Origin of the sequence: Undibacterium sp. GrIS 1.8, assembly GCF_040544445.1 — a bacterium.
Lineage (GTDB): Bacteria > Pseudomonadota > Gammaproteobacteria > Burkholderiales > Burkholderiaceae_D > Undibacterium.
The window spans coordinates 1-57,671 of sequence record NZ_JBEONQ010000028.1 but is presented as its reverse complement, the minus strand read 5'-3'; the positions used below and the strand labels follow the sequence as shown (position 1 = coordinate 57,671).

General features: G+C 47.5%; 58 protein-coding genes (1 of these 58 running past the window's edge). 28 read left to right on the top strand and 30 right to left on the bottom strand.

From position 1 onward, the window contains the following. The 11 genes from AAKU64_RS14180 to AAKU64_RS14130 all read right to left on the bottom strand — a co-directional run. On the bottom strand, positions 1-441 hold the 5' portion of the coding sequence (locus AAKU64_RS14180) for a F0F1 ATP synthase subunit B (protein WP_322120624.1). 30 nt of this gene lie to the left of the window's left edge; 441 of the gene's 471 nt are visible here — the first part of the coding sequence; it begins with the start codon at positions 439-441; its stop codon lies beyond the left edge, outside the window. A gap of 64 nt (positions 442-505) precedes the next feature. Continuing rightward, positions 506-748 (bottom strand): F0F1 ATP synthase subunit C, encoded by a 243-nt coding sequence (atpE, locus tag AAKU64_RS14175; RefSeq protein WP_354333172.1) that lies wholly within the window; start codon positions 746-748, stop codon positions 506-508. 84 nt (positions 749-832) lie between these two features. Continuing rightward, a complete protein-coding gene (gene atpB / locus AAKU64_RS14170; RefSeq protein ID WP_354362322.1) occupies positions 833-1,663 on the bottom strand; it encodes a F0F1 ATP synthase subunit A in 831 nt (276 codons plus the stop codon). 2 nt (positions 1,664-1,665) lie between these two features. Further along, positions 1,666-2,004 carry an ATP synthase subunit I gene (locus AAKU64_RS14165; RefSeq protein WP_323492056.1) on the bottom strand — a complete coding sequence of 113 codons (339 nt, stop codon included), beginning with the start codon at positions 2,002-2,004 and terminating at the stop codon, positions 1,666-1,668. Positions 2,005-2,164: 160 nt separating this feature from the next. Then, the gene (locus AAKU64_RS14160; protein ID WP_354362321.1) at positions 2,165-2,722 is read right to left on the bottom strand and encodes an RBBP9/YdeN family alpha/beta hydrolase; all 558 of its coding nucleotides are present in this window, start codon (positions 2,720-2,722) and stop codon (positions 2,165-2,167) included. 15 nt (positions 2,723-2,737) lie between these two features. Next, positions 2,738-3,631, bottom strand: coding sequence for a ParB/RepB/Spo0J family partition protein (locus AAKU64_RS14155; RefSeq protein WP_354333178.1), 894 nt, complete (start codon positions 3,629-3,631; stop codon positions 2,738-2,740). Then, entirely contained in the window at positions 3,631-4,434 is an 804-nt protein-coding gene (locus AAKU64_RS14150) for a ParA family protein (protein WP_322120629.1), read from the bottom strand. The genes AAKU64_RS14155 and AAKU64_RS14150 overlap by 1 nt, the downstream gene beginning before the upstream one ends. 280 nt (positions 4,435-4,714) lie before the next feature. After that, positions 4,715-5,359, bottom strand: coding sequence for a 16S rRNA (guanine(527)-N(7))-methyltransferase RsmG (rsmG, locus tag AAKU64_RS14145; protein ID WP_354333180.1), 645 nt, complete (start codon positions 5,357-5,359; stop codon positions 4,715-4,717). Next, the gene (gene mnmG / locus AAKU64_RS14140) at positions 5,356-7,308 is read right to left on the bottom strand and encodes a tRNA uridine-5-carboxymethylaminomethyl(34) synthesis enzyme MnmG (RefSeq protein WP_354333182.1); all 1,953 of its coding nucleotides are present in this window, start codon (positions 7,306-7,308) and stop codon (positions 5,356-5,358) included. Before mnmG ends, rsmG begins: the two co-directional genes overlap by 4 nt. A 166-nt stretch (positions 7,309-7,474) precedes the next feature. Beyond that, complete coding sequence (locus AAKU64_RS14135; protein WP_354362320.1) at positions 7,475-8,449, bottom strand: hypothetical protein; 975 nt, start codon at positions 8,447-8,449, stop codon at positions 7,475-7,477. 112 nt (positions 8,450-8,561) lie between these two features. Next, complete coding sequence (locus tag AAKU64_RS14130) at positions 8,562-9,323, bottom strand: sulfite exporter TauE/SafE family protein (RefSeq protein ID WP_354362319.1); 762 nt, start codon at positions 9,321-9,323, stop codon at positions 8,562-8,564. Between the two features lie 191 nt (positions 9,324-9,514). On the opposite strand from AAKU64_RS14130, the gene AAKU64_RS14125 reads away from it, so the two are divergent. Continuing rightward, the gene (locus AAKU64_RS14125) at positions 9,515-10,672 is read left to right on the top strand and encodes an iron-containing alcohol dehydrogenase (RefSeq protein WP_354362318.1); all 1,158 of its coding nucleotides are present in this window, start codon (positions 9,515-9,517) and stop codon (positions 10,670-10,672) included. A gap of 91 nt (positions 10,673-10,763) precedes the next feature. On the opposite strand, the gene AAKU64_RS14120 is transcribed toward AAKU64_RS14125, so the two are convergent. The 10 genes from AAKU64_RS14120 to AAKU64_RS14075 form a co-directional block, all read right to left on the bottom strand. Then, positions 10,764-11,087, bottom strand: coding sequence for an AzlD domain-containing protein (locus AAKU64_RS14120; protein WP_354362317.1), 324 nt, complete (start codon positions 11,085-11,087; stop codon positions 10,764-10,766). Further along, positions 11,084-11,821 carry an AzlC family ABC transporter permease gene (locus AAKU64_RS14115; RefSeq protein ID WP_354333191.1) on the bottom strand — a complete coding sequence of 246 codons (738 nt, stop codon included), beginning with the start codon at positions 11,819-11,821 and terminating at the stop codon, positions 11,084-11,086. The genes AAKU64_RS14120 and AAKU64_RS14115 overlap by 4 nt, the downstream gene beginning before the upstream one ends. A 309-nt stretch (positions 11,822-12,130) precedes the next feature. Continuing rightward, positions 12,131-13,111 (bottom strand): branched-chain amino acid ABC transporter permease, encoded by a 981-nt coding sequence (locus AAKU64_RS14110; RefSeq protein WP_354333192.1) that lies wholly within the window; start codon positions 13,109-13,111, stop codon positions 12,131-12,133. 19 nt (positions 13,112-13,130) lie between these two features. After that, on the bottom strand, positions 13,131-14,015 hold the full coding sequence (locus AAKU64_RS14105) for a branched-chain amino acid ABC transporter permease (RefSeq protein ID WP_354333194.1): 885 nt from the start codon (positions 14,013-14,015) through the stop codon (positions 13,131-13,133). A 106-nt stretch (positions 14,016-14,121) separates the two neighbouring features. Further along, complete coding sequence (locus tag AAKU64_RS14100) at positions 14,122-15,333, bottom strand: ABC transporter substrate-binding protein (protein ID WP_354362316.1); 1,212 nt, start codon at positions 15,331-15,333, stop codon at positions 14,122-14,124. A gap of 136 nt (positions 15,334-15,469) precedes the next feature. Continuing rightward, positions 15,470-16,231 (bottom strand): ABC transporter ATP-binding protein, encoded by a 762-nt coding sequence (locus tag AAKU64_RS14095; RefSeq protein ID WP_354333198.1) that lies wholly within the window; start codon positions 16,229-16,231, stop codon positions 15,470-15,472. Continuing rightward, positions 16,228-17,001, bottom strand: coding sequence for an ABC transporter ATP-binding protein (locus AAKU64_RS14090; RefSeq protein ID WP_354333200.1), 774 nt, complete (start codon positions 16,999-17,001; stop codon positions 16,228-16,230). Before AAKU64_RS14090 ends, AAKU64_RS14095 begins: the two co-directional genes overlap by 4 nt. 247 nt (positions 17,002-17,248) lie before the next feature. Then, the gene (locus AAKU64_RS14085) at positions 17,249-18,886 is read right to left on the bottom strand and encodes a GMC family oxidoreductase (RefSeq protein WP_354362315.1); all 1,638 of its coding nucleotides are present in this window, start codon (positions 18,884-18,886) and stop codon (positions 17,249-17,251) included. Between the two features lie 74 nt (positions 18,887-18,960). Further along, positions 18,961-20,118, bottom strand: a complete 1,158-nt coding sequence (locus AAKU64_RS14080) for an NAD(P)H-dependent flavin oxidoreductase (protein ID WP_354362314.1) — start codon at positions 20,116-20,118, stop codon at positions 18,961-18,963. A gap of 250 nt (positions 20,119-20,368) precedes the next feature. After that, the gene (locus AAKU64_RS14075; RefSeq protein ID WP_354333206.1) at positions 20,369-21,898 is read right to left on the bottom strand and encodes a CoA-acylating methylmalonate-semialdehyde dehydrogenase; all 1,530 of its coding nucleotides are present in this window, start codon (positions 21,896-21,898) and stop codon (positions 20,369-20,371) included. A gap of 117 nt (positions 21,899-22,015) precedes the next feature. On the opposite strand from AAKU64_RS14075, the gene AAKU64_RS14070 reads away from it, so the two are divergent. From AAKU64_RS14070 to AAKU64_RS14025, 10 genes are all read left to right on the top strand, one after another. Continuing rightward, positions 22,016-22,906, top strand: a complete 891-nt coding sequence (locus tag AAKU64_RS14070) for a LysR family transcriptional regulator (protein WP_354333208.1) — start codon at positions 22,016-22,018, stop codon at positions 22,904-22,906. A gap of 386 nt (positions 22,907-23,292) precedes the next feature. Next, a complete protein-coding gene (locus tag AAKU64_RS14065) occupies positions 23,293-24,075 on the top strand; it encodes a substrate-binding periplasmic protein (RefSeq protein ID WP_354333210.1) in 783 nt (260 codons plus the stop codon). Next, complete coding sequence (locus tag AAKU64_RS14060) at positions 24,075-24,362, top strand: hypothetical protein (RefSeq protein ID WP_354333212.1); 288 nt, start codon at positions 24,075-24,077, stop codon at positions 24,360-24,362. The genes AAKU64_RS14065 and AAKU64_RS14060 overlap by 1 nt, the downstream gene beginning before the upstream one ends. A 78-nt stretch (positions 24,363-24,440) precedes the next feature. Further along, on the top strand, positions 24,441-24,914 hold the full coding sequence (locus AAKU64_RS14055; protein WP_354333214.1) for an FKBP-type peptidyl-prolyl cis-trans isomerase: 474 nt from the start codon (positions 24,441-24,443) through the stop codon (positions 24,912-24,914). Positions 24,915-24,945: 31 nt separating this feature from the next. Continuing rightward, positions 24,946-25,461, top strand: coding sequence for a M48 metallopeptidase family protein (locus AAKU64_RS14050; protein ID WP_322120648.1), 516 nt, complete (start codon positions 24,946-24,948; stop codon positions 25,459-25,461). Positions 25,462-25,466: 5 nt separating this feature from the next. After that, complete coding sequence (locus tag AAKU64_RS14045) at positions 25,467-25,784, top strand: antibiotic biosynthesis monooxygenase family protein (protein ID WP_354333218.1); 318 nt, start codon at positions 25,467-25,469, stop codon at positions 25,782-25,784. Positions 25,785-25,904: 120 nt separating this feature from the next. Further along, the gene (locus tag AAKU64_RS14040) at positions 25,905-26,666 is read left to right on the top strand and encodes a hypothetical protein (RefSeq protein ID WP_354362313.1); all 762 of its coding nucleotides are present in this window, start codon (positions 25,905-25,907) and stop codon (positions 26,664-26,666) included. A gap of 82 nt (positions 26,667-26,748) precedes the next feature. Then, entirely contained in the window at positions 26,749-27,033 is a 285-nt protein-coding gene (locus AAKU64_RS14035) for a type II toxin-antitoxin system Phd/YefM family antitoxin (RefSeq protein ID WP_354362312.1), read from the top strand. After that, a complete protein-coding gene (locus tag AAKU64_RS14030) occupies positions 27,030-27,452 on the top strand; it encodes a PIN domain-containing protein (protein ID WP_354362311.1) in 423 nt (140 codons plus the stop codon). Before AAKU64_RS14035 ends, AAKU64_RS14030 begins: the two co-directional genes overlap by 4 nt. Beyond that, on the top strand, positions 27,445-28,170 hold the full coding sequence (locus tag AAKU64_RS14025; RefSeq protein ID WP_354362310.1) for an alpha/beta fold hydrolase: 726 nt from the start codon (positions 27,445-27,447) through the stop codon (positions 28,168-28,170). Before AAKU64_RS14030 ends, AAKU64_RS14025 begins: the two co-directional genes overlap by 8 nt. Positions 28,171-28,227: 57 nt before the next feature. On the opposite strand, the gene AAKU64_RS14020 is transcribed toward AAKU64_RS14025, so the two are convergent. Continuing rightward, positions 28,228-29,094, bottom strand: a complete 867-nt coding sequence (locus AAKU64_RS14020) for an alpha/beta hydrolase family protein (RefSeq protein WP_354362309.1) — start codon at positions 29,092-29,094, stop codon at positions 28,228-28,230. Between the two features lie 392 nt (positions 29,095-29,486). Between AAKU64_RS14020 and glpK the strand changes: the two genes are divergently transcribed. Further along, a complete protein-coding gene (gene glpK, locus AAKU64_RS14015; protein ID WP_354333224.1) occupies positions 29,487-30,965 on the top strand; it encodes a glycerol kinase GlpK in 1,479 nt (492 codons plus the stop codon). A gap of 120 nt (positions 30,966-31,085) precedes the next feature. On the opposite strand, the gene AAKU64_RS14010 is transcribed toward glpK, so the two are convergent. Continuing rightward, positions 31,086-31,739, bottom strand: a complete 654-nt coding sequence (locus AAKU64_RS14010) for an outer membrane lipoprotein (RefSeq protein WP_354333226.1) — start codon at positions 31,737-31,739, stop codon at positions 31,086-31,088. Between the two features lie 199 nt (positions 31,740-31,938). Between AAKU64_RS14010 and AAKU64_RS14005 the strand changes: the two genes are divergently transcribed. The 5 genes from AAKU64_RS14005 to AAKU64_RS13985 all read left to right on the top strand — a co-directional run bounded on the left by AAKU64_RS14005 (position 31,939) and on the right by AAKU64_RS13985 (position 38,118). After that, positions 31,939-32,505 carry an SRPBCC family protein gene (locus AAKU64_RS14005; RefSeq protein ID WP_354333228.1) on the top strand — a complete coding sequence of 189 codons (567 nt, stop codon included), beginning with the start codon at positions 31,939-31,941 and terminating at the stop codon, positions 32,503-32,505. Positions 32,506-32,598: 93 nt separating this feature from the next. After that, positions 32,599-33,717 carry a GNAT family N-acetyltransferase gene (locus tag AAKU64_RS14000; RefSeq protein WP_354333230.1) on the top strand — a complete coding sequence of 373 codons (1,119 nt, stop codon included), beginning with the start codon at positions 32,599-32,601 and terminating at the stop codon, positions 33,715-33,717. A gap of 321 nt (positions 33,718-34,038) precedes the next feature. After that, the gene (locus AAKU64_RS13995) at positions 34,039-35,265 is read left to right on the top strand and encodes a BtaA family protein (protein ID WP_354362308.1); all 1,227 of its coding nucleotides are present in this window, start codon (positions 34,039-34,041) and stop codon (positions 35,263-35,265) included. Positions 35,266-35,325: 60 nt separating this feature from the next. Further along, positions 35,326-36,495: a hypothetical protein gene (locus tag AAKU64_RS13990; RefSeq protein WP_354362307.1), complete on the top strand. Its 1,170-nt coding sequence runs from the start codon at positions 35,326-35,328 to the stop codon at positions 36,493-36,495. A gap of 1,101 nt (positions 36,496-37,596) precedes the next feature. Next, the gene (locus AAKU64_RS13985; RefSeq protein ID WP_354332245.1) at positions 37,597-38,118 is read left to right on the top strand and encodes a DUF2059 domain-containing protein; all 522 of its coding nucleotides are present in this window, start codon (positions 37,597-37,599) and stop codon (positions 38,116-38,118) included. A gap of 73 nt (positions 38,119-38,191) precedes the next feature. Here AAKU64_RS13985 and putA read toward each other — a convergent pair whose 3' ends face one another. Beyond that, positions 38,192-41,842: a trifunctional transcriptional regulator/proline dehydrogenase/L-glutamate gamma-semialdehyde dehydrogenase gene (gene putA, locus AAKU64_RS13980; protein ID WP_354362306.1), complete on the bottom strand. Its 3,651-nt coding sequence runs from the start codon at positions 41,840-41,842 to the stop codon at positions 38,192-38,194. A 161-nt stretch (positions 41,843-42,003) separates the two neighbouring features. On the opposite strand from putA, the gene AAKU64_RS13975 reads away from it, so the two are divergent. The 4 genes from AAKU64_RS13975 to AAKU64_RS13960 all read left to right on the top strand — a co-directional run bounded on the left by AAKU64_RS13975 (position 42,004) and on the right by AAKU64_RS13960 (position 44,487). Beyond that, positions 42,004-42,462: an Lrp/AsnC ligand binding domain-containing protein gene (locus tag AAKU64_RS13975; RefSeq protein ID WP_322120659.1), complete on the top strand. Its 459-nt coding sequence runs from the start codon at positions 42,004-42,006 to the stop codon at positions 42,460-42,462. Between the two features lie 299 nt (positions 42,463-42,761). Further along, positions 42,762-43,367 (top strand): glutathione transferase GstA, encoded by a 606-nt coding sequence (gstA, locus tag AAKU64_RS13970; protein ID WP_354332248.1) that lies wholly within the window; start codon positions 42,762-42,764, stop codon positions 43,365-43,367. 224 nt (positions 43,368-43,591) lie between these two features. Continuing rightward, the gene (locus tag AAKU64_RS13965) at positions 43,592-43,939 is read left to right on the top strand and encodes a DUF6404 family protein (RefSeq protein ID WP_354332250.1); all 348 of its coding nucleotides are present in this window, start codon (positions 43,592-43,594) and stop codon (positions 43,937-43,939) included. Positions 43,940-44,049: 110 nt separating this feature from the next. Then, positions 44,050-44,487 (top strand): GNAT family N-acetyltransferase, encoded by a 438-nt coding sequence (locus AAKU64_RS13960; protein WP_354332252.1) that lies wholly within the window; start codon positions 44,050-44,052, stop codon positions 44,485-44,487. Between the two features lie 140 nt (positions 44,488-44,627). Here AAKU64_RS13960 and cynS read toward each other — a convergent pair whose 3' ends face one another. Further along, complete coding sequence (cynS, locus tag AAKU64_RS13955) at positions 44,628-45,071, bottom strand: cyanase (RefSeq protein ID WP_354362305.1); 444 nt, start codon at positions 45,069-45,071, stop codon at positions 44,628-44,630. Between the two features lie 268 nt (positions 45,072-45,339). Here cynS and AAKU64_RS13950 point away from each other — a divergent pair, with 268 nt between their 5' ends. Continuing rightward, complete coding sequence (locus AAKU64_RS13950; protein ID WP_354332256.1) at positions 45,340-45,837, top strand: cupin domain-containing protein; 498 nt, start codon at positions 45,340-45,342, stop codon at positions 45,835-45,837. A 290-nt stretch (positions 45,838-46,127) separates the two neighbouring features. Here AAKU64_RS13950 and AAKU64_RS13945 read toward each other — a convergent pair whose 3' ends face one another. The 3 genes from AAKU64_RS13945 to AAKU64_RS13935 all read right to left on the bottom strand — a co-directional run bounded on the left by AAKU64_RS13945 (position 46,128) and on the right by AAKU64_RS13935 (position 50,571). Beyond that, the gene (locus AAKU64_RS13945) at positions 46,128-46,832 is read right to left on the bottom strand and encodes a riboflavin synthase subunit alpha (RefSeq protein ID WP_354362304.1); all 705 of its coding nucleotides are present in this window, start codon (positions 46,830-46,832) and stop codon (positions 46,128-46,130) included. Between the two features lie 135 nt (positions 46,833-46,967). Then, positions 46,968-48,947, bottom strand: a complete 1,980-nt coding sequence (locus tag AAKU64_RS13940; RefSeq protein WP_354362303.1) for a sensor histidine kinase — start codon at positions 48,945-48,947, stop codon at positions 46,968-46,970. A gap of 646 nt (positions 48,948-49,593) precedes the next feature. After that, entirely contained in the window at positions 49,594-50,571 is a 978-nt protein-coding gene (locus AAKU64_RS13935; protein ID WP_354362302.1) for a LysR family transcriptional regulator, read from the bottom strand. Between the two features lie 229 nt (positions 50,572-50,800). Here AAKU64_RS13935 and AAKU64_RS13930 point away from each other — a divergent pair, with 229 nt between their 5' ends. Together AAKU64_RS13930 and AAKU64_RS13925 are read left to right on the top strand one after the other, a co-directional pair. After that, positions 50,801-51,118, top strand: coding sequence for a hypothetical protein (locus AAKU64_RS13930; RefSeq protein WP_354332264.1), 318 nt, complete (start codon positions 50,801-50,803; stop codon positions 51,116-51,118). Between the two features lie 18 nt (positions 51,119-51,136). Next, a complete protein-coding gene (locus AAKU64_RS13925; protein ID WP_354332266.1) occupies positions 51,137-51,421 on the top strand; it encodes a DUF2798 domain-containing protein in 285 nt (94 codons plus the stop codon). 74 nt (positions 51,422-51,495) lie between these two features. On the opposite strand, the gene AAKU64_RS13920 is transcribed toward AAKU64_RS13925, so the two are convergent. After that, positions 51,496-52,224, bottom strand: coding sequence for a transporter substrate-binding domain-containing protein (locus AAKU64_RS13920; RefSeq protein ID WP_354362301.1), 729 nt, complete (start codon positions 52,222-52,224; stop codon positions 51,496-51,498). A gap of 187 nt (positions 52,225-52,411) precedes the next feature. Continuing rightward, positions 52,412-54,268, bottom strand: a complete 1,857-nt coding sequence (locus AAKU64_RS13915; protein ID WP_354332270.1) for a phosphoenolpyruvate carboxykinase (GTP) — start codon at positions 54,266-54,268, stop codon at positions 52,412-52,414. A 415-nt stretch (positions 54,269-54,683) separates the two neighbouring features. Here AAKU64_RS13915 and AAKU64_RS13910 point away from each other — a divergent pair, with 415 nt between their 5' ends. From AAKU64_RS13910 to AAKU64_RS13895, 4 genes are all read left to right on the top strand, one after another. Next, positions 54,684-55,658 (top strand): D-2-hydroxyacid dehydrogenase family protein, encoded by a 975-nt coding sequence (locus AAKU64_RS13910; protein ID WP_354362300.1) that lies wholly within the window; start codon positions 54,684-54,686, stop codon positions 55,656-55,658. A 297-nt stretch (positions 55,659-55,955) separates the two neighbouring features. After that, the gene (locus AAKU64_RS13905) at positions 55,956-56,270 is read left to right on the top strand and encodes a CPCC family cysteine-rich protein (protein WP_354362299.1); all 315 of its coding nucleotides are present in this window, start codon (positions 55,956-55,958) and stop codon (positions 56,268-56,270) included. Between the two features lie 94 nt (positions 56,271-56,364). Beyond that, a complete protein-coding gene (locus AAKU64_RS13900; protein ID WP_354332276.1) occupies positions 56,365-56,787 on the top strand; it encodes a hypothetical protein in 423 nt (140 codons plus the stop codon). A gap of 87 nt (positions 56,788-56,874) precedes the next feature. Next, positions 56,875-57,249 carry a hypothetical protein gene (locus tag AAKU64_RS13895; protein ID WP_354332278.1) on the top strand — a complete coding sequence of 125 codons (375 nt, stop codon included), beginning with the start codon at positions 56,875-56,877 and terminating at the stop codon, positions 57,247-57,249. Positions 57,250-57,671: the final 422 nt, after the last annotated feature.

Genomic DNA, 57,671 nt, shown 5'->3' with positions numbered 1-57,671 from the left:
ATCAGCATGCGCCGATGCGTTGATTTCACGCTTCAGAATTTGTTCTGCACCTTTGACTGCTAATGTAGCAACCTGGTCGCGCAATTCTTCACGTGCTTTTGTAACTTGATTATCGGCGTCCGCTTTGGCAGCAGCAATAATGCGTGCAGCCTCAGCAGTTGCTGTATTTTTAGCTTCTTCAACGATCAACTGAGCGCGCTTTTCTGCTTCGATGATACGTTTTTGACCTTCATCACGAGCACCAGCTAATTGTGCTTCTACACGCTTTTCAGCAGCTTGCATCTCTGCACGGCCGCGATCAGCTGCAGCTAATCCGTCTGCGATTTTTTTCATACGTTCATCTATCGCACCAATAACTGGTGGCCAGATGAATTTTGCAGTCACCAATGCGAGGATGAAAAACACCCCAGCCTGGTACCACATTGATAGATTAAGATTCATATTAGTTTCCTTATTAAATCGATCGTTCCGCAGACTAAGTCTACGGTAGGAAAAGGAAAGCTAATTAGCCTTTGAACGGATTTGCAATTGCGAAGAACATAGCAATACCAACACCGATAATGAACGCAGCATCGATCAAACCAGCCAACAACAACATTTTACCTTGCAGCTTTTCCATCAACTCTGGTTGACGAGCAGACGCTTCCAGATATTTACCACCCATCATAGCGATACCGATACATGCACCCAAAGCGCCCAAACCGATAATCAAACCACAAGCCAATGCAACGAAAGCGACGTTAGTCATGAGAAAACTCCTTAAAAGTTGAAAAATAAAAATACCAAAAGCAAATACTAAAAACCAAACTTCAAAAACCTGAAAAAACGTTAATTAATGCGCTTCGTGAGCTTGACCCATATATACCAGCGTCAACATCATGAAGATAAATGCTTGCAAAGGCACAATCAAGATATGGAAAACCGACCATGCGGTACCCAGTACCAAATGACCGATACCACCAAGGATGGAATCAGAAGCACCTAACAAAGCGGCAATCAACAAGAACAGCAATTCACCTGCGAACATATTGCCGAATAACCGCATACCGAGGGAAAAAGTTTTCGCTGCATATTCAACGATGTTCAATGCCAGATTGAACGGGAACAACATAGGGCCAAATGGTGCGCTGAACAATTCTTTGATAAAACCGCCTACACCTTTAATCTTGAAACTGTAGTACATCATTAACGCAAACACGCCAATCGAAATACCCAGAGTGCCGTTCAAGTCAGCTGTCGGTACTACGCGATGATGCGTTTCCGGACTGATACCGAAAGCAGGGAACAACCATTGAGAGAATAAATCTACTGGTAAAAAATCGAGGGAGTTCATCAACACTACCCAGACAAATACCGACAATGCCATAGGTGCGATAAATGCTGTGTTGCCATGGACAATGCTTTTCGCATTGTTATCTACCATTTCGAACAACATCTCAACTGCGCATTGGAAACGACCGGGAACGCCGGATGTCGCTTTACGTGCAGCCGTGTACATGATCAAGCTACCGATCAAGCCACAAATAACAGACCAGACTACTGTATCTATATTGATATACGACATGTCCCACAAAGACTCTTGAGGAATATGTGAGTTAGATAAATGTCCCAGGTGATGGGAAATATATTCTGACGCGGTTGGGGCGTTCTCTGTTGCGCTCATAATTAGTGTCTAAATAGTAAGATGAAATAACTTTTCAGTACCAAGACGAAGGCAGCGACGAACGCCAGCCAGTTCACATCGTGGTACAAGTAAACAGTCGCTGCCATGAGAGCCACTGTTGACGCAATTTTGACAAATTCACCGATGAAGAATGTCATCGGATTGGCTCCCCCGGGCTTTTTGGCACTGGCATATAACCGTGCGGCAAACAAAGCATTGGGAACCGCGCAACACAAACCGCCTAATAATGCGGATATTCCTGAGGCTGTGCCAGCGATAAGTGCCGCGACCAGTGCGACTACCAACGTCGCTACAAATTGCAGCAAGACAATACGCGCCATGCCAATTCCTCGTAATTTGTCGGCAGTATCTAATAAAATTTATTCACTGCCAAACGATTTAAGTCAGCGCAAACGCCTGCCAACCAAAACCACGGAATTATACGTGGTAGTGCGCACCATCGTCAAACGTTTGATGCGACGCATCAAAATGAGACACACATCAATTTTCTGCGCTCACTACCAGCTCGGCAAGCCAATGCTGGCCTTGCTTCCAGTCGCCTAGACCAGAATCTCCGTTAATATGACCCTTTGCACCGATATGGTGAAATTCTGCACCCCAACTCTGCGCCCATTTCTGCGCGGTTTGCATCTCACACCAAGAATCGTCATCAGAAACAATCACTTTTGTTTTAAAGCTCATCGCCGTTTGCGGCATTGGTGCAAAACTCGGTGCCGGAAAATCAACCCGCTCTACATCTGGCGGCGCCACTAATAATGCCGCCCTTACCTTACGGGTATCTTGCACTCCCGGCATGCCGGATGCGACCCACCATGCAACTAAAGCGCAACCCAGACTATGCGCTACTAAGATAACGGTGCCATCAGCGCGATTGACTGCTTGCGAAAGATTCGTTACCCAAGACTCGCGATCAGGCTGATCCCAACTATCTTGCTGAACCCGGTGAATGTCATACTGCTTGGCTAGTTGCTGCTCCCATAAACTTTGCCAGTGTGTGTCACTTGAATTGTGTAAGCCCGGCAGCAATAAAATTGTCATATCGGCAAACCAGTTTTATTGACCGCGTATTTTTAAAATAACGCCGTCCAGACTATCCAGATCTGCAAAATCAATCATCAATTGTCCCCGCCCTTTGCTGCCCATTTTTAAAGTGACCTGGGTTGCCAGCAGGTCTGAAAGCTCTTCTTCTAAACGAGTGATGTCGCGCGATTTTTCTGCCTTATCCCGAGTTTTCACTGGTGAACTCATTTCAGCCGTGGTACGGGTAACCAGTTTCTCGGCCTCGCGCACCGACATACGTTTGGCCACGACCTGATTCGCCAGCTGGATTTGCGTCGCGGCATCCGTTGCCAGCAATGCACGGGCATGCCCCATGTCGATATCGCCTGCCATCAACATAGTTTGTACCGGCTTCGCCAAATTAAGCAGGCGCAATAAATTAGACACTGCGCTGCGCGATCGACCTACCGCACCGGCCGCTTGCTCATGGGTAAAACTGAAATCCGTGATCAGACGGTGAATACCTTGTGCTTCTTCTAAAGGATTGAGATCTTCGCGCTGGATATTCTCAATCAAAGCCATCGCTGCGGCGGCTTGATCGTCTACATCTTTGACCAGCACGGGCACTTCTTCCAAACCTGCCATTTGCGAAGCGCGGAAACGGCGTTCACCGGCAATGATTTCATAACGCGTGATGCCATTATTCTGACCAATCGGGCGTACCAGTATCGGTTGCATCAAGCCTTGCGCTTTAATCGAGTTAGCCAACTCGGTCAGCGCGCCCTCATCCATGCGGGTACGCGGCTGATACTTGCCTGCCTGCATCTGGCTGACCGGCAAGCTGCTCGGTGCGCCCGCTACCGTGGGAACCGCTTCTGTAAAATCGCCTGCGCCGTCGAACAGGGCTTCTAAACCGCGCCCCAAGCCTTTTTGTTTTTTGGTTGCCATTATATTGCTTCCGACTTAGTGTCTAACTTTGCTTCTAACAATTTAATTCTCTCCACCATCTCGGCGCCGAAAGCTATATAGGCTTGCGCGCCTTTAGAGCTGGGGTCAAACACCACTCCCGGGATACCATACGATGGCGCTTCCGCCAAACGCACATTGCGGGGAATGACGGTCTTAAATACTTTATCGCCAAAGTGCTGTTCCAACTGGTCAGAAACTTGTTGCGACAGCGTCATACGCGGATCAAACATCACCCGCAGCAAACCGACAATTTTCAGATCCGGATTGAGGTTGACCGATACTTTTTTGATCGTATTGGCCAGATCGGACAAACCTTCCAATGCATAATATTCACACTGCATAGGAATCACGACCCCGTGAGCGGCGCACAATCCGTTTAAAGTCAGCATGGATAAAGCCGGGGGGCAATCGATCAGGATAAAGTCGTAGTTAGCGCCGACTGTTGCCAATGCGTCGCGTAGACGCTTATCGCGATTCTCCAGCTCCACCATTTCTACTTCGGCACCGGCTAATTCACGGTTGGCAGGCAAGACATCAAAGTTGCCCGACTCAGATCGCAGAATCGCCGAAGCCGCATCGGACATACCCAGCAACACCTGGTAAATCGACGACGTCAGTTTGGCCTTATTGATGCCCGCGCCCATGGTGGCGTTGCCTTGCGGATCGAGATCGACCAACAACACGCGCTGATCGAGCTTAGCCAATCCGGCAGCCAGATTGACTGTGGTCGTGGTTTTGCCCACCCCACCTTTTTGGTTTGCGACACAAAAAATTTTCGCCATAGTGACTTTAGCTTACTTTTAGTAGGGTTCTGGAGGGGGACAAGTACAACCTGGAGGCAAGCTGCCTTAATCTAAAACAATATGAAATCAATATACTCCCCCGTTATTTTACAAATTATGCCGTATCGCCCAATGATTATACGAACAACTAAATATACTCATATGGAGTATCTATTGAAGCAAAACCAAATCCGCTTTGCTTCAATTGGTGTCGCTGCGTTTGTAATACTTATTGACGTAACTTACTGACGCAACTTACTAAATACTCACTGACGTGAATTCATTGTCGCTTGATAAACACCAGATGACGCTCAGCGTCCATGCCCGGAACTGACAAAGCTTGTAGCGACTGGACTTGCCATCCTTCTGGCATACGCTCGATCTCCTGATCCGGCGCAACGCCCTTCATGGCGATGAATTGCCCGCCCTCTGCCAACAAATGTCCCGACCAGTTAATGAAATTGCATAGCTCAGAAAAAGCACGCGAGGTAATCACATCAAACTTCTCATTCACTGCCAAAGCCTCAACTCTGCCGGTATGAACAGTGACATTTTTTAAGCCTAATTCGGTTTTCGCCTGAGTCAAAAACGCGGTCTTTTTGCTGACCGTATCGATCATGGAAATTTGAATCGCAGGATAAGTAATCGCCAATATCATGCCGGGCAAACCGCCGCCAGCACCGACATCCAGAACGTTTTTGGCATCTTTGAAAGCAGGTGCAGCTGACAAGGAATCCAGCACATGCTGCTTTACCATTTCTTTAGGGTCGCGAATCGACGTCAAGTTATAGACCGAATTCCACTTCGATAACAACGCCAGGTAAGCAATCATCTGATCGATCTGTGCATCGTCCAGTGACAAGGGCAAAGCCTTTATCCCCTCAGCCAGACTAGCGCGCAAGCTTGCTGCATCAAACCCGCTCATTCGCCATCACCTGTTTCTACCGCAACAGCTAACTCGGGTGCGGCAGCAAACTCTTTAAAACCACGTTTTTTCATATGCACCAGTAGCAAGGAAATCGCTGCTGGTGTCACGCCAGAAACACGACCGCACTGCCCTAGGGTTTCTGGCCGATGCTTATTCAGCTTTTGCTTCACTTCTACCGACAGACCGTTGACTTCTAAATAATCGAAGTCGTCTGGCATTTTGAGGTTTTCAAAATATGCATGGCGCTCAACCTCTTTAGCCTGTCTGTCAATATAGCCAGAATATTTGACCTGGATTTCTACCTGCTCTTTTACCGCGTCGTCTTGCACACCAGGCCCAGCAAGTTGTTGACCATCAGCACCTTGCATGGTCATCAAAGATTCATACGTCACATGTGGGCGGCGCAATAAATCGGCCAGAGAATATTCACGCTCCAAGGCTTTACCAACGATGCGCTCGGCTTCAACGTCCGCCAAAATACGTGGATTCACCCAGGTCGAACGCAGTCTTTCCATTTCACGTGAAACAGCCTCACGCTTTTGCTCGAACATTGCCCATTGCGCATCGCTGACGCAACCAAGCTGACGACCGATTTCGGTCAGACGCATATCGGCATTATCTTCACGCAAGCTCAGACGGAACTCGGCACGACTGGTGAACATGCGGTAAGGTTCTTGCACACCCTTGGTAATCAGATCATCGACCAGGACACCGAGGTAGGCTTCATCACGACGCGGCACCCAGGCATCGCGACCTTGGGTCAACAATGCCGCGTTCAATCCCGCCAACATACCTTGCGCTGCCGCTTCTTCGTAACCGGTAGTACCGTTAATTTGTCCGGCAAAAAACAAGCCCTTAATTGAACGTGTTTCTAGGGAAGTTTTTAATCCTCGCGGGTCGAAATAATCGTATTCAATCGCATAGCCAGGGCGCAGAATGTAAGCGTCTTCCATACCACGCATAGAACGCACCAAATCTAGCTGCACATCAAACGGCAAACTAGTGGAAATCCCGTTCGGATAATACTCATTGGTGGTCAGACCTTCTGGCTCCAAAAAAATCTGGTGTGATTCTTTGCTGGCAAAACGATGAATCTTGTCTTCAATCGATGGGCAATAACGTGGCCCTACTCCTTCGATCACGCCTGTATACATAGGACTGCGGTCGAGCCCGGCGCGGATAATATCGTGAGTGCGTTCGTTCGTATGCGTAATCCAACATGGTAACTGGCGCGGATGCATGCCGACATTGCCCATGACAGAAAATACCGGAATAGGATCAAAATCGCCCGGCTGCTCTTGCATCACTGAAAAATTAATGCTACGACCATCAATGCGCGGCGGCGTACCAGTTTTCAAACGGCCTTGCGGCAAGGCGAGTTCTTTTAAGCGGGTCGATAAAGAGATCGCAGGAGGATCACCGGCACGCCCTGCCGAATAATTATTCAGGCCAACGTGGATCTTCCCATCAAGGAAAGTACCTGCGGTCAACACAACAGAGCGGCTACGAAACTGAATACCAACCTGTGTTACGGCACCGACGACACGGTCACCCTCTACCAATAAGTCATCTACCGCTTGCTGAAACAGCCAAAGGTTAGTCTGATTTTCAAGGCGGCTGCGGATCGCTTGCTTGTACAAAATACGGTCAGCTTGCGCCCTTGTAGCGCGTACTGCCGGGCCTTTGGACGAATTTAGAATACGGAATTGGATACCAGCCTCATCGGTGGCAATCGCCATCGCGCCACCCATGGCATCCACTTCTTTGACCAAGTGCCCTTTTCCTATGCCACCTATTGAAGGATTACACGACATCTGGCCGAGCGTTTCAATATTATGCGAAAGTAGAAGCGTTTTCTGCCCCATGCGTGCGGAGGCAAGTGCGGCCTCAGTACCAGCATGGCCGCCGCCAACTACGATCACATCGAATTCTTTAGGATAAAACATAGGATATTTCTACTTTTGGATTTCTTGGAGAGGCACGATTATAGAGGGTTTTTAATGAAAAACTGCGCTCATCAATAATTTCAATAGCCGACATCAGGGTGTTTCACGTGAAACAATGGATACTTAGCCAGGGCAAAACTCTAATCCTCTGCCTCTATTAACTGTCTTACTTGAACAATCTAACCAATGCAGGCATAAACGCTAGTGCCATACCCAGAACCAATAACAGCAAGGAATAACGAGAATCCAGATAATCTACCCAAGTTTTCTTCCTCTTTAAAGGTGCTAGCCTAGGCGGTTTAGGTTCAGGGAATTTTTGAACCAGCTTAGTACGCGTCTTTGCATCAGACTGCGGGACCACTACCTGCGTAATAGGATTGCCGTCATCTCTGACAGTCGGTTTTACATTTGCTTTTGAAGCAGCTTTTGCTTCATTGAGCGGAGAAGCTACAGCCTCAAGCTTCACACTAGAAATAGATTCCGGTCGCGACCTGGCCTTCACAGGAGCAACAGATGACACTTTTGGCTCAGCCAAAGTATCTGTTGACGCAAATATCGGAGCTACAATAACAGGAACTTCTTCTTGAATCTCCAGCGGCAAATAGAAATCTACTTCTATGGTCTCAGCAACCGGCTCGTGAATATTAATCGATTTAACGACTTTATCTTTAGTGTAGATGACAGGCTCTTCCAGTCTATCTATCGTATTCATGATCAAACTAGGATAAGGATCGACAGGTATAACTTCTTGTACATCGCTATTAGCAATCAGCCCGTCAGCACGCAAGATACTATTAGATAACTCCTCCTCTGGCTGATAAGCAATCACTGAAACAGGATCAGAATCTTCCTGGCGGAGAAAACGATCCATCGCATCGGCTTCGACAAAATCAGGAACCTGATTATCCAAGGGAAACATTACTTCATACAGTAAGCCTTTATCAGAGAGACTGCGTAAAGCGCGATCAAACCGTTCCTTCACCAAGCTCTTGAGCTTTACACGCAACTGCCCATACGAGCTGACGCCATCAACAATGATTAACACCAAGCGTTCGCTCTGAGTCAATCCATGTCTTTTGTCACGAATTTCTGCTCTACCTAAATCTGTTCGCTGAAATATCACCATATCTTGATATGCCACGTCCGTCCCTTTTTTTGTTTTGTTTCACGTGAAACAAATTTAGTATTATTTAATTAACTACATTGCTTTCGGACATATGCATCAAAACATATACTGAACCTCAAAATTACAGCTACTTGATAAAGCCGTCGTAAGTGGTTTTGCAAATCAACGCCAAAACTACGACCAAAAACACTTTCCGGACGAAACCACTGCCATATTTAATTGCCATCTGGCTACCCGACAATGATCCTAACACTCCGCAAACCGCCATGGCTAACCCTGTCTGCCAAATAACGTGTCCGCTGTAACCAAACCACAACAGAGCTGCCGCATTGCACGCAACATTAATAATTTTGGCGACTGCAGATGCGCTCAAGAAGTCGTATCCAAAAAAACGGACGAATAAAAACATTAAAAAGCTACCGGTACCAGGACCGAAAAAACCATCATAAAACCCAATACCGCCGCCGACTAACATTGCCATCCAAAGTTCTTTGTTATGCGCAAAAGTTGGAGCGTGGTTGCTGCCGAAGTCTTTTTTCTTAAATGTATACACCGCGACGGCGATCAAAATAAGCGGTAAGGCTTTACGCAAATAAGTAGGCGGTATATGAGTAACAGTAAAAGCGCCCAAAAACGCCAGAAAAAAAGCTGTGAATGCCGCAGGTAACACCATCGCCCAACGCACCTTCACCGCTTTCGCATAATTTCTCGCCGCGACTGTCGTTCCCCAAATACCTGCTAATTTATTGGTTCCCAACAAGGTTGCTGGTGCAACATTTGGCATTACTGAAAATAAGGCAGGTACTTGTATCAAACCACCACCACCCACTACCGCATCAACTAAACCAGCAAAATAAGCGGCGCAAGCAAGTATCAATATGTCTGTCATATTATTAATTTTATGGGAAAGGTGAAGCAAATCAGCAAGGACAACAATCGCTCATAAAGGCGAAAATCAAACTATTACACTTAGATTTAGCGCCCGGCAAATCCCGACGCAGAGCTTATAACGTTGAAATCTATTCAGCCTGACAGCATAGCAAGACTTGCTACAATAAGGATTACAAGGAGAGCCAGAACATGAATAATTTTGATTTTCGTACCGTACCCTACATCATCAGCCAAATTGGTGCGGCCAAACAATTTGGCGATATCGTCAAACAGCATTATCCAGAGATAAAACGAGTGCTCATTGTCACAGATGCTGGTTTTCTTAAAACGGGTCTGATCACTCCGGCAATAGCGAACTTAGAACAGCACCAATGCCATGTCAGCGTTTTCTCGGATGTCATTGCCGATCCGCCAGAAGTCGTAGTCCATCAAGCGGTGGAAAGCGCCAAACAACAAGAGATAGAATTGGTCATCGGCTTCGGTGGCGGTAGTTCCATGGATGTCGCCAAACTAATCGCGGTTCTATCAGGCAGTGATCAACCGCTAAGCAGCATGTACGGCATCGGCAATGTCAGAGGCAAACGCCTGCCTCTAATATTGATACCAACCACTGCAGGGACAGGATCCGAAGTCACGCCAATCTCTATCGTCACCACAGGCGCAACGACCAAAATGGGTGTGGTATCACCACAGTTATATGCCGACATCGCTATCCTTGACGCTGAGCTCACCGTTGGCCTACCACCAAAAATCACAGCGGCCACCGGAATTGACGCGATGGTGCACGCGATCGAAGCCTATACCACCAAGCACAAGAAAAATGCCTTATCCGATATGCTAGCGCGTCAGGCTTTAAGTTTGCTCTGGACGAGTATTGACGAAGCCTGCACCAATGGCAGCAATCTCGCGGCCAGACAAGCGATGTTGCTAGGCGCGATGCTGGCGGGACAATGCTTTGCGAACGCGCCGTGCGCAGCAGTACATGCCCTCGCCTACCCGATTGGCGGCATCTTTCATGTACCACATGGGTTATCCAATTCGCTGGTACTACCGCACGTCTTACGTTTTAATGCACCGACCGCTGCAAGGCAATATGCAGAACTTGCCAGCATCATTGCCCCAACAGCACAAGGTAGCGAAGAAGCCCTTAGCAATGCTCTAATCACCGCCATGGAAGCACTCGCCAATCGGGTCGGGATCGAAACCCAACTCAGACAAGTCGGTGTCACTGAGAAAGATTTGGATCAACTGGCCAGCGACGCGATGTTGCAGACACGGCTGCTAAGGAACAATCCAAGAGAAGTATCGAGGGAAGATGCTCGGGCAATTTACGCCGCCGCTTTGTAGGTTGTCAAGGCGGGGCAAAGCGATGTACTCATTGGGACATCGTTTTGAAACCGCCGACCATATTATTACTGAACAGAGTGTTAGAAATTCCCTAGAAACTACCAGCCAACTGCCAGCCAAAAAACACCAGCAAACCGATAAAGATCGTCGGTAACTGACGGCGCGTTGCTACACAAACGACGATGGCAGCGAGCGCGCCGATCAGTTGTGGATTGCGCCAATTTAATTCCAAACCCTGCCCATGCGGCGACAAAACCATCGGGACAATAATCGCTGTGAGAACAGTGACGGGAACAAAGGCCAAGGCTTTTTTCAGCAAAGGAGAAAACGCCACCCTATCGCCCATCACAAAAATAATCGCTTTAATTAGGCAGGTAATCACCGCCATACCGATAATAATCAAGGTGATATTCATACCTTCTCCGCGCTGGTATTTTTATTGCCGGCCTTGTTGGAGGACCAGTGGGACGCTAGCAAACCAATGCTAACGCCCACCGCAATGGCCACCAGCAAGCCCAACTTGTACGGCAAATCTTGCAGCAGATAAGCCGCAGTACCAGCAGCAAGCGCCGCAACAAAATGCGGCAAGCGAACTAGCTGCGGAACAATAATCGCAATAAAAGTCGCTACCATCGCAAAGTCCAGACCCAAAGTTTGCAATTGCGGGAAAATCGCACCAAACAATAAACCCACCAGGGTCCAACACTGCCAATTACCATACATCGCCAAACCCGAACCCAGAAAGTACCAATGCCCCAATTGCGTATTCGGATGTTCCCGGTAATAGCGATCCACCACGGCGAAGGTTTCATCCGTCAGCAAACATCCCAACAACCAGCGCCAGCTCTTAGAAAGATGACGCACATGCGGCAACAAAGTTGCGGCATACAGCATATGCCGCAAGTTAACAATAAAGGTCGCGAGCCAGATCACCAGAAAACCAGTACTGCTGGCGATCAAACCGACCGCAATAAACTGACTCGACCCTGCAAACACAGCAAGCGACATCAACTGCCCTTGCCATGCATGCATCTGCGCAGTAGCGACCAAAGCACCAAAAATCATACCAAATGGCGCCGCGCCCAACAGCATTGGAATGGTGTCGCGTGCGCCTGCGGTGAAACTGGCTAACGGGGTGGGATGTGGCATAAAGAATTTCTTTTTTAGAGACTTGGCATCTTAAACTTATCAGACAAAGCGCGCTGCTACTTTAACAAACCTTGAATTTCAAATCCCCATTTATCCAAGTATCTGCCCGCCCAAACTAGTTATATCGTAGCAATACACTGAACATATACTCTCACTATGTATATATTCAGTGTCCATATAATTATTGGACAGTAAGGCATATTTAAAAAAATAATTGGGGAGTATATGAATTTCAGCTTGAGATTGGAACAAAAAAGCCCCGCATCTCGTCGGGGCTTTTTCATTGATCAAAACCGTACCTAATTCAGCTTAACTGACTTTCGCCTTACCCGAGCGCGCCAGCCATGCTCCCAGTTCTCCGACAATCCCGCGCCGAAATGCGAGTACGCAAATGATGAAGATCAAGCCAGTGACAATCGTGACCGAATCGCCGATAGAACGAAACCATTCTATCGTAGTCGCATTTGCCAGCCACTCACCGAGGTCGCCTAACTTGTTTTCTAAAGCGATAATGATCACTGCACCGACGATAGGGCCCACCAAGGTGCCTAAACCGCCCACCAGCGTCATTAATACGACCAGACCCGACATAGTCCAATGCACGTCGGTCAGCGTCTCAAAACCCTGTACCAGCGTATTTGTCGCACCTGCCAGTCCAGACAGTGCAGCGGAGAGGACAAATGCCAGCAACTTGTATTTATCGACGTCGTAACCCAGCGACACCGCGCGTGGCTCGTTCTCTTTCACGGCTTTCAACACCTGCCCGAACGGGGAGCTGATCGTGCGCACGATGATGGCAAAGCCGCCAATCACAATTGCCAGTACGAGGTAATACAGTCTGAGGTCTGAACTCAAATCAATAAAGCCTAATAGCTGTCCGCGCGGTACGCCTTGCAAGCCATCCTCGCCACCGGTGAACTTGGCTTGTAAGAAGACGAAGTACAGCATCTGTGCCAGCGCCAGTGTAATCATCGTGAAGTAAATACCCTGCCGGCGAATCGCCAGACTGCCCATCACCAAACCGATCAGAGCCGCACCCGCCGTCGCCAATAACAAACCCGCCTCGACCGGCAATCCAGCAGTCTTTAACAGCCAACCCACCATGTAGCCAGCGCCACCAAAAAATGCGGCATGACCAAACGAGAGCAAACCCGTGAACCCGATCAATAAATTGAACGCACAGGCAAACAAGGCGAAGCAAAGTAGCTTCATCAAGAACACGGGGTAGACGACAAAGGGTGCGGCGAGCAACAGTACGAAGGCCAAACTGTAACCAATTTTTTTATTCATTATGCGTTTAGCTCCTCAATCATTTCTCTTTGCCGAACAAACCGGCAGGCCGGATCATCAGCACAATCGCCATCACGATAAACACCACGGTGGCAGACAGTTCGGGATAAAACACGCGGGTCAAACCTTCGATCACACCCAAGCCCAGACCAGTGAGGATAGAACCCAGGATCGAGCCCATGCCACCAATCACGACCACGGCAAACACCGTGATAATCAGATTCGATCCCATCAGGGGTGAAACTTGGATCACCGGTGCTGCCAGCACGCCAGCAAAGGCAGCCAGTGCTACGCCGAAGCCGTAAGTCAAAGTGACCATCAACGGCACATTCACGCCAAAGGCCTCAACCAGTTTCGGGTTCTCGGTACCAGCACGCAGGTAAGCACCTAACTTGGTTTTTTCAATCACAAACCAAGTCGCGAAACAGACGACGAGCGACGCCAACACTACCCAGGCGCGATAATTCGGCAAAATCATAAAGCCCAGATCAGTCGCTCCTGCCAGCGCATCAGGAACAGAATACGGCTGACCAGACACGCCATAAAACGAGCGGAACAAACCTTCCAGCAACAGGGTCAGGCCAAAGGTCAACAGCAGCCCATACAAATGATCTAACTTATATAACCAACGCAGCATGGTTTTTTCGATCACGACACCAAACAGGCCAACTAACAAAGGGGCGGCAATCAGCATGACCCAGTAATTAATCCCGAAGTAATTCATGCCCATCCAGGCAAGAAAAGCACCCATCATGTACAAAGCCCCGTGAGCAAAATTGATCACGTTTAACAGACCAAAAATCACGGCCAGACCGAGTGACAACATGGCGTAAAAAGAGCCATTCACCAATCCCAGCAACAGTTGGCTCAGCATCGCTTGCAGCGGTATACCAAATATTTCCATGGCATTCAGAAAAAGATGCCCAAAAGGGCAAGAGTGAAATCGGTAAGAAGCGCTGACTAGTCAGTCAGCGCCTCACGATTGAAGCTGATTATTGTTTATTTCAAACTTATTTCCAGGCAGTGCACTTACTTTCTGCTTTGGTCGTAAATGCCTGGTCACCAGGAATTGTCTGTACCACTTTGTAGTAATCCCATGGATACTTGGAATCAGCCTGCGCTTTTACCTGCATCAGATACATGTCATGAATCATGCTGCCATCACCGCGGATCGATCCATTTTTGGCGTACATATCGTTGATCTTAGTCGCACGCAATTTGGCCAATACTTTATCAGTATCGTCAGAACCTGCCGCTTTTACCGCGTTCAGATATTGGATCGTGGCGGAATAATCAGCTGCTTGCAGACTGGACGGCATCTTTTTCATTTTGCCGAAATAACGACGCGCCCAGGTACGGGTCTCTTCGTTTGAATCCCAATACCAGCTATCCGTCAGATACATGCCTTGCGTTGCCTTCAATGTCAGCGAATGCACATCATTGATAAACATCAGCAAACCTGCCAGCTTCATGGTTTTAGTGATACCAAATTCATTCGCGGCTTTAATCGCATTGATGGTATCGCCACCGGCATTTGCTAAACCCAGAATTTGCGCTTTAGACGCCTGCGCCTGCAATAAGAAAGAAGAGAAATCCGAAGCCGACAAAGGATGGCGAACCGCACCAACCACAGTACCGCCACTGGCTTTGACCACAGCAGTAGTATCACCTTCCAGCGACGCACCGAAGGCGTAATCGGCGGTCAGGAAAAACCAGCTTTTGCCACCCTGTTTAACCACCGCAGAACCCGTACCTTTAGCCAACGCGACCGTGTCATATGCATAGTGAATCGTGTACGGGGTGCATTCTTCATTGGTCAGACGAGCTGTGCCGCCGCCGATGGAGATCAAAGGCTTTTTCTTTTCCAGTGCGACTTTCGACATCGCCAAATTAGTACCAGAGTTAGTACCTGCGATCAGCATGTCGACGCCATCACGATCAAACCATTCACGTGCTTTGCTCGCTGCGATATCGGCTTTGTTTTGGTGATCGGCAGTGACCAACTCAATCTTTTTACCTAATACCGTGCCGCCGAAATCAGCGATTGCCATCTTGATCGCTTCTACACCGCCTGGGCCGTCGATATCAGAATACAAACCCGATAAGTCCGTAATAAAACCAATCTTGACTGTATCACCAGAAATCTGGGCAGATGCTGTACCTGACAGACTTGCCATTGCCGCAGAAACCGCCAGCACCGCTATTTTGAATTTTGTTTTCATGTGTCTTCTCCAATCATTTTTTTTAAATTTATACCCGAATATTTGTATCCGACAGTATCCATTTTCGAGCACTAACAATTACCAGCAAAATCAACATCACATCACCAAAAATACAACTTAAAACACAGATTAAAACTTATACACCCAGCAATTCGTTTAAAACTGACATCTTCTCTTTCAGCTCTGAGGCGGCAAATGTCTCGACAATCTGTCCATGCTCCATCACGTAAAAGCGATCGGCGAGCGGCGCAGCAAAGCGGAAGTTCTGTTCGACCATCACGATCGTATAACCCTTCGCCTTCAACGTTTTAATCATACGAGCTAAGGTTTGCACAATGACCGGTGCCAAACCTTCAGAAATCTCATCCAGCAACAGCAGGCGTGCGCCCGTGCGCAAGATACGTGCAACCGCCAGCATCTGCTGTTCACCACCGGATAAACGTGTCCCCTGACTGTTTTTACGCTCTGCCAGATTAGGAAACATCTCATAAATCTCGGCAATCGACATCCCCTGGTCTTTGCTCGACACGGAAGGCGGCAGCATCAAGTTCTCTTCAGTGGATAACGAAGAAAAAATCCCCCGCTCTTCCGGGCAATAACCGACGCCCAGATGCGCTACTTTATAAATCGGTAAATGAATCGCTTCAACGCCGTTGATTTTGATTGAGCCTTTGCGTGCGCCGGTCAGGCCCATAATGGCACGCATTGTCGTCGTACGGCCTGCGCCATTGCGACCTAACAAGGTAACGACCTCACCCGGATTTACGACCAAGTTCACATCATGCAGAATATGTGACTCACCATACCAGGCTTGCAAATTGCTGATTTGCAGTGCTGGTGTGATCGCGGGATTGCTTGTCTTGAAAGGCGCAGCAGTAGTTACAGTAGCGGTCGTCATGCGTGCGCTCCTTCCAGTTCGCCCGCAGTGCTGCCCATATATGCTTCCATCACTTTTGGATTTTTTGACACTTCGTCATAACTACCTTCTGCCAACATCGCACCGCGCTGCAGAACAGAAATCTTGTCACAGATACCGGATACGACACTCATGTTGTGTTCCACCATCAGAATGGTGCGACCGGCAGAGACTTTTTTGATGAGCTCGGTGACACGATGCACGTCTTCATGTCCCATCCCTTGAGTCGGCTCGTCCAGCAGCATCATTTCCGGCTCCATCGCCAAGGTAGTAGCGATCTCCAGCGCGCGCTTACGACCGTATGGCAAATCCACCGTAATCGTATCGGCAAATTCCGTCAGATCGACCTGCGCCAGCAACTCCATTGCCTTATCGTTCAAACGTGACAAACTGCCGCCGCTTTTCCAAAAATGAAAGGAAGTGCCAAGATTGCGCTGTAAGCCGATACGCACGTTTTCCATCACACTTAAGTGCGGGAAAACGGCAGAAATCTGGAATGAGCGAATAATTCCCTGACGCGCAATTTGCGCCGGTTTGGCGGCGGTGATGTCACGACCATTGAACAAGATCTGACCCGATGTCGGCACCAGAAATTTGGTCAATAAGTTAAAACAGGTTGTCTTGCCAGCACCGTTGGGGCCGATCAATGCATGAATGTGTCCACGCTGCACTTGCAGGTTAACATCGCTCACTGCGGTAAATCCCTTGAACTCTTTGGTCAAGTGTTTTGTCTCTAGGATGACATTAGTCATCTGGTCTCCTTGTTGCCTGCGTAGTTTCGTTACGAACTTTTGCGTGACATCCCTTCTGGCTATTCTATAAATTGGTACCAGAGGGCATTTTTATTGTTTTTGGATAGTACACATCGCTGTAAGATTTCAACAATACGGTATAACTACTGTACGTAGTAACCACGGTGAATTTTAACAACAGCGCCAAACATTAAAACACATAAACTGGTTAAAAAAGTGTCTAAAACACGACGCTATTTAATGCTAACTACGAACTCTTTTTAGCATGCTCCGCAACGATCATCGCCGCCGCTTTTTCCGCAATCATCATGGTCGGCGAGTTGGTATTGCCAGAAGTAATCGTCGGCATGATAGAGGCATCTACTACCCGCAGACCACGCACGCCGAACACCCGTAGCTCACTATCTACTACCGCATTATTATCATCCTCACGCCCCATTTTACAAGTCCCCACCGGATGAAAAATCGTGGTGCCGATGTCACCCGCTGCACTGGCGAGTTCTTCCTCAGTACGGAACTGAGCACCCGGCTTCATTTCTTCTGGCGCGTATTTTTGTAAGGCCGGTGCGGCGACAATTTTGCGGGTCAGCGTGAGTGAATCAGCCGCAATCTTTCTGTCCTCCGGAGTACTCAGATAGTTAGGTGTAATCTTGGGTGCTGCCAACGGATCAGCACTAGCGATACGCACATGGCCGCGCGAAGTAGGGCGCAAGTTGCAGACGCTGGCGGTGAACGCTGGAAATGAATGCAGAGGATCGCCAAATTTTTCCAACGTCAATGGTTGCACATGGTATTGCAAATTAGGGCTGGCTTGCGTGGCATCAGAGCGGGTAAAAGCGCCTAACTGCGATGGCGCCATCGACATAGGCCCGCTTTGCTTCAACAGATATTCCAATCCTATGCTCGCCTTACCTAGCCAACTATTGGCCATCATATTCAGGGTTTTTGCGCCGCTGATTTTAAAGGCAGACCGAATCTGTAAATGGTCCTGCAAGTTTTCTCCCACACCTGGCAAATCATGCACGACCGTCACGCCAACTTGTTGTAAATGCGCCGCATTGCCGATGCCGGACTGCTGCAATATTGCGGGCGAACCAATTGCGCCCGCCGATAAAATCGTCTCACGGGTGGATTCTGCCGACCACTCTTTACCGCCACCGACAAATTCCACACCGGTACAAACCTTGCCATTGTCTGTCGCCGTGATTTTTAAGCGCTTGACCTGACAGCCCGTCATGATGGTCAGATTGCCGCGTCCAGATGCCGGTTTCAAAAACGCCTTAGACGCATTCCAGCGCACGCCGCGTTTTTGATTCACATCAAAATAGCCACAGCCGTCGTTGTCGCCACGATTAAAATCGTCTGACTTAGGAATCCCGACTTGTGATGCCGCCTCACGGAAAGCGTCCAGAATTTCCCACGACAACCTCTGCTTTTCTACCCGCCATTCGCCACCAGCACCATGCATCGCAGTCATGCCACCGTAATGGTCTTCGCTTTGTTTAAATAGCGGTAAGACATGCTCCCAGCGCCAGCTAGCGTCGCCGCTATGTTCTGCCCAGCGCTGATAATCCTGCTCTTGTCCCCGCATATAAATCATGCCGTTAATCGATGAGCAACCACCCAGTACTTTGCCGCGGGGATAAATCAAGCTGCGACCATTCAAGCCCGGTTCTGCCTCGGTGCGAAACATCCAGTCGGTGCGCGGATTGTTAATGCAGTAAAGGTAGCCGACCGGAATATGAATCCAGATGTAATCGTCTTTACCACCCGCCTCCAGTAGCAAAACCTCTTTACTCTGATCACGCGATAAGCGGTTGGCCAGCACGCAGCCTGCCGAACCTGCGCCGATAATAATGTAGTCGTATGTGCCTGCTGAGTCCATAAAGTAGGTGGTGTTTTCTGATGTAAGGTGATCTGGCTTAAAGTGGTTTATTTTGTAGATGGCGCTGGTGGAGATCAGCTGCTTCCGACCTTCACTCGCGCAGGCATTGCGGCAGGCATTTTTGTATTCATTTCCGCATGCAGTTCTTCCAGTAAGACACGCATTAACTCTGCCGCCGGCATGCCACGCGCACGATGCACACCTTGTCCCCCCCATAGCGACATCAGGCCGGTATCGTTGATCTTGCCCGCATGCGCACGGATGCTGGCAGTCAGTGCATTTTGTATAGGATAAGCAGGTACTTGCGCGGCGGCATCCTGCATGATTTGCATAAAACGGTTATCCAGACCGCGTGCCATCCGCCCTGTAAAAGCGCGGGTCTGGCGGGTGGCATCTGCAGTTTTGTTTGGGCTCGTATTCACGCTCGTATTCACGCTCATGTTTACAGTCGTACTTTTGCCAACATCTAGCAATTTCTGTTTATACGCAGGATGAATCCCAGACTCGTGCGTGACTAAAAATGCCGTTCCCATCTGCACTGCATCTGCCCCAGCAGTTAAAGCAGCGGCGATATCTGCACCAGCCATGATATTGCCCGCCACGATGGTGGCGATGCGCAAATGCGGCTTCGCTTGCACCAATAATTCCATGGTAGTCAGCGTGGCATCTTCCTGCGCACCGATAAATGTCCCGCGATGCCCACCTGCCTCTGTTCCAGACAAGCAAACCGCATCGGCACCCAAGCTTTGCCAGGCCAGCGCTTCTTGCACATTGGTTGCGGTACCAATCACGGCAATCCCCGCTTCATGCAAACAACGCAGATGCGAGGGCTGCAAAATACCAAAAGTAAAACTAGCCACCGCAGGACGCGCAATAATCAAGGCTTGCAATTGCGCTTCAAAATCTTCGCACCAACGCGCTGGCAAGGGTAATTTATCCCAGCCAAATTCTGACCAGATTGGTTTTAAAAGCTCACTGGCTGAGGCGATCTCTTGCTCCGATGGCGTCGGCGTGTCTTGTACAAACAAATTGATGGCGAAAGGTCGGTCGGTTCGTTGCCGTATCAGCTCGGCATGCTCAATAATCGCCACGGGTGACAACATGCCGCCTGCCAGCGAACCCAAGCCACCAGCATTGGATACCGCGGCCACCAGATCGGGAGTAGAAGCACCACCCGCCATCGGCCCCTGAATAATCGGATGAGGACAAATTCCTTGTAGTTTAAAACTCACGCCAGTCTCCTTGCGTCATTCTTATTTTTATATACTGGTTAAGAGTATCAGCATCACACGCCTTATTGTCCAATGATTCTCTAGACAATTAGGATTTTAATAGTGATACTCCCTAAAAAATTAATCTAAGAAGTTCAAAAACCATTTAATCGGGATGCAGCGCTAGGCGCAAAACGTAGCAATACGTCGGTATTGCGAGGCTTTGCAACAACGCGATGCGCCCGATTATGTGGTTTATTGAACCTCCCTTTTATTTTGCTACCGGCATAGTAAATTCTGCCCCTTTGGCTATGCTGTCAGGCCAACGCTGCATGATCGATTTGTAGCGAGTATAGAAGCGGATGCCTTCTTCGCCATAGGCATGCTGATCGCCAAACAACGAGCGCTTCCAGCCACCAAAAGAATGCCACGCCATCGGCACTGGAATCGGTACGTTAATTCCCACCATACCAACCTGAATCCTGCGTGAAAATTCACGCGCCGTATTGCCGTCCGAAGTGAACAGCGACACGCCGTTGCCAAATTCGTGACGGTTAATCAGCTCGACAGCGCTGGCAAAATCCGGTACCCGCACCACGCACAACACAGGCCCAAAAATCTCTTCACGATGAATTTTCATGCCCTCTTTGACATGATCAAACAGCGTACCGCCAAGGAAGAAACCACCTTCGTGTCCCGGCACCGTCAGGCCGCGACCGTCGACTAACATCGTTGCACCTTCGGCGATACCGTCAGCAATATAGCCTTCAATTTTTGCCTTATGGATTGCCGTCACGACCGGTCCCATTTCCGCATCGGCTTCCATGCCGTTTTTGACGATCAGTGCCTTCACACGCGGGACTAAAGCGTCGACCAGTTTGTCCGCCACGTCACCCACGGCGACGGCGACAGAAATCGCCATGCAGCGTTCACCGGCCGAGCCATAAGCCGCGCCCATCAAGGCATCTACCGCCTGATCGAGGTTCGCGTCCGGCATGACGACCAAATGATTTTTTGCCCCGCCCAGCGCTTGCACCCGCTTGCCCATGCGCGTGCCTTCGCTGTAAATATATTCTGCAATCGGGGTTGAACCGACGAAGGAAATGGCCGACACATCGGGATGCTGCAACAAGCCATCAACCGCCAGTTTGTCACCCTGCAATACATTAAAAACACCATCCGGCAAACCAGCTTGCTTGAGTAAATCGGCGATCAATAAAGAACAGGAAGGATCACGTTCTGACGGCTTTAAAATAAAGGTATTGCCAGTCGCAATCGCCAGCGGCGCCATCCACATTGGTACCATGAACGGGAAGTTAAATGGCGTGATCCCGGCAGTCACGCCCAGAGGTTGACGCAGGTTGTAGTTGTCGATCCCGCCGCCGATGTTGTCGGAGAATTGCGTCTTCAAGAGTTGTGGCATGCCGCAGGCAAATTCCACGATCTCGATTCCACGGGTCACTTCACCCATCGCATCCGACAGCACCTTGCCGTGCTCTTGCGTGATCATAGTCGCAATTTGTGTATGGTATTGGTCGAGCAGCTGCTTGAACTTAAACATCACCCGCGCCCGCTTCAAAGGCGCTGTCTCGGCCCAACCCGGTGCAGCCGCTTTGGCAGCAGCAACGGCGGCATTCACATCATCCATCGTTGCCAGTGCCACCTTGGCAGTCACCGCGCCCGTTGCCGGATTAAACACATCTTGCCAACGCTCACCGCTTGAATGATGCAGACCGCCATGAATAAAATGCGTAACCGGAGTAATAGCGGCAGCGGAGGCCGGAGAATTCAAAGCAGACATAAGCAAACCTTTGAGGTGATTTTATAAAGTTCATAGAGACTAACTCTATAGAATGGGAGAATCCAATGAGTTATTATCAAGCTCAATATAAGTAATGCTAATAATGAGGTAACCACTGTGGACATCACTCAACTCAAAGCCTTCGTCACCGTCGCCAAAGAGGGCAACCTGACGCGAGCAGCAGAACGACTGCATGTCACACAGCCAGCCGTCAGCCTGCAGATCAAATCCTTGCAGCAAAGTCTGGGCTTGCAATTACTCAACCGTAGCGCCAACGGCATGACATTAAGTAACGACGGCGCAAAGCTGCTGGCGCATGCCGAACGGGTGCTGGCTAGCATGGCAGAATTCAAACAAGCAGCAGACAGTCTGCACTCCACGCTGTCCGGTGAGCTAGCAATCGGCACTATCCTCGATCCGGAATTTACTCGTCTAGGCGTGTTCCTCAAGCGATTGGTAGAAACGTATCCTCAGCTGTCCACCAAATTACAACATGGCATGTCCGGCTCCATGTTGCAGCAACTACGCGCTGGCACGCTGGACGTCGGCTTTTATCTGGGGCAAGCACCGGACGACGGCAAAACCCGTTATCACACACTCAGCCTGACTAGCTTCACCTACCGTGTTGTAGCCCCCAGCGGCTGGAAAAAAAGGGTCGCAGGCAAAGACTGGGCCGCGCTGGCGCAATTACCCTGGATCTGGACACCGCCAGAATCCGCCCACAATCGCCTGCTGACCAAAGTTTTTGCCGAGCACCACATTACGCCTAACAAAGTCGCACTGGTCGATCAGGAGCCCTCGATGCTCGATCTGGTGAAGTCCGGCGTTGGCCTTAGTCTGTTGCGCGACTCCATCGCAATCCGGGAAGCGCACGCCCACGGACTAGTCATCGCCGACGCCGTTAGCTTATCGACCGAACTGAGTTTTATCTGCCTGGAAAAGCGACAAAACGAAGCCAGCATCGCGGCCGTGTTCGCCTTGCTGAAATTGTGCTGGGGTCTGGAGTAGGGATAAGACCGAGCCGGAGCCGTGGATATTTATGATGCTGAAGATCAGATTAATTGTGCCGACAGCAGCAAAAATCCATATACTCCCCCATTTTTTTCAACAATTATACCTATTGCCTAATGATTATATGGGCACCTAATATATACATAGGGCGAGTATATTTATTCGCGCTGTGCAGGCCAGAAATATATTCGCCACAAATTGGCTTACCAACCTGAACTGGTATTACAGAGCTTCTTGCACCTAAACCTGCAAGCGTTTAGACTCAACCGATGCGGTGGTTAATACTTCCGCTTTATCGTTTAGCTGTGGGTCACGTCGTTGTTTCAACCACTATTTCAACTACCGTTACAGCTACTATTACAGCCTCCCAATCAGGACGTCTTGTGTTTAAACAGAATGTGATTCACTGCACCCGTATATTTAGTCTGCATTCAAGTCTGGTTTTCAGCTTGCTGATCAGCTTAAGCATGAGCTTAAGCTTGCCCAATGTGGCGGAAGCAGAAACCATCCGTCTCTACATTCAAGAATACGCACCGTTCACCCACACCGATCCCAAAACCAATCAGATCAAAGGTTCGCTGACCGACAAAGTAGTCGAGATCATGCGCCGCGCCAAAGAGACACCTATCCTGATCAGCACTTCTTTAGCACGTGGCTACCAGGCAGCGCTGACCGAAAATAATACCTGCCTGTTTGGTTTTCGCCGCACAGCAGAGCGCGAACCTCTGTTCAAATGGGTTGGCCCGCTCACCGCCGATGCCTGGGTTTTGTATGCCAAAAAACCGGACTCGCGTAATCTCAAAAATTTTGAAGAAGCCAAAACTTACAGCATCGGTACCTACAAAAACGCGGCTACCGGCCTGGAGCTAAAAGACCAAGGCTACAAAATGGAGTTCGCCTCCAAAGACGAAGATAATCCGCGACTGCTCATCAACGGTCGCATCGATTACTGGATCGTGTCCGAGCAACACGGCATGAGCATCGCGCAACAGCAAGGCTATTGGGACGATATAGAACGTGCCATCAAATGGCGCAATATTGAACTTTATATGCTCTGCAATGCCAAAATAGACCAGCATCGCATCGACAAATTTAATGCGATTAACAAAGAGATAGACAACGACGGAACCATGGACAAATATCAACGCAAATACGGAGCCAGATAATGGCAAGCTTGCGCTCCACCCGCGCCGCCACGGCGGTAATGCGTCTAAAAGACCGCAGCAATAATGCACCTTATTCCATGGTCAGTACTGCCGATAACCGCTTTTATTTGTCACTCGCCAATGACAGCGATGTGCCAGAAAAATTGAACGAACCTTTAGAGCTGGACGCATTTGTCGCCTTCGTCAACAGCATACAAAAACAAGCACCCAAAAAGGCCAGCAAACTCGATATCGCGTTTGAGGCCAAGCTACGCAACAAACTGGGATCGACATCCGGTCCTGACTAAACCAAACACCAACTTATCTGCATCTACATAGCCCCTTTTTTAAATCATCCTCATTTACACCACACAGAAAGCCCAGACATGACATCTCGCTTACTCGCTATCACCATCGCCGTCAGTGCAGCGCTAACCTGCGCAACAACACCTGCGGTATTCGCACAATCCAGCGCAGGCACACCTGCAACCGCATCTACAACTCCCGCAGCAGCCCGTCTGGAACTGAAAAAAATTGACACCGTTGTCGGCACCGGTAAAGAAGCTCTTGGTGGCAGCACCGTTACCGTGCACTACAGCGGCTGGCTATACGACCCAAAGGCCGACAAGCAACACGGCCAGATGTTTGACAGCTCCGTCGGCAGCAGCCCGTTTAGCTTTCCGCTGGGCGCTGGACGTGTCATCAAAGGCTGGGATCTGGGTGTTGCAGGGATGAAGGTCGGCGGCAAACGCACCATCATTATTCCGCAAGATCTGGGTTATGGCTCACGCGGCGCCGGTGGCCGGATTCCCCCGTTCGCCAACCTGATTTTTGATGTTGAACTGCTGAACGTTCAATAAACCTCATTGGCTTGACTCATTAAGTTAACGAATGCAAAAGCAAGAACTCAACTATTTACAAGCTTATCCTCAACCGATACAGGATCAGGTCAAGCTTTTAATTGAGCGCCAGCAACTGGCCGGAGTTCTGCAAAAAAAATACGCCAATGCGCACCAGATCCGTACCGATAAAGCCTTGTACCAATATGTACAAGATGTCAAAAGTACGTTTCTGCGCAATGGCGAACAAATCAGCAAAGTCTGCTTCGACAGCAAAATCAAAGTCATCCAGCATGCGCTGGGACAGCACACGTTTATCTCACGGGTACAGGGCAATAAACTCAAATCCAAACACGAAATCCGCATCGCCACTCTGTTCAAACAAGTGCCGGAAGAATTTCTAAAAATGATTGTCGTACATGAGTTAGCGCACCTCAAAGAAAAAGACCACAACAAAGCCTTCTACCAACTCTGCATGCATATGGAACCGCAATATCACCAGTACGAACTGGACTTGCGCTTATACATGACGCAAATCGATACCTTCGGTGGAGAGGTCTGGAGCTAAGCAATATGAGCAATATCGCCAACACACCCAAGCCACCCTACTACGCCGTGATCTTTACCTCCAACCGCACGGAAGGTGACGACGGTTATAACGACATGGCCGACAACATGTTAGCGCTGGCGGCACAGCAGCCCGGATTTTTAGGCGTAGAATCCGCCCGCGAAGAAGTAGGGATTACCGTCTCATACTGGGCAGATTTGCCATCAATCAAACAATGGAAAGCCAACGCCGACCATCTGGAAGCACAAAAAATCGGTAAAGAAAAATGGTACTCCTCATATAAAACGCGGATTAGCAAAGTGGAGTTTGATTACGGAATGTGAGCAACTTGCCCTAGAAAAAGAATTGAACTGATTTGAACATTGGTACAATTCCAAGCTTAATTTTTTTACCTCATTTTTCTTCTTCACGCACCCCATTCTCTTCATCCCACAGGAGCAAACATGCCGTTTCTTGGTATTGGTTTACATGTTTTAGTCGCGCTGTTTTTTGCTGTGCATGCGATCCGTTCTGGCCAACAAATCTACTGGCTGCTAATTCTCTTTTCTTTCCCACTACTTGGAAGTGTCGTGTACTTTTTTGCGATTTACATGCCCAACTCACGACTCGAATTTGGTGCCAGAAAAGCAGTCGCAGTAGCAGCAAAAACACTCGATCCGACCCGAGAACTGCGCGAAGCACGCAACGCCTTTGAGTACACCCCAACCGCACAAAATCAAATGCGTCTGGCGCTGGCCTTGTTAGAAGCTGGTAACGCAGAAGAAGCCGCAACCAATTACGAAGCCTGCCTCAAAGGTCTTTTTGCTACCGATCTGGAAATCAAATACTGCGCCGCCCGTGCACTCACCGAGAGTGGCCGCCATGCTACTGCGATCAGCCATCTGGAAGATATCCGCAACAAAGACAATAATTTCCGCCCCGCCCAAGTCAGCCTGCTACTCGCCCGCGCATTCGCCGGAGCTGGCCGCAACGCGGATGCGACATCAGAATTTGAGCTGGCAATGAGCCGCTTCGGCACTTTTGAGATACAGGCAGAATATGCAATTTGGGCCTACAGCACAGGTGATCAAGCTACTGCAAAAAAATTGCAAGCCGATATAGATCAAACCATGAAACGCTGGAATCGCCATACCAAAGATATAAATCAGTCTTTGGTGCGACGTTTGAATATGGCTAAGGGGCAATCACAATCCAGTACTACCTAATTGCGTTGCACTGTCTTTTAACATAAAATGTGTACACATTGATCCACAAATTTTGTAGAACAGCCGGAGTCAGGCAAACATCATGGAAACAACCAAAGTAGGTATTCGGGAATTCAGGGCGGATTTGGCAGAATACATCGCAGCAAGTCACCCTGTCGCAGTGACGCGCCACGGGCAAACTGTTGGTTATTTTATTCCGACCCATGGGCAAGACGACGCCAATATAGCGGCATTAAAAAAAGCTAGCAAAGCCCTTGATAAGCTGCTTGCTGCGCAAGATGTCGAGATTGAAAGCGTGGTCACAGAATTTAAAACTGCTCGCAAACAAGCTGGTACAACAAAAAAGCCTCGTACTAACATCAGATGAGCAATAAAGCGATTGTTCTTGACGCTAATATATTGATCCGTGCTGTGTTAGGGAAGCGGGTCAGGGAATTGATTTTTGAAAATACCGCCACAATAAAATTCTTTACGCCAGACATAGCTTATGCCGACGCCCGAAAATATCTCCCATCGCTGTTGGAAAAAAGAGGCGTTCAGAGCGCAGCAACCTTGGATGTGTTAACGAGCTTAGAGAGTATCGTTCAGCCAATTGATTTCGAGCTCTACGCTAGCCTGCAAGCACAGGCATTACAAAGAATTGCCATACGAGACGCAGACGACTGGCCAGTTCTTGCTTGTGCAATGATGATCGGCTGTCCCGTCTGGACGGAGGATGCAGACTTTTTTGGTACAGGTGTCGCCACGTGGACATCGGACAGAATCGCTTTGTATTTTGATGAATAAATCGGGGATTTCAATTGTTTTACTACCGGGTATGGACGGTTCAGGAACGCTCTTTGCAGACTTTATCGCTGCTCTGGGCGCAGAATTTGATCCCATCGTCGTCGCATATCCGCCCGACAAACTGCTGAACTATGCAGCACTAGAAGAAGTCGCACGGTCTCATTTACCGTTAGGAAAACCGTTCGTCATCCTTGGTGAGTCGTTCTCAGGACCGATTGCTATTTCACTTGCGGCATCCAATCCTGACGGCTTAATTGGCTTAGTACTTTCCTGTACGTTTGCTAGAAATCCACACTCAATATTTAGCCCATTTAAATCAATAGTTAATCTGCTTCCCGTTAGAGAAAAATTATTAAACTTAATGTGGCCACTATTCTTTGGCCGCTACGCAAGCTCTCAATCACGCACCCTGTTGCGACAAGCGCTGGCAACCGTTTCACCAGAAGTTATACGCATCCGCCTCACTTCTGTGTTGGAAGTAGACTATTCCGCACAACTCAAAAAGGTCTCCATACCGCTTTTATATCTTAGGGCAACTGACGATTATGTTGTGTTTCCCAACGCATCTAAATACATCAAGCAGCTCGTACCTACACTCACACAAGTTGATATAAAAGGACCGCATCTGTTGTTGCAGGCGGTGCCGACAGCAGCAGCAATGGCTGTCAGACAGTTCGTTAGCTCCAATCTTGCTTCAGGCGACAATTCGGTGATCTAAAAAAGCACGTCAAAAATGAGGGGCAAATCCAGGAAAATGCTCAAAGGGCTATCAAACTTAATCCACTTTTAAATGACGATCCAGATACGCCAACACTTCACCCGGCAATGTCTGATGAAACGCCTCACGATCAAAGCCTTCTGGGTCTGTGGATGAATGAAATGTCGGGCTGTTCATGTGCGCCGGAAACGGACTTAAAAAAGATAAGTGTCCCGCGTTTTTGATCTCACGTCTGGTTACCAGTGCGCGATCGGCAACGCCGTCGGATACCAGATCCGCATGCCAGGGCGGTGTGTACTGGTCGTGTTCTCCGGTCAGCATCAGGATAGGGATATTCACTGTGCTGAGCGATCCGTGCATCAGATACCAAGGCGTTGCGGGTGCCAGTAACACCAATGCTTTGACGCGTGTATCAGCGACTACCTCCACCTTGCGCCGGTCTTTTGACCACGGCTCGCCGCCGGCAACCGCCAAGGCGGTATAAGCGCCGATGGAATGTCCGATGACCGCGACATTGTCTGCTTTTACGCTAGCGTTAAAAACAGAATAGGTACTGACTTCATCAATCGTCATGCGCACATGGCGTGGTCGGTTGACCAGATTTTCGTAGGTGTTTTCTAGCGAATTGTTGTTACGGTTATTGCCGTAATGTTCCAGCATCGCCACGATATAACCATGCTGCGCCAGATGCGTACAAATCGTCCGGTACAACAAATGCGAACCGCCATTCCCATGCGATACGATCACAAGTGGAAAGCGTCCGCTGGCGATGGGCGCATCCATACTCAGATCAATCGAGTAGGGGCCAAAACTGGTTGGAATTGCGGGAACTTCTGTCGGGTACATCACCAAAGCCGGGAAAGAAATTTCTTGGGCATCGTCTCTGATATCCCTGATTTGTAGTTGTCGGCAGCCTGTGTACATAGGGATATTTTTTGGGTGGTTAGTATCGTATTTTTTAGTACGGCTAGTTTAGTTCTGGATAGTTTTGTTGAAACGAAGTTTTCAAATAATTTTTTCAACGATATGGCTATCAGTGTAATTTGGCCACAACTTATGATTACTTTGGCTAACACATGGTTGATCCTTCAATGATAAATGGACGAGTAAGCGATTGAAATATACTCCCCCTAATTTTTACTAAATATGCCGTATTGTCCGATGATTATATGGACGATTTAATATACACATTAGGAGTATATTAAATCGTCATTTAAAGAGTAGTGTTATTTATCGCATCGCAACATCCCCAACTCCGCTGACATCCTGCGTCTGAATTACACTGAAACCTTCTAGCAAACAATCCATATACCAACATGACTTATCTGCTCGCACTTGACCAAGGCACATCCAGTTCCCGTAGTATTTTATTTGATGAAGGCGGAAGTATTGTTGCGTCGGCTCAGCAGGAGTTCCGGCAGATTTTCCCTCAGCCTGGTTGGGTAGAACATGATGCTATGGAAATTTGGCACAGCCAATTAGCGACTTGTAAGCAAGTATTGGCTACGGCAAGTGCGGCAGGTATTACAAGCAAGGCAATTGCGGCGCTGGGGATTACCAATCAGCGGGAGACCAGCATCGTCTGGAATCGTCGGACTGGTGAGCCTATTTTTAATGCCATCGTCTGGCAAGACCGGCGCACTGCGGCCTATTGTGACGAGCTGCGTAGTCAGGGCTGGGCAGAGCGCATACAGCAAAAAACCGGCTTAATTCTGGACCCGTATTTTTCTGCGACCAAGCTGAAATGGATACTGGATCATGTGCCAAACGCTCGTCAGCAAGCAGAGCGCGGAGAGCTGGCGTTTGGTACCGTAGACACCTGGCTGGCGTGGCAACTGAGCGGCCAACAACTGCATGTGACCGATGTCAGCAATGCGGCACGCACGATGCTGTGGAATATTCATAGTGCGGAATGGGACGATGAGTTACTGGCTTGTTTTACTATTCCACGGGCGATGCTGCCTAGCGTACATCCGTCTAGTCATCGTTTTGGTGACGCGACGATTTTTGATCATCCGGTTCCGATTGCTGGTATCGCTGGTGACCAGCAATCGGCGCTGTTTGGACAAGCATGTTTTAGCGCAGGGATGGCAAAAAACACTTACGGCACAGGTTGTTTTATGTTGCTGCATACAGGCTCCGTGTGTGCGACTTCTCACAACGGTTTGATCAGCACGGCCGCCTGTCAGACCGACGCAAGAGCACAATACGCATTAGAAGGTAGTGTCTTCATCGGCGGCGCGGTGGTGCAGTGGTTGCGTGACGGTTTAAAGGCGATTCAACACTCGACGGATGTAGAAGATTTGGCGACCACCGTGCCGGATTCTGGCGGCGTGGTGTTTGTACCCTCGTTCACTGGCTTGGGTGCGCCCTATTGGGTACCCTCGGCCAAGGGGGCAATTTTAGGTCTGAGTCGCGGCACTACGGTCGCGCATATTGCTCGCGCAGCGCTAGAATCGATCGCATTCCAAAGTACCGTGTTGCTGCAAGCGATGACGCGCGATGCAGTAGCGCCGATCAACGAGTTACGCGTGGATGGCGGCGCAGCGGCGAACAATTTACTCCTGCAATTTCAAGCCGATTTGTTGGGCATTCCAGTGGTACGCCCAAAGGTAACCGAAACGACGGCCTTAGGCGCAGCGTACTTGGCGGGACTAGGTGTAGGGGTGTACCAAAATCAGGAAGAGTGTGCCGCTTTATGGCAAATGGAGCGTACTTTTTTACCGGAAATGAGTAGAGATCAGGCGGGTAAATTAATGCAGCAATGGGATGTCGCGGTTGGTCGCGTGAGGTAAATAAGAGTAACAGACGTATAAGGAACAAATAAAAAAGAGGTGATATCGACTAAGCGGTATCGCCTCTTTTTACATCTGATTCAGCGTATTTGAAAATAAGTTAAATCTAATTAACTCTAATTAACCCATCGATTGCAGCGAACCATTAACCGCTTTAACGCGATCGCCAACACGCCAACCGTTTTGCGGGAAAGTACGAACACTACCGTCATCCATTCTGACTTTTACTTCATAGACCGTGTTGGTGTTGTTGCGTTTTTCTACTTCGTTACCAGCATAACCGCCGCCGACGGCACCAGCTACGGTAGCCAATGTTCGGCCATTGCCATTGCCGACTTGATGACCTAACACGCCGCCCAAAATTGCACCGGCTGCTACGCCAAGACCGCTAGGTTTTGCTTGTTGCTGGATAGCGATAATGGACTCAACGCGACCGCAATGTCCGCAGACAGCCGCGACGTTAGAACTACGCTCATTTGATTCGCTTTGACGTGCAACATTGGAGTTTTGATTCGGGTTTTGATATGAACCCTGGTTAGAACCAGAATTCTGATTTTGCCTTGACCCATCGGCAGGATAAATTGGTTTGCCGTTGCTATCCACCATCGGCGCAGAAGCGCTCATGGCAGCGTTATTTGTTTGAGCAATCGTTCCCTGCGAGTTTGGAAACAAGCCAGTCATCGCCGCAACGCCGACCAGTGATACCAGCGTCACAGCAACTGCCGCAGTAGCAAGCAAAGGATGAATGCGATTAGAGGGTTGTTTGGTTTCCATATTTGACCTTTTTTAAATTTCTTCTGGAGAAAAGTATCGTCCAGATGTACTTCAGTATAGATGTATCAGTTTACAAGAAAAGGAAATAAATGTGTCAGATGTAATCCTTTGTAAATATCTTTGTCTTACTATCCTTGTCATTTTTCAGTTTTGTCATCAGAATGAAAACCCGTTCTTATAACAAGCTTGAAAGCACAAAATGAACATATTTAAATGGGTAAAACGTGTACTAGGCGCTATCGTCGGCATCGTCGTACTCATTTTAATTATTGTCATGGTGCTTCCGAATGACTTTTCTATAACGCGCAGCATCGTAATCGGTGCACCTGTAGATAAAATATACCCTTTGGTCGTCACTACCCGTGAGTGGAAAAACTGGTCAGTCTGGAATCAGCGCGACCCCGCCATGCAGATGACGTTTACTGGTCCGGCAGCAGGTAAAGATGCTGCTTGGGACTGGCAAAGTAAAAGCCAGGGTAACGGCGGGATGAAATTTATACAGGTAATACCTAACCAGCAGATTGACTATGAATTACATTTTGAAGGTATGGGCAAACCATCGACCGGTCACTTTTTATTCGAGCCAATAGTGACAGCGGGTGCTTCAGGTAATCAAGTCGTATCCACCAAAGTAAGCTGGACTATGAAAGGCACTAGCGAGGGCAACCTAATGATGAAGTTCTTCGCTTCTTTGATGGACAAAATGGTTGGTCCCGATTTTGACTCTGGCTTAAATAATTTAAAAAAACTGGCAGAGCGTCCATAACCCTCAGATATTTAGTCAGCCAGATACGCGGCTATATACAAACCCAAACGCTCATTTATCCGTCGTTCTTGTCACCACTTAGCCAGCCATCAGATGCACATAAAAGTTTTAAGTACCGCCAGCGAATTCGACGCCATCTCTGTTGAGTGGCGGGCATTAGAAGCACTTGTTCCCTTTTTGCTGCCGTTTCAAACTTATGACTGGAACCGCAGCTGGTGGCAAATTTTTTCTGTTCAAACTGTTTTTCGTCGCGACGAATTATCGATCATCGCCTTTTATGATAAAGATCAACTGGTCGCCGTTGCGCCATACGCAATCAGCTATCTAGGACGTAAAGCGTTCTCTGTCTATCGCTATGTAAGGCCGTTTGGTGCAGACCCCAATCTGACAGAAATCCGTACACCCTTAATTTTGCCTGGCTATGAAAAAGATGTTTTTCAGCACTTAGCCGCACCTTATCGGCCGCAATTATCTGGATTCACAGAACAGCAAATGATTGTCAGTGATGAGAACAGTGAGCAGCTATTTACTCAACGCTGCGCCATGCGGCAAATAGATAAGCGCAAGATCAGCAACTACGTCTTGGATCTGGGCAAAGACTGGGATAGTTTCCGCAGCGGGTTGAAGCGCAACATTAAAGAATCGATACGCCACTGCTATAACTCACTAGCGCGAGACAAACTTCAGCCGGTATTAAAAGTCGTCACAGGACATCAGGCACTGACAGAAAATTTGCCGACTTTTTATCACTTGCACTGCAGCAGAGCCAGCGCGCAACTGACGGTAGAGCATCCAGATTATTTTTCTAATCCTCTGCATAAGGCATTGATCGCCAGTCTTTTAAAAACACCTTTTGCAGACAAAATGCAGCTTTTTTGTTTGGAGATCGACGGCAAAATCGTCGCTATCCGCATGGGATTTTTAATGGGCGAGGAGTTGTATCTGTATTACTCAGGTTATGACTTGGCATACGCCAGATATAGCGTGATGACTACTTTACTGGTCGAAATTATTCGCTGGTCATTGGACAAAAATATCCAACGGCTTAATTTGTCTGTGGGTGAAGATGTGTCTAAAACCCGATGGGGACCAAGAGTCATTTCCTATGCTGAATACCAGTTTGTAAAAAACGCCTGGTGGCGATATCGCTTGGGTAAAAGCATAGTACAACTGCGCAAACGTCGGCAAACGTCGATGCTCGGTCACAAATAAAATAGTAAGCAATCCCTTGCTTAAATACGCGTCGATTGATCAATATTAAAACAATCGTTTTAATATACTCCCCATTATTTTTAGTAAAAATGGTCGATTGTCCAGACTTTATATGGACAACTCAAATATACCCATTACCAGTATTATTTAATTCCCTACTTGGTTATTGTGACTGCCACCTTGATATTGAGCTGTCAAAACAACACTCTGCCGTCATTTTGTCTACATTTCACACATTCTTCATCAAACGGTCACCAGCCTGTCACCTTGCGTTTCTAAAGTTAGACAGAGATTAAACCGCATCAATCATCTGGGGCTGGCATGAACACAAAGACACTCATCAACGCGGCAGTAATCAACTCAACGACGTCTGGCGGTAAAGGGATTGCTGATCGCTTATTTGCGCATTGGTTTAGTCGTCTGGTGTATGCCCAAATTTGGGAAGATCCAAAATCTGACCTGGATGCATTGCAGTTAAAGCCGGGCGCGAATATTTTGACGATCTCCTCCGGTGGCTGCAACGCATTGGCCTATCTGGCAGCCAACCCTAACGCTGTGCATGCGGTTGATTTAAACGCAGCGCATCTTGCGATGCTGGACATGAAGAAAAAAGCCATCAAGCATTTACCCGATTACGATGCGGTTCTGGCCTTTTTAGGCAAAGCCGACCAGAGTGATAATTTAAAACGATATCAGCGCCACATTCGGCCGCATTTGTCAGAAGACGCCAGCAATTTTTGGGAAAGCCGTTCACTCACCGGCAAGCTGATAGGCAAACCGCGTTATCACTACTTTAGCGACAACGCTTACCAATATGGCCTGTTGGGTGACTTTATTGGTTTTGCACATTTTTTCGTCCGCATCATGGGCGGCGATATGAAAAAAATCCTCACTGCACGCAATCAGGCTGAGCAAAAGAGCTTGTTCGATCATTACTTAGCGCCGATATTTGATACCGCTTTATTCCGCTTTATCTCTAAACAGCCGATTGCTTTGTATAGTCTAGGAATTCCGCCGTCGCAGTTTGCGGCGCTCAAACATGATGCCAAAGACGGCTTACATTTATTGTTTAAAGAAAGAATGCGCCATCTGGCATGTGATTTCCCTATCGAGCAAAACTGCTTTGCGCAGCAAGCTTTTGGTCGCCGGCACGACACCAGCAAACAAGCCGCTTTACCTATGTATTTACAAAAAGCGTATTTCAAAGATTTGCGCCAAAACATAGACCGCGTGCATCCTCATCACATTAGCCTTACCGAGTTTTTACGCAAACAAGCGAATCATTCTATGGATGCTTATTTGTTCCTGGATGCTCAGGATTGGATGGATCAGCGGCAATTAACTGAGTTATGGGAAGAAGTCACCCGCACCGCCGCACCAGATGCCAAAGTGGTGTTCCGTACCGGTGGCGCCGACTCGCCATTAGAAGCGATGTTGCCGGCGCATTTGATCTCCGCCTGGCATACCGACCGCGCACATAACCGGGCTTTGTATGCAAGCGATAAATCCGCAATTTATGGTGGTATGCATCTGTATCAAAAAGTCTGACTGGGTAGATGACAGCACTAAAACGCAAACTACCAACCAGCCTATTTAAATTTCAGCAAATTGATTTCCAACCTACCGCCACGCGTTTGCGCTGATGCGCTCTGGCTAATCGATGCCAAAGCCCGTGGCGGGTCGCATTGGTTAAGCAACGCAGATTGCCAGATTAATGCCATCACTATTGCCGGTAGCACGCAACCCGTCAGCTTACTCATGCCTAGCGAGAGTGGCAGCAAGAACAGCAATAACAACCACAGCAGCTATGTCAGCAGTCCGCGATCAACTTGGTTACGCTACGCCAGAGAAGAAGCCTGTGGGCAACTATCTGCGAAATTACCTGCTAGTCCAAGCCTACTGCGGGCTATCGCAAAGACAGGCATCAATTGTATTTTTAGTCCCCTCGCGGCCTTAATCAGCGCCAGTGGCATAGATCAGTCTGCGATTGTCGGCAATCATTTGGTGTCCACCAATCTATATCCTGATTGGCAAGCACAAGATATTGCGCAAATGACGGAAGAATTAATCGGTGAATATCCAGACCGTCCATTAATGATGCGCAATATTTGTAGTGAGGTCACACCAGAACTGGCCTCCAGTCTACAAGCGCAGTCTTGGGATTTAATCCCGGCGCGCATGATTTACACCTGCGATCCTCAACTCGCAACGCTGTGGAAACGCAATCATGTCAGACAAGATGCCAAGTTATTTTCGGATGGAAAACTTGAGATCATCACGCCAGAACAAATACTAACTAGCGATCTTCCTCATTTACGCAGTTTGTTTCGACAATTATTCATAGAAAAACACTCCAGACTCAACCCAGATTTTGCGCCAGCTTTTTTTGAACTGTGCCAAGAAATGCGATTTTTAGATCTTTATGGCTTACGATTTCAAAATCGTTTAGTCGGTGTCTTAGGTCTTTACGAAAATACCCAAAGCGGATGGATTACTACCCCACTCATTGGCTACGACACCAGCTTGCCGCAAGAGCTGGGATTGTATCGACGCTTAATGGCTTTGCTATTGCAGCAAGCCAAAGAACGCAAACTCAAACTGCATTACAGCTCCGGTGCAAGCCAGTTCAAACGCGCCAGAGGTGGCGAGGCTAATCTGGAATATACGGCCGTTTACAGCCGCCACCTGCCCGCACATCAAAAAACCGCCCTCAAATTACTGGCAACAAGTCTACAACGCATCGCCCCGACTATTTTAAAAAGAGCAGATCAGCTTTGATACGCAAATGGTAGTTTTAGCTGTGGATAAGTCTCTGCATATCTACAGGACAGTCTGTGCAGAAGCACTACTTTTACGAACTACCAAATTGTTATCCCAAAACTGTTCTCGTAAAGTACACCGCTTATTAGGGTATTTATCTTTTCTGTAATAGATTGATTTTGTTCAGAAAAACAGAGTTATCCACAAAAAACGGCCCCGTTAACTATTACTACTATTTATATATATACCTTAATGTAAACAACAAACCCTTTCCTCTTTCCCTGAAAAATGAAGAAAAGGCTCTCCCCTAAAAAGGGGTAAAGAACTAAGCTTTTCTCTGCTTTTGATCAATGCATAAGAAAAAGATAAAAGATGAGAGCGATACGGAATTTTTTGGCGAAACAAGCTGAATTCAACACCGCTAAAGGCACGATAGATTAAAACCAATGCCTAGGAAGGCAATCTATAGAGGATGAGCACCAGCTAATGCTGTGATGCGTTTGAAGATAGAAACAATATTTATACAACTTTAAAGGGGAAATTCCAAAAACTGTGGGTCCAATAGATATGGCATTGTTAGAAGCAAATTGGGCTATAAGCCGCACTCTGATTGGACGTCTACATTTTAAAAATTTCTAAAAAGCTTTACTCTTAGTAATGTATTTCCAGGTCAAAGTTTTTAGAAATCTCTTTTGCGGCTGTTGATACCAAGCAGAACCAAAACTCTTGCTACATAAATTAATAAACAAAAAAAATAAGACTTATTCCTAATAAGTTTTGTGGATAACTAAGGGGATATCCAGTGAACAGGATGTGGCTAAATCACTTTAGTTAATCAAGTAAAAAACTTGTCCAATAACTGTCCTGTTTTAATACAAGCCTTTTTAATCTGCTTATCTTTTCTGTAAAGCATTGATTATGAAAATAAAAACCTAGTTATCCACAGAAAACACCTAACGTTAACTATTACTACTATTTATATATATAAACTTATTGTTGTAAACCAAGAAAGCACGTCAAATCAAAATTCGCTTAAAGACATTGCTGATTAAACAATCCAACCGTAAAATTCGAGCTCGTTTTTGCAGTAACCCACTTTCAATTTGCCTGGAACTTAAAATGATTAAATTTAAATCTCTGCTGCTGGTTTCTTTATTTACTGTTTTTGCTACGATTAATCCAGCCTCTGCTCAAGACAACAAACCTAGCGCAGAGTCAATCCGGCAGTTATTTGTGTTAACCAACACTCCATCCATGCTGAACAATTTGACCCAGCAGTTAGACGGCATGATGAAAAATGTTATGGAAGAGGCATTAAAAGGTCAGCCAGCAACAGAGGCGCAGCAAAAGCAACTAGATAAATTTAGAATGAAAATCGTAGCGATTCAAACCGAAGAAATGAAATGGGAGAAGTTGGAACCAGTGTTCATCAACATTTATAGCGAGAGCCTGACGCAAGATGACGTCAACGGAATTATTGCGTTTTATAAATCAGATGCTGGTCAGGCTTACATTAAAAAAATGCCTGTTATGATGCAAAACACGATGGCTGCCATGCAAAAAATGATAGTACCTATGATGGCAAAAATAAGTGAAGCTTCTAAGGAATTAGCAACAGATTTAGAAAAAACAAAAAAATGAGCTAAAAAAAGAATAAAAAAAAGCGGCTAAGTGTTTTAGCCGCTTTTTTTACATCTACTTTTTACTTAATTACTTAGCTTTGCAAAGTCATCAAACTGGCATTGCCACCCGCTGCCGTGGTATTCACACACAAGACACGTTCAGCCACCAACCGCCATAAAGGTGCCTCGGTCTCTTCATGCATCTCGATTACAGAGACGATAGCGCCGCCCAGAGCTGCAAAAACAGACTTGTAGTGTGCCAACTGGTTACCTTCAACCAAAGCGAACTGAAGCTCATCCTGACCCGCCTCTGACTGTTTAATCAAATCACGCACGACTGCAGGCAAACCGGATGGCAATAAAGCAATTGTCTGTGCTGGCATGACCGGCGTATTACCCGTGGCGAGCAAAGCCGCGATTTGGTTTAACAGACAATTAACGGTGCTTGCTGCACAAAATACTTTACCGCGTGGCGCAAATGACAAAGTATTCCGTTCACCAGTCGGGCCTGGCAATACCAAAGTCATTTTGTAAGGACTGTTGTGAGCGTAACGATCTGCCAGTTCGGCAATTTTTTCATGACCATGTGTTTTTGCCCACACCAGCAAAGCTTCCAGTGCTTCTGGCGACTGGCGCTCATACACGGTATGCCCGCCCAAACTACCAGACGGATTTTTCTGCAGACGTTTTAAGTACAAAGGACCGCCAGCTTTAGGACCTGTGCCAGATTTACCCTCGCCACCAAATGGTTGTACTCCAACAACTGCGCCAACGATGTTGCGATTGACATAAATATTGCCGACGTGAGCACGACTGGTAATGAAATCAATGGTTTCATCAATCCGGGAGTGAATGCCCAAGGTCAAACCAAAACCAGACGCATTGATATTATCGATAATGCTTGCTAGCTGATCGCGCTGATAACGCAAAATATGCAAGACAGGACCAAAGACTTCTTTCGTCAACTCTGAGAGTGATTTGATTTCAATCACGGTAGGTGCAATAAAGGTACCGTTTTTGCAAGAATCACTTAAGGCTAATGAATAACTGGTAGTCGCCTTTTGTTTGATCTGATCAATATGCGTCTGTAAAGCTTTTTGCGCATCCGCATCAATCACAGGACCAATATCAATCGCCAGCTGATCGGGTTTGCCTATGCGTAATTCTTGCATGGCTCCTTTTAACATCTCTATTGTTTTGTCAGCGATGTCTTCTTGCAGGCATAAAACGCGTAAAGCAGAACAACGCTGACCTGCGCTGTCGAAAGCCGATGACAACACATCATTCACAACCTGTTCCGGCAAGGCGCTGCTATCAACGATCATGGCATTTTGACCGCCGGTTTCTGCGATTAAAGGAAGATCGATATTTTCTGTAACCGCACGCTGAGTCAAAGTACGATTGATGATTTGTGCGACTTCAGTAGAGCCGGTAAAAATCACACCTTTGACACGGTGATCAGCAACCAGTTGCGCGCCGACGATTTCACCGGTGCCTGGTAAAAATTGTAGGGCAGCGCGTGGCACGCCAGCTTCATGCAACAACTGAATCGCACGATAAGCGATGATTGGTGTTTGTTCTGCAGGCTTGGCCAAGACGACATTACCGACGGCTAAAGCAGCACTTACTTCACCGATAAAAATCGCGAGAGGAAAATTCCATGGACTAATACAAACCACGGGACCAAGCGCTAGCGTATTCGGTAAAAACTCAACTTGCGCGGCGTAGTAACGTAAAAAATCCACTGCTTCACGCACTTCAGCCAAGGCGTTTGGTAAAGATTTTCCTGCTTCACGAATCGCCAGAGCCATAAAATCTAAAGTTTGTGCTTCTAACAAATCGGCTGCTTTTTTCAATATGCCGGCGCGCTCTGACGGTGCTACTGTTTGCCAGTCAAGTGCATAGGCTTCCGCTTGCTCTAAGGCTGTTTGCACATCTTGCTGATTCGCTTCAATCACCTTACCTACTATATCGCTGTGATCCGCAGGATTATTAATTGATTTTGCCAAAGTGGCAGAAACTTGTCCGTGTAAAAGAGGTTGAGCAATCCATTCTTGTTGGCTGATTTCTGCAAAATACTGACTGATTTTTTGTAGCTCAATCTCGTTACTAAAATCCAGACCAGCAGAATTTTTTCTCTCAGTTCCAAATAAATCCTTAGGCAAAGCAATACCCGGATGTGGCGTGCCTGTGAGTTCTTTCGCTACCTGAACTGGATCAGCAATCAAAGATTCAATCGATACGGCTTCATCAACAATCTGATTAACGAAAGAAGAATTAGCGCCATTTTCCAACAGACGGCGCACCAGATAAGCTAGCAAAGTTTGATGTGAACCTACTGGCGCATAGATGCGGCAAGGTTTATTCAATTTATCTTTGCCGACCACTTGATCGTACAAAGTTTCACCCATACCGTGCAGACATTGAAACTCATAATCCGTGATATTGGCTTTTTGTGCCCAGGTATAAATAGCCGACAAGGTCAGCGCATTATGCGTCGCAAATTGCGGATAAATTACATCGGTCGCCAACAACAATTTTTGTGCGCAAAACAGATAAGAGACATCGGTATATACCTTGCGTGTATAGACCGGAAAGCCGCTCATACCATCGACTTGCGCACGCTTGATTTCTGCGTCCCAATACGCACCTTTGACCAGACGAACCATAAACTTGCGGCCACTGCGACGCGCCAGATCAATCAGATAATCGATTACAAACGGGCAGCGTTTTTGATAGGCTTGTACTACAAAACCCAAACCGTCAAAACCTGCCAGGTCAGGATCAAATGCCAATGCTTCCATCAAATCTAAAGACAGTTCTAAGCGATCGGTCTCTTCTGCATCAATATTCAAACCTATGTTGTATTGCTTTGCCAGTACCAGGAGATTTTTTAGAATTGGCAGCAATTCAGTCATCGTGCGGGTTTTTTGCGCACGCGAATAGCGTGGATGCAATGCCGATAATTTGACTGAAATACCCGGGCCATCTTTGATACCACGTCCGTTAGATGCTTTGCCTATGGCGTGGATTGCTGTCTCATACGACTTTAAATAATATGCAGCGTCATGCGCAGTCAGCGCTGCTTCACCTAACATATCGTAGGAATAACGATATCCGCGCTTTTCATTATCCTGACTATTCTTAATCGCCTCTTGTATCGTTTGTCCAGTCACAAACTGGTTACCCAACATACGCATCGCCAGATCAACACCTTTGCGTATCAGTGGCTCACCACCTTTGGCAATCAATCGGGTTAAAGCAGAACCTAAACCTTGTTCGCTGTTGGTCGACACTAATTTACCCGTTACCAGCAAGCCCCAGGTCGCCGCATTGACAAATAGTGATGGTGACTCGCCCAGATGTTTTGCCCAGTCACCTTTACTGATTTTGTCAGCGATCAGGCGATCTGCGGTCTGGTGATCTGGAATGCGCAGCAAGGCCTCGGCCAGACACATTAAAGCGACACCTTCTTCCGACGATAAAGAGAACTCATGCATCAGCGCATCAACACCAGATGCCCGGGTACGCTGCTGACGCACAGAACTCACCAATTGATGGGCTAATTGATGTACAGTCTGCTCCGAACCAGAATGTGGATTAATATTGGCGAGCAGCCATTGCACAGCGTCAGCTTCATCACGACGATATACTTCTGTAATCGCTGTTCTTAAAGCGGTTTGTTGAGGGACAATTTCGGCTTGAAGTTGAAGAAAAGGCATGGAAAAAGGCGTCGGGTTCATATAGTTTTTATCAGATTTGCATTGGAAGAGGTGTAAAGCGAATTTGATTTGATTGTATAGATGAAGCCAGATGATTAATTCTGGAAATATGCATCTATATCGGAATTTTCTATTTTGTGAGAAAATTACACCGAATTTTATTAACTTCACTTTGACTTCTTATGCTCGACAAAATCAGTAAAAGAATTCTGGCCGAATTACAAAACGATGGCCGTATCAGTAATGTAGAGTTAGCGACGAGAGTCAACCTCTCCCCCGCCGCTTGTCTGGAACGCGTACGCAAGTTACAAGAGTCCGGCTACATCCTGGGATACACAGCACAACTCAATCCGCATTTGCTTGATGTTGCCCTGCTGGTCTTCATTGAAGTCGTGCTGGATAGAACCACACCCGATGTGTTTGACGCCTTTAAACGCGGTGTACAAGCAATTCCGGAAGTATTGGAATGCCACATGGTCGCAGGCGGTTTTGATTATCTGGTCAAAGCCCGTGTCAAAGACATGAACGCCTATCGCGATTTTTTAGGTAAATCCCTGCTGCAATTAAACGGTGTGCGCGAAACCCACACCTATGCTGTGATGGAAGAAGTCAAAAATACGACTAGCTTACCGATACGCTAAACCTAAGTTCGCCAGGATTTTCGCGACTATTTAATTTTTGCATTTATGTGATTAACACTGCCGGCTTATTCCGGCAGTGTTGTATTTGCTTTGCTCAAAATAGCGTGTCAGCCATCTTAGATGGCAAGTAAATTCATTTAAAAATGAGTAAACTCAATGTCGTGCGGTCACGGGTAACACAAGAGCAACGGAAAAGCAGCCTATGACTTTTTTAGTTCAGCGTCGTCGCCGTCACCACCATCACCATTCACTACCTCTTGTTTCAGCAAAAATATCAGCCCAATTTTGATAGGAAAAACATGAAACTATATTATTCTCCCGGTACCTGCTCTCTGTCTGCTCACATCGCCTTGCGCGAAGCAGAAATCGACTTCGAGCCCGTATTTGCCAGCACTAAAACGCACAAGCTAAAAGATGGCACCGACTACTACACCATCAATCCTCTGGGCTACGTGCCCTTGCTAGAATTGGATGACGGCACACGTCTGACAGAGGGCGCCGCAATCGTCCAATACATCGCCGATCTCGCACCTGAAAAAAATTTAGCACCCGCCAATGGCAGCTTACCGCGCTATCAGATGCAATCATGGCTAAGCTTTATCACATCCGAAGTACACAAAAATTTTGCACCATTGTTTAACCCGGACGCTGCTGAAGAAGTGAAAGCCGCATCAAGAGCACGCATCTTAACTAACCTGAAATGGGTCGATGATCAGCTGGCAGGAAAACAGTTTTTGCTGGGTGATCAATTTAGCGTCGCCGATGGCTATTTATTTACCGTCACGAACTGGGCTAAGTTCGTTAAACTGGATATTTCGCACTTAGAGAATATCGCCGCCCTGCGCGGTCGCGTTGCCAGCCGCCCAGCAGTTCATGCAGCGCTAAAAGCAGAAGGCTTAGCTTAAAAACTTATTTTAAAAATTAACTAGCCTTGGGCTAATCATTTGTTAACTGTAAATGGCTAGAAAATGGACTGAGAAATCAGTCCATTTTTTTTGTCATTCAATAATCGATAGGAAGTAGCATCAATGCAGTAAAAGAGACTTTTATACGATATTGCTTAGTCAATTTTTATATGGCAGGATGATTCAAATTTTTGCTATGTTTAATCCGGCTTTAGGAATAAGTAATGAGCGTCAATCCAAAAAGAAAAGCAGCATTAAAACTCCTTAAATCTACCGGCATGTGGCCTAGTAACTACGCTCCGCCGATTTTCCGGATGCTCTGGAGTTTAGGACTCGACCTGCGCCCACCACATTTTGCTAATTTTTTTGTTAACACGATACTCATGGGAACATTTTTCGCGGCGACTTGGGGATTCTTTATGTGGGTGCTTATTTGGTCACACCGAACAATGTCGCCCACAAAGGCATTACTCGTAGCTGCTTGCGCAGGTTTATTTTTTGGCTTGGTCATGAGTGGGTATTACGCCTATGGTAAACGTAAGTACAAATTGCCTTCTTGGGGTGAATTTTAAACAGCAAGCTAGGTTTAGCGACTAATTTTTATCTGGCCTTACTTTTACATTATTCGCTTTTGTTCATTATGTCGATCACAAGCAGTTCAAATTACAAATAAGGAGCTTCGATGCCACAGAATTACCAGATAACCATTGAATCCGAACCCAAACCAGCTGAGATGGGTTTAGTCATCAAAGGACTTACCGCTTATAACGCATCGAAAGCCAATGGAGAGACGCCAAATTATCTCTTTATCAGTGTGCGTAGTGAAGATGGAAGCATTGAGGGAGGCGTCGTTGCTGCCACCTATCTTGGTTGGATGCAAGTGCAAGCGGTATGGGTTTCTGATGATCTGCGCGGTCTTGGTCTTGGGACGAAACTCATGCAAGAGGTAGAAGACGAAGCGATCCGCCGTGGATGCCCGCGTGTGTTTCTCGAAACACTTAGCTTTCAGGCTTTACCGTTTTACGAGAAACTCGGATATGTAATTTTCAGTCAGCTTACGGATTTTCCACCCGGCGGCGCTCGTTATGCTCTTACCAAACAACTTGAAGTTCATAATTAAAATTCTTATCCCGTTTGAGTACTATGGCTAAATTATCAATCAGAGTGTCCAATCATTCTGCGGCTTCTGGCATGATATGGGTCTGTAAGCCGCAGAATCATTGGACGTTTAATTTTAAGAATTTTAGTTTTTAACTAATCTTAATAAGATTTGTACGGTAAAAATTTACCACTCAAAACCACGTTCACCCGATCGCCTTTAGGATCGGCCTCACGCTGGATGTCCATTGAAAAATCGATCGCGCTCATGATGCCGTCGCCGAATTCTTCATGAATTAATTCTTTAATCGTCGTGCCATAGACGCTGACAATTTCGTACCAGCGGTAGATTAGTGGATCGGTTGGAACTAGCGTTGGTAGTGAGCCTTTATATGGAACAATTTGCAGCCATGCAGTTTCTTCATCGGTCAGGTCAAATAGATCTTTGGCGACAGTTGCTTGCGTTAGATTGAGCGTCATTTGCCCAAGCATGGCAGCGGTTGTCCATTCTTTGCTGCAACCGATTTTGCTAGCGATATCAGCCCAGGTCATTTTGTTTTTGACTTTGGCAGAAATGATTTTTTTAGTAACGTCGTTGCGGTCCATGTGCTTCTCCTGATTAAGTAAAAGGGCGAATTTCTGTATCGGTATTTGGACATCGTTTGAGTTGCACTGTTTAATGGCAACGACGATATTGAGCAAACTGGCAGCAAGCACTATGCCAGGCAACAAGGTGACTAATGAGCTAAGGAATGAGCTTACGAATACGCTGATGGTAGTAGCAATTATTTCGCTTTGCTTGACCTGTCACTATTTTTAATTTGTAATCAATAGCACTGACGCAAAACGTATCTTAAAAGAACAGGTTAATAAAATGAATCCGACCAAAGCCAAGGCAATCAATGTAGACGGTGTTACCGAGCCGTTTTTGATCAAAGATGTGGTGTGGGATGAGTACTCACACGGTAGTCGTTTTGGCACCCGATATCAGCAGCTTGCAGAGCATGGTGGCTGCCAGCGGATTGGTGTTTGTATAGAAGAACTAGCACCGGGCAAACAAGCTTGCCCTCATCATTATCATCATCTGGAAGAAGAACAATTAATGATGTTGGAAGGTAGCCTGACTTTACGTTTGGGTGATAAAACCTATGTCATGTCGGCGGGCAGTTACGTGGTTTTTCCAGCAGGGCAAAAGCAAGGCCACAGCATTTTTAATCATACCGAGTCGGTCTGTCGGTATTTACTGATTGGTGACCGCAGTCCGCATGATGTGATTGTATATCCAGACACCAATCGCGTCGGCGTGCGCCTCACTGGCGAGTCGTACAACAAAGGTGCGACGATGGAATATTGGGAGGGTGAAGCGGATTAAGTTGCTATTAAATATATAAAGCTGATATCGAAATTTCTAAATGAGAACTTCTAAAAACCGTAGCCTAGAAATATGGCATTGAGAGTAAAGCTATTTTTTTTCACTCCTGCGCAGGCAAGAATGACACGCGTGGACTTGTGCTTTATCAATAGCAATAGACTCGCTCATTAAAAAGAAATTTTTTAGAAATTCCCAAATAGAACGTCCAATCATTCTGCGGCTTCCAGGCTAAAAATGCTCTGGAAGCCGCAGAATGATTGGACGATGTTTTTAAAATTTCTTCCAGCGATTTATTTTTGAGTATTCGCAGGCTTGACCAAATCCTCCACCACAACGCCCTGTTGTTTGAGTAAAGCTTCCAGCGCTGGTAATAATGGCCCCAAGGTTTCTGCCAGCATATTGCGTACCGTATCGACCACCACTTGGGTTGCTCTTTCGATTTCTATGTTGAGCGTTGCGCCGGTTTTCTTTTCGGCGAAGACGGTCATGCGCAAGGTTTCCGGGATTAACCAGACTTCAAACCAGCCCTCTTGCCGGTTCACTTCTGCTACCGTCAGGCTGGCGCCGTTGATGGCGATATAGCCTTTGGCGAAGATGTAGCGCAGCCATTCTTGCGGTACCGCGATGCGGATGACGTAGTTATTTTCCAGCTCGCGGATTTGGGCGATGGTGGCTTTAAAATCAATATGCCCAGAGAGGGGATGTCCGCCAATTTCTGCACCATCTTTGGCGGCTCGTTCTACATTGATGCGTCCATCTTGCGCGTACTCACCAAGTGTGGTGATCGCCAGACTTTGCTGCATCACATCAAACTCGGCGCGGTGTTGGTCGTGCAAGCTGGTGACAGTCAGGCAAACACCGTCAACAGCGACGCTGGCGCCGATTTCTAAGCCTTCACAAAAACCATCCGGAAAATCCAGTGTAAAGGTGCGCAGACCGGGTTTGTCGGTGATGGATGCAATGCGGGCGATGCCTTGTACGATGCCAGTAAACATGGGAATAGTGTCGAAATAAAATGAGCTGAGGGTGGGGGCGGTATTATACGAGTACCGCTTTTAGTACTCAATATTGTAAGCGATCTGGCAATTACAGAATTGCTACCTCGTTGCCTTCGCTTTTACTCTTATCTATCAGCTTACGGTTACTGTGGTCTGCGGTTCACGGAAGACTATAAGTGGTAATCGAACCGTAAAACAGCAACCCTCACCGATCGCACTTTGACAATCGATGTCACCACCCATCGCCACGCTGAGTTTTTTGACGATAGAAAGTCCTAAACCACTAGAATGTTCACCCGCAGTTGGCTTGCTGGATAAGCGTGAGAATTTTTCAAACAAATGTTGCTGATCATCGACCGATAAACCTGGACCTTCGTCTTTAATCATGAAGCGACCAGCGCCATTCTCTGACGAAATATGTATCCAGATCTGTTTGCTTAAAGGAGAATATTTAATCGCGTTGGACAATAAATTATCCATAATCTGGCTCACCGCATCGGCGTCCGCTTTGACTAATACTGGCTGCTCGACAGACAGCACTAACTGCAAATCTTTAGCTTGCAGGCTGTCTTGATATCGCTGTGTGACCTCAGTTAAAACCTGCGCCAGATCCACCGCCTGCAAGTTAAAACGCGAGTGCCCGGTTTCTAAAGCATTGACATCCAGCAGGTTAGTGATGATGTGCATCATGCGTTGCCCGCTATTGCTAATGCGTTGTAAATAATCGTGTTTTTGGGCGACCGGCATCTGCTGATCTAGCCTGCGTAACAGGTCGCTCATCCCGATCACTGAGGTGAGCGGATTTTTTAAATCATGGGCAGCGATCCCCAGAAAATCATTTTTCTCTTGGTCGAGTTTTTGCAAGCGCGCCACGGCATCGGCTAATTCTGTCGTCCGTTGCTGAACCTTGATTTCTAATTCTTGCTCTGCACGTTGCGCCATTACCAGCAGTTGTTTTTGCGCTAGCGCGCGTTCTTGTTTAATAATATTGATACGATTAGTTTGTGCCACGGCGAGCAAAATTACTTCCAGCGCAGACCCGATCTGAAAGCCAAAATCAGATAGCCAGCTTGATTCGATTACCCCCAGATTCCGGAGCGACGTCATCATCGCTCCGGCCACCCAGGCGGCGGAAGCGATCAGTACAATCCAGCCCGGCCGATAACCACGCAGTGCACTCACCAAGCAGACCGGCAAAATCAAAAATACCTGAGTAAAGCCAACCAGTTGCACCAGCGGTGCAACTACATGGTTGTAGCCAGCCAGAACAATCACCGCCGTCGCTATCGCAAACACTTGAATCCCGCGGAATACCCAGGACACTTTGGGCATCTTTTTAGGCAGATGCAAAAAGTGGCTGATAAACAGTGAGTCCCACAAGATGATGAAGCACACTGTCAGCCCGGGCAAAATATCCACCAGCCAAGGCCAGTCACGCGCAAAATACAGACCTATATGGCCGTTCACGCTCATGCCAGCCAATAAAATACTAAACGATAGCAATAAGTAATACAGCATGGCTTTGTCGCGGAACGACATCATCAGCACCAGGTTGTACGCAATCATGGCAAACAGCAAACCGTAAAACAAACCCATTAGGCTAGACAATAAGTTGGAGGCTTCCGCAAACGCCTGTGGCGTCCATAATTTAGCGCGGAAAAAAAGCGAACTAGTGCTTTCTATCCGCACATAAAACACTTGTGGCGCGGTGTCCGACAAATGAAGACGGAATACCGGATAACGGTGCTGCATTTCTTGCGCAGAAAAAGGGTGACGATCACCAGCTTGATGCTCAATCAGTTGACCGTCGCTAGTGGTTTCGTACAGACGAATATCGTCCAGCATGACGGGTGTCATTTCTAACCACCAGTCTTGTGGGCTACGAATATCACTTCTTTGTAGGCTAAAACGTAGCCAGTAGGCTGAGCGCGTGTAAGCGGCATTCAAATTGCCCGCCAACGGCTTAAACTTGCCGGCGATGGTCGCTTGCTGAACGTCGTGGATAGACAGTCGCGCGCTTTTATCCTCAAAAACCTCAAACTCAGAATTGAGCGAACGTTGCGTGGTGGCAGAATCTAATTGCAGAGTGGCAGCGGCAGCGTGATTGAGCATGCCGGCTAGCAAGAGATAGCTGAGTAGGCAGCTGAAAAATATCCGCAGGCAAATGTTGAATTTTCTCCCTATCATCATGTGCTGACTTTGCTTATTTCCTTAAACACCTGCGTTGTCTGTTTTGGTCTTTTGCTCTGGTCGACGAAGAAACTTAAACGCCGGCTAGGTCTCGTTTAGTCTTGGCAAAGTAAGATTTCAGGCTAACAAGATTTAGTGCCGTACGCAACTGAAAAGTATCCCGGTTTGTGGTTAAAACAGAGGTTTTAATGAGTGCTTCAGCGCTTAGATTAGTGCTTAGATCTGTACTTAGTTCAGCGCCTAGATTTGAGGCAAAAACGTTACTGCAAGGCAAATTGTAGTGAGGCGTTTGCGTAAGCAGATTCGTTTTCAGTAAGGCCTAATTGCGACCGTTCTAAATATACTCCCCATCATTTTCATTAAAAATGCCATATTGTCCTTATATTACTTGGACAACTAATATATACATTGGGAGAGTATATTTAATCAGTCGTTATATTTAGATTGAAGCTTAAAAAAACCGGACGTCATTCCGGTGTGTTTTTAGCCGGAATCCAGCGGCGGTGCTTATGCCACATACTTGGTTTGGAAGTGGCGATGGCATAGAAGAAAAGCCCAACAAAGCCCGTCAATAACCATCAAAATGCTTCTCGTGAATTAATTCCGGCAACAAGGCATCGTTGGTCATCGTGATCAGATTATCGCGCAGCCATTTGTGCGCCGGATTGCGTGCGTCTCTCTCATGCCAGAGCATATCGATGTGGACTTCTGGCATTTCAAACGGTAATTCTTTCCATATCAGTGCATCGGTCATGCCGGTAGATTCAATCAGATGGCGTGGTAGCACCGTCAGCAAATCAGAATTGGCGACCACTTTGCCACCGGTAAAGAACTGATTTACCGTCAGCAAAATACGGCGCTCCAAACCCATCTGAGCCAGACTTTCATCGACAAGGCCATGCGCTCTGCCCGAAAAACTGACCAGCAAATGATTGCATTTACAGTATTTTTCTAAGGTCAATTCTTCCGACGCCATCGGGTGTCCTTTGCGCATCACGCAAACATAGTGGCCAGAATACAGACGCTCATGCCGTATCGGGCTGCCGGCAGCGCCTTGCCCGGCTATCATCTGTGCCACCACGCCGGGGAAAAAGCCAACCGCAATATCAATATCACCGCGGATCAGCAAAGGTCTTGGCTCACGCGTGGTCAGCGGTACCATACGGGCGTTGATGCCAGGGGCGTCACGCTCAATAAAGCGCACCAGATTTGGCATCCAGAGCGCTGCCGTCGCATCCGCCATCGCCATGCGGAAGGTCACTTGCGCCTTGAATACGTCAAAATGGGTGGGCGCAATCGCCGCCTCCAGGTTCGACAAGGCCTGGCGTATCGCTGGCCACAAAGTCTCGGCGCGCGGGGTTGGTTTTACACCATATGTCGTGCGGATTAGTAACTCATCGCCCAGCGAAAAGCGCAAACGCTTTAAGGCATTAGAGACCGCAGGTTGCGTCATCGCCAGCTTATCCGCAGCGCGAGTCAGGTTTTGCTCCACCATGACAGCATCAAATACCCGCAGCAGATTGAGGTCGAGAGTTAGAAAGTTCATCAAAGCCGCCTATGAGTGTGAATGTTGCAGGTAAAAGCCAGTTCAGTTTAAGAGAACACTACGCAAAACTGAGCAAAAACGCTTCAGAAAGCACCAGCCTAAATATCCTATCATTTCTACAATTATTCACAAATACCATAGTAGATATGAGAAATGATAATTAGATTTATATATTGCACTGCAATATAGTTCTATCATCGCAAATATAGACAGAAATGTGGAGAATAAAATGGCTTTCCTTGATATCGCTTTCCCAGTTACCAGCGCCATCCCAGTAGCACAAATGGCAATTTCAACCGTTGTTGGTGCAGCTCGCCCATTGTTGGGTTTAGGCATTTTGGCAACGATGGCAATCGTCTTCAAACCTATGCTGGTAGGCATGTTGCGCGCAGCATTGCTGGTTTTGAAGCCAAAGCTGACACGTGAAGAAAAAACCGCAAAACGCAATCTGCGCAACGTTATGACGATACACCGTATCGCTAGTGACTTTGATTCCAGTTCGCCAAACCTGGCAGCAGAACTGCGCGCAATGGCTGGTCGTAGCTAATAAATAGCCTTAGTTTTGATGCATATCAGCAACAGATTGCTGCAACACGGCAAAAATAGCAAAAACCAACAGCCTGCTGTTGTTGGTTCTAAGAGTCTGGCATCGATGCTGCCGACGATGATTAGCAGCGGGATTATTACCTTAGTTGTGACTGCAGTAATGCGCGTGGTTTGGTTGGGTGTAGATAGTAGTTTTTTGAGTGCCTGGATGGAAGCGTGGCTGATTACTTGGTCTATCGCCTTCCCGGTTGCTTATATGATTAAGCCGGTAGTCAATCAGCTGGCCCGGAAGCTAAGTAATTAAGCTTGCTTGATTAAGTTGAAAATTATAAAGCCGCAAGCATCTGCTTGCGGCTTTTGTCATTTTGCGTCTGTAGGCTATGAACATTGCGCCATATAATCCCGCATAATTTCGTCCTGAATATTTTTGATGACGCCATCTTTCTCCATATTTTTTAACACTAACTCAAGCGCAGGCGCGATTTGTTTATGTTTGATGTGCAGGACATGATAGCCATAGACCTTCTCCAACGATGGCTCCAGCATCGTAATATTGTGAAAGCCAAGCTTGTGCGTCAAGCACGATGAGAAGCGTGATTCAACCGCAATCTCGGTACGCCCTGCTTCTAGTTTTCGGAAAAGAGATTCCAGATTGGGCGCATGCTCCTTTCTGGGCGCGTTTTTCAGACGTTCCTCAAGATAAGGGAAGCCGCTGATATAACCAATCAGATACGGATTAAGGCTGTCATAACCATTCACAACAAATTTTTTATCGATGGCGTAGACCACGGATTCTTCCAGCACAATTGGAACCGAGATCTTGATCGAATCTGGCAGGCCGCCATCAATAACCCGCGCTGCGATCCCGTCCAGTTGCCCCGAGCTCCACATCGCCTGTGCACGTACGCCAGGGGTGGCAATAAAATCCAATTTAATACCTAGCCGTGCATAGGCATATTGCAAGATTTTTTGCGCAATCGTTGTGCTGGGGCGGTTAACGTCTGGGATAGAAATGGCAAACCGAATCTCTTCAGCAGCGGAAGAAGTGGCTGGCAGCTGAAGCATGCATGTCATGATCATGGCGAGCACAGTCTTGAATATGTGCATACAACTCCAAAAATGAATGCTTTAAGTATTAATTTTTACGCATTTGCAATTAAGTACGAATATTTATTTACGTATTTATACTTGAGTCTGATTTATACCCCCTTTTTCCTAAAAACAGAATACAAAAAAGCGCGACCTCGGCCGCGCTTTTTTATTACAACTCAAACCTGAAACTTTAGCGTGAAACCTATGCTGCCAAGCGTTTTTCCAGCGCAGCTTTGGTTGCTTGCAGTTCTGTTGGCAAGTGATATTTCAACTTATCAAACAATTCTGCATGCAAAGCCAGTTCTGCGATCCAGGCGTCTTTGTCGATCGAGGTAATGGTGTTGAATTGTTCTTGTGTAAAATCTAGGCCATCCCAAGTCAGATCGCTAAATTCTGGAGTCACGCCGAAGATGTTTTCTACGCCTTTAGCAGTACCGTCGATACGACCTAGCATCCACGACAGAACACGCATATTGTCGCCAAAACCGGGCCAGACAAATTTACCGTCGGCATCGGTACGGAACCAGTTGACGCAATAAATTTTTGGTTGTTGCGCGCCGGAAGCGGCAATTTTTTTGCCGATTTCTAACCAGTGTTGGAAGTAATCACTCATGTGATAACCCATAAAAGGCAACATCGCAAATGGGTCACGGCGCACAATCCCTTGCTGGCCGACAGCTGCTGCCGTGGTTTCTGATCCCATCGTCGCTGCCATATACACGCCTTCGACCCAGTCGCGGGCTTCGGTTACCAGCGGTACGGTAGTAGAACGACGACCACCAAAAATGAAGGCAGAAATCGGTACGCCAGCAGGATCGTCCCATGCTGCATCCAGCACCGGATTTTGTGTTGCCGCAACTGTGAAACGAGAATTTGGATGTGCTGCTTTACGACCTGTTTCTTTAGCGATGGCAGGTGTCCAGTCTTTACCTTGCCAGTCGATCAAATGGGCTGGCGCTTCTTTGGTCATGCCTTCCCACCAAACATCACCATCATCTGTTAAACCGACGTTAGTGAAAATCGTATCGCCGCGTACTGAGGCCATGCAATTAAAGTTGGTTTTATCGTTGGTACCAGGTGCCACGCCAAAATAACCCGCCTCAGGATTGATCGCGTATAAACGACCATCTTTACCCGGCTTGATCCAGGCAATGTCATCACCGATGGTTGTGACTTTCCAGCCGCCGAAACTGGCTGGCGGAATCAGCATGGAGAAATTAGTTTTACCGCAAGCAGACGGGAAAGCCGCTGCAACGTAATGCTTTTTGCCCTCTGGCGATTCCACACCAAGGATCAGCATATGTTCTGCCAGCCAGCCCTGATCACGACCCATGGTGGACGCGATACGTAAAGCGAAGCATTTTTTGCCCAGCAGTGCATTGCCACCGTAGCCAGAACCGTATGACCAGATTTCACGCGTCTCTGGATAATGCACGATGTATTTTGTCGCGTTACACGGCCATGCAACATCTTGCTGACCTTTGGCCAAAGGTGCGCCAACAGTATGCATACACGGGACAAAATCGCCATCAGTACCTAGTACGTCATACACGGCTTTGCCCATACGCGTCATGATGCGCATGTTGACTGCAACATAAGGCGAATCCGATAATTCCACACCGATATGCGCAATAGGAGAACCCAGCGGGCCCATCGAAAACGGCACCACATACATGGTGCGGCCACGCATACAACCATCAAACAAAGGATTTAAAGTTGCACGCATTTGATCTGGCGCCATCCAATTGTTGGTCGGACCTGCATCGACCTCATTGGCGCTGCAAATGTAAGTGCGGTCTTCTACCCGGGCCACGTCGGTAGGGTCAGAGCAAGCCAGATAGCTGTTAGGGCGCTTGGCTTCATTGAGTTTTTTCATGGTACCGCCAGCGACCATCTGGGCGCAGAGACGGTCGTATTCTTCGGTACTACCGTCGCACCAGTAGATGCTGTCCGGTTTTGTCAGTGCCGCCATGTCGGCGACCCAGTTGATTAATTTTTGTTGCTTTACGTATGCGGGTGCGTTGATTGCTGCCACGCCGCCCATGATAGGTTGATTCACGATACTACCTCCAATGCCATTTAATAGAAATCTGTGTAGCGGCACGGCAGGATCGTCGTTAGGGGATGCCGGCGGTGCGAACTTTGACTAAAGACATAAGTCAGCTCAAGCACAACGCGGACAGGCACGATGACGGCGGTTCTGTCGGATAAAAAATCAGTCTGGTGCGCTTTTGTTTTTAAATGCTCACCAAACAAACTCTTACGAAAGCAACAATGTAATATTGCATTCAGACTTACACACTGCACGATGCGGCAGGCGCAAGAATCAAAAAGCTACGTGGGCTGGTATTGTACACTCGCCACTCGCCAATCGCTAATTTGCTTCAGAAACGTTATTATTTAAATAATTTTTATGATGTTTAATTGAGAAAGCAACTCTCCAATTGGCGTCATAATTTTAGGAAAAAATCAGTATGAAAATCGCCATCCTCGATGATTATCAAGACGCCGTTCGCCACTTATCTTGCTTTGATTTACTACAAGGCCACGAGGTCAAAATCTTCAATAGCAGCGCGGTGGGTGTCGGTCAGTTAGCCATCCGGCTGGCACCGTTTGATGCGCTGGTATTGATACGTGAACGTACCGTTTTATCCAAAGCGTTGCTGGCAAAATTACCGAACCTGAAGCTGATTTCACAAACCGGCAAAGTCGCAGGACATATCGACATTGCCGCAGCTACAGAGCGAGGGATCAAGATTGTCGAGGGCATAGGCGACCCGACTGCGCCTGCCGAATTGACCTGGGCCTTGATCATGGCAGCCTCACGTCAGATCCCGCACTACGCCAATAATTTGCAGCACAGTCTATGGCAAACCGCCTCCATCGACCCGACCCGCAACCGCCTAGGACGGGTATTAAAAAACCGCACGCTGGGGATTTGGGGCTACGGCAAAATTGGCAAAATGATTGCCGGTTTTGGCAAAGCGTTTGGCATGCAAGTCATGGTCTGGGGGCGCGAGCCAAGTCGCCTTAAGGCACAACAAGATGGTTATCAGACTGCCATGTCTAAAGAAGCTTTTTTTGCCGAATGCGATGTGCTCAGCCTGCACCTGCGCTTAAACGATGCTACCCGCGGCATCGTCACCCCCGCCGACCTGGCATTGATGAAACCGGACGCCCTGTTCGTCAATACCAGCCGCGCAGAACTGGTCGCCAGCGGTGCGCTAGAGGCGGCTTTACCACTAGGTCGTCCAGGGTTTGCCGCCATTGATGTGTTTGAGACAGAACCGGTACCCGCCAAGCATCCTCTATTACAAATGGAAAACGTCCTCGCCACGCCGCATCTGGGTTATGTAGAGCAAGACAGCTACGAGATTTACTTCCGCGCTGCATTTCAAAATATCGTCGACTTTGCTAATGGCACGCCAAAGAATGTTTTAAATCCTTGAGTCATATGGGACATCAGCAAAATCGTCCAGTTACAACGACCTCGTCCGTCAACATACAAAACGTGATCTGGCATTGCGTTGTTACCAAGCAGGCGTTGGGTGTGTTTCACGCACTTGGTCAAGTAAACGAGGTTTTACAAAAGCGATGTTTTTGTCCATTTGGTTATACTGTGCATTTAATCAGTTTAACTAAAAATAGCTAATGTTCATCAGCGTTTCAAGATATGTAGAACGAGCTTGTTATTTTTCTTTCGACGGTTATTATTGCAAAATGAAAATTAAATCACGTTAAGTTCCATGTTAAACCGTCGACGTTCAGAAATTTCGAATCTATATGAGTGCCCTTGCTGCGGCTTCGCTGTTTTCCAAGGTATAGATAGATGCGAAATATGTGAAATATGTTATTGGGGAGACGACGGTTCTGATGATGCCATACCACCCGAAGATCCACTCAACAACTTGTCGCTCGAAGAAGTTAGATTGAATTTTATTCGTCACGGAGCAAGCGAATTGCGACGGAAAGATGTTGTCAGAAGTCCGAGCTCAGCAGATTACCAACTACGTGAATTCGAAATCGAAGATGATGTTGCTATCGAAAAGAAGAAAACTTAACATGGTTTTCGAAAATGACGCGCGATCGAGCGCTTCTTGTAAAATTCCAAAGCAGCGTACGCGCCTTTCAAATCAACGTTAAGACTCAAAAAATATGCTCACCGACATTCTCATTGCATCAAAGGACGAGGCTTCCACTATCTTCGATCAATACCCTCAGCGGAAAGACTGGTCGAGTCTCGAACTAAAAGGATTAGACAATTTTAAACTCGCGGCACTGCTGACCGTGCTTGGCTCAACAGCCGAGGCGGAGGCCCTAGAAGGCGAGGAATGCCTTGTTGCATCGAATGAAGATGGCCCTTGGTTGTTCCTCCTGCCGATCACGTTTCGGGACACATTAGCGGCTTTACCTATTTCTGAGTTCAGGGCAGTTGCAGAGCGTTGGGTTACTCAAGAAGATTTGGCTATTGATAGGTGGTCGGTTGCGGATGTCGAGCCATGTATTGGTATGCTTAATGACCACGCGAAAAAGAGTGTTGAAGCGGGTAAACATCTCTTACTATGGATGTCACTGTGAGTCTTACCAAAACATTCGAGTTCGCTCCACTTCGTTCCGCCGGACGCGCAAGCGCGTGCCGCTCAATTTTGCGTTAGGCGTCGAAGAATGCTCGTCTACCACGGTACAACGCCAGAGATCGCTAGTGAATTCGTCAAGCACGGGATCGACTGCCACATTCCATACGCGCGTAAGATTCACGGGCCACAAGACAACGTCGCAGGATTGTTCGTCACGCCCACGCGCTCCGTTGCAAGAAGGTTTGGTCTCTGCGTCTTAGAGATTGAAGTCAACGCAGGCGACCTACAAGCACCACCATCTATGGCGCAACTAGGCGTTTCAGTTGAAGATGCACTTGCGAATCAACTTGAGCCACAGGCGTTCATTGCCATTCGTATTGAATCAAGCCACATCAGAATCATCGAGTGCCACGAGAATGGCTACAGCATCAACCCATTTGAGTCAGACCGAGAGTTTGGCTAGTCACTCGCAGCGAATGTCGCCAGTGGGCAAGACGACGCCTAACCCTTCCTATATGGCCCCCCCCAAAGTACAAGAAATTAATCAATAGTTCTGGCGCGAGGAATAAGCCTGCAGTCGACTATCCGGCATCTGATGTGGAATCTATTGTGTTCCATGCCGACATGGAATCTGCTTGATCATTGCGCCACTCGTTACGAGCGGCAGGCGTAAAGCTGCCGGAAGAGTTATCTGCGTTCAATGATCTGGTTGCGTTTCACGCACCATATTTTAGAAATACTCCCTATATGTATATTTGGCATGTCCATGTTTTATATGGACAATAGGCATGGCGGATTCAGCTACGAAGAGCAACGGGAGGTAAGTTTTAGTGGGAGTATATCCAAATTATAAAAAACCTCAAACGGCGTTCGATAGCCGAGGCA

Bases quoted from the DNA above. Each gene is read 5' to 3' on its own strand.
- atpE (WP_354333172.1), bottom strand. From the start codon at position 748: ATGACTAACGTCGCTTTCGTTGCATTGGCTTGTGGTTTGATTATCGGT.
- atpB (WP_354362322.1), bottom strand. From the start codon at position 1,663: ATGAGCGCAACAGAGAACGCCCCAACCGCGTCAGAATATATTTCCCAT.
- AAKU64_RS14165 (WP_323492056.1), bottom strand. From the start codon at position 2,004: ATGGCGCGTATTGTCTTGCTGCAATTTGTAGCGACGTTGGTAGTCGCA.
- AAKU64_RS14160 (WP_354362321.1), bottom strand. From the start codon at position 2,722: ATGACAATTTTATTGCTGCCGGGCTTACACAATTCAAGTGACACACAC.
- AAKU64_RS14155 (WP_354333178.1), bottom strand. From the start codon at position 3,631: ATGGCAACCAAAAAACAAAAAGGCTTGGGGCGCGGTTTAGAAGCCCTG.
- AAKU64_RS14150 (WP_322120629.1), bottom strand. From the start codon at position 4,434: ATGGCGAAAATTTTTTGTGTCGCAAACCAAAAAGGTGGGGTGGGCAAA.
- rsmG (WP_354333180.1), bottom strand. From the start codon at position 5,359: ATGAGCGGGTTTGATGCAGCAAGCTTGCGCGCTAGTCTGGCTGAGGGG.
- mnmG (WP_354333182.1), bottom strand. From the start codon at position 7,308: ATGTTTTATCCTAAAGAATTCGATGTGATCGTAGTTGGCGGCGGCCAT.
- AAKU64_RS14130 (WP_354362319.1), bottom strand. From the start codon at position 9,323: ATGACAGACATATTGATACTTGCTTGCGCCGCTTATTTTGCTGGTTTA.
- AAKU64_RS14125 (WP_354362318.1), top strand. From the start codon at position 9,515: ATGAATAATTTTGATTTTCGTACCGTACCCTACATCATCAGCCAAATT.
- AAKU64_RS14120 (WP_354362317.1), bottom strand. From the start codon at position 11,087: ATGAATATCACCTTGATTATTATCGGTATGGCGGTGATTACCTGCCTA.
- AAKU64_RS14115 (WP_354333191.1), bottom strand. From the start codon at position 11,821: ATGCCACATCCCACCCCGTTAGCCAGTTTCACCGCAGGCGCACGCGAC.
- AAKU64_RS14110 (WP_354333192.1), bottom strand. From the start codon at position 13,111: ATGAATAAAAAAATTGGTTACAGTTTGGCCTTCGTACTGTTGCTCGCC.
- AAKU64_RS14105 (WP_354333194.1), bottom strand. From the start codon at position 14,015: ATGGAAATATTTGGTATACCGCTGCAAGCGATGCTGAGCCAACTGTTG.
- AAKU64_RS14100 (WP_354362316.1), bottom strand. From the start codon at position 15,333: ATGAAAACAAAATTCAAAATAGCGGTGCTGGCGGTTTCTGCGGCAATG.
- AAKU64_RS14095 (WP_354333198.1), bottom strand. From the start codon at position 16,231: ATGACGACCGCTACTGTAACTACTGCTGCGCCTTTCAAGACAAGCAAT.
- AAKU64_RS14090 (WP_354333200.1), bottom strand. From the start codon at position 17,001: ATGACTAATGTCATCCTAGAGACAAAACACTTGACCAAAGAGTTCAAG.
- AAKU64_RS14085 (WP_354362315.1), bottom strand. From the start codon at position 18,886: ATGGACTCAGCAGGCACATACGACTACATTATTATCGGCGCAGGTTCG.
- AAKU64_RS14075 (WP_354333206.1), bottom strand. From the start codon at position 21,898: ATGTCTGCTTTGAATTCTCCGGCCTCCGCTGCCGCTATTACTCCGGTT.
- AAKU64_RS14060 (WP_354333212.1), top strand. From the start codon at position 24,075: ATGGCAAGCTTGCGCTCCACCCGCGCCGCCACGGCGGTAATGCGTCTA.
- AAKU64_RS14055 (WP_354333214.1), top strand. From the start codon at position 24,441: ATGACATCTCGCTTACTCGCTATCACCATCGCCGTCAGTGCAGCGCTA.
- AAKU64_RS14050 (WP_322120648.1), top strand. From the start codon at position 24,946: ATGCAAAAGCAAGAACTCAACTATTTACAAGCTTATCCTCAACCGATA.
- AAKU64_RS14045 (WP_354333218.1), top strand. From the start codon at position 25,467: ATGAGCAATATCGCCAACACACCCAAGCCACCCTACTACGCCGTGATC.
- AAKU64_RS14040 (WP_354362313.1), top strand. From the start codon at position 25,905: ATGCCGTTTCTTGGTATTGGTTTACATGTTTTAGTCGCGCTGTTTTTT.
- AAKU64_RS14035 (WP_354362312.1), top strand. From the start codon at position 26,749: ATGGAAACAACCAAAGTAGGTATTCGGGAATTCAGGGCGGATTTGGCA.
- AAKU64_RS14030 (WP_354362311.1), top strand. From the start codon at position 27,030: ATGAGCAATAAAGCGATTGTTCTTGACGCTAATATATTGATCCGTGCT.
- AAKU64_RS14025 (WP_354362310.1), top strand. From the start codon at position 27,445: ATGAATAAATCGGGGATTTCAATTGTTTTACTACCGGGTATGGACGGT.
- AAKU64_RS14020 (WP_354362309.1), bottom strand. From the start codon at position 29,094: ATGTACACAGGCTGCCGACAACTACAAATCAGGGATATCAGAGACGAT.
- glpK (WP_354333224.1), top strand. From the start codon at position 29,487: ATGACTTATCTGCTCGCACTTGACCAAGGCACATCCAGTTCCCGTAGT.
- AAKU64_RS14010 (WP_354333226.1), bottom strand. From the start codon at position 31,739: ATGGAAACCAAACAACCCTCTAATCGCATTCATCCTTTGCTTGCTACT.
- AAKU64_RS14005 (WP_354333228.1), top strand. From the start codon at position 31,939: ATGAACATATTTAAATGGGTAAAACGTGTACTAGGCGCTATCGTCGGC.
- AAKU64_RS14000 (WP_354333230.1), top strand. From the start codon at position 32,599: ATGCACATAAAAGTTTTAAGTACCGCCAGCGAATTCGACGCCATCTCT.
- AAKU64_RS13995 (WP_354362308.1), top strand. From the start codon at position 34,039: ATGAACACAAAGACACTCATCAACGCGGCAGTAATCAACTCAACGACG.
- AAKU64_RS13985 (WP_354332245.1), top strand. From the start codon at position 37,597: ATGATTAAATTTAAATCTCTGCTGCTGGTTTCTTTATTTACTGTTTTT.
- putA (WP_354362306.1), bottom strand. From the start codon at position 41,842: ATGAACCCGACGCCTTTTTCCATGCCTTTTCTTCAACTTCAAGCCGAA.
- AAKU64_RS13975 (WP_322120659.1), top strand. From the start codon at position 42,004: ATGCTCGACAAAATCAGTAAAAGAATTCTGGCCGAATTACAAAACGAT.
- gstA (WP_354332248.1), top strand. From the start codon at position 42,762: ATGAAACTATATTATTCTCCCGGTACCTGCTCTCTGTCTGCTCACATC.
- AAKU64_RS13965 (WP_354332250.1), top strand. From the start codon at position 43,592: ATGAGCGTCAATCCAAAAAGAAAAGCAGCATTAAAACTCCTTAAATCT.
- AAKU64_RS13960 (WP_354332252.1), top strand. From the start codon at position 44,050: ATGCCACAGAATTACCAGATAACCATTGAATCCGAACCCAAACCAGCT.
- cynS (WP_354362305.1), bottom strand. From the start codon at position 45,071: ATGGACCGCAACGACGTTACTAAAAAAATCATTTCTGCCAAAGTCAAA.
- AAKU64_RS13950 (WP_354332256.1), top strand. From the start codon at position 45,340: ATGAATCCGACCAAAGCCAAGGCAATCAATGTAGACGGTGTTACCGAG.
- AAKU64_RS13945 (WP_354362304.1), bottom strand. From the start codon at position 46,832: ATGTTTACTGGCATCGTACAAGGCATCGCCCGCATTGCATCCATCACC.
- AAKU64_RS13940 (WP_354362303.1), bottom strand. From the start codon at position 48,947: ATGCTCAATCACGCTGCCGCTGCCACTCTGCAATTAGATTCTGCCACC.
- AAKU64_RS13935 (WP_354362302.1), bottom strand. From the start codon at position 50,571: ATGAACTTTCTAACTCTCGACCTCAATCTGCTGCGGGTATTTGATGCT.
- AAKU64_RS13930 (WP_354332264.1), top strand. From the start codon at position 50,801: ATGGCTTTCCTTGATATCGCTTTCCCAGTTACCAGCGCCATCCCAGTA.
- AAKU64_RS13925 (WP_354332266.1), top strand. From the start codon at position 51,137: ATGCATATCAGCAACAGATTGCTGCAACACGGCAAAAATAGCAAAAAC.
- AAKU64_RS13920 (WP_354362301.1), bottom strand. From the start codon at position 52,224: ATGCACATATTCAAGACTGTGCTCGCCATGATCATGACATGCATGCTT.
- AAKU64_RS13910 (WP_354362300.1), top strand. From the start codon at position 54,684: ATGAAAATCGCCATCCTCGATGATTATCAAGACGCCGTTCGCCACTTA.
- AAKU64_RS13905 (WP_354362299.1), top strand. From the start codon at position 55,956: ATGTTAAACCGTCGACGTTCAGAAATTTCGAATCTATATGAGTGCCCT.
- AAKU64_RS13900 (WP_354332276.1), top strand. From the start codon at position 56,365: ATGCTCACCGACATTCTCATTGCATCAAAGGACGAGGCTTCCACTATC.
- AAKU64_RS13895 (WP_354332278.1), top strand. From the start codon at position 56,875: ATGCTCGTCTACCACGGTACAACGCCAGAGATCGCTAGTGAATTCGTC.